This is a genomic window from Kribbella capetownensis, assembly GCF_004331485.1.
Classification (GTDB): domain Bacteria; phylum Actinomycetota; class Actinomycetes; order Propionibacteriales; family Kribbellaceae; genus Kribbella; species Kribbella capetownensis.
This window is the reverse complement of the sequence record NZ_SJKD01000017.1, coordinates 1-57,671: the sequence shown is the minus strand read 5'-3', so window position 1 is coordinate 57,671 and position 57,671 is coordinate 1. Positions and strand designations below refer to the sequence as shown.

Below are 57,671 nucleotides of genomic sequence, written 5' to 3'. Positions count from 1 at the left end.
CTTGATCGTGCTCGCTCCCGGTCCGGGGGGTCCGGGATCAGGTGGAGAGGCCGGTGGGTACCGCATCGCCGCAGCAGCGGGTGTGGGGTACCTGCTGTTGGGCTTCGCCGTCGTGGCCGTGCTCGCGGCCACCACCCGCGCGCTCGCGGAAATCGACGGAGGTCACAACGTAACCATTCGCCAGGCGTACCGATTGACGCGTTCACGATGGCGCGCGCTCGTCGCTGCGTTCCTGATCTTGTCGGCCTTGGTCGGCTCGGCCGGACTCACCATCCTGCTCATCCCGGTGGCGCTGGTGCCGATCGTGGCGTTCTCGTTGCATCTGCCGGCGGCAGTGTTCGAGGAGACGTCGGCGATGGCGTCACTCCGCCGCAGTTCCCAGCTGGTCCGCCATGAGGTCACCAAGGTCGCGGTAGTGCTTGGCGTATGCGTCTTGGTGGCGTCGGCGGTCGGCCCGGTTCTGGGCACGGTCCTGATTCTGGCAACCGACGCTCCGTTCCTGCTGGCCAATGTGGTTGCCGGCCTCGCGTTTGCGTTCCTCATGCCCTTCGTTGGGCTCGTCATGGCCTACACCTATTGGGACGCGAGAGTGCGGGTCCTCCGAGCGGGCGGCCGGATCCGCGCGCCCCAAACGCTCCCGGCGGAGCTGCCCGCACCCGGCGCGTCCCCGCCCACGTAGGGCCGGGCAAGGCTTGCGAGGCAGACCGCCGCCGGTGACGTATCGGAGCGCACGGAGGATGGTCGTCGCGTAGCCGACCCAGGCGACTGCAGATCGGAAGATCGACGCGCACTGCGCAAGTTCTGCATAGGCCGCTGGATCTCAGGCGGGTCGCCGGCTACTACTGCCGCGTCATGGCGATCTTGAAGCGCTCCTCCGGTGTGATCAAGTGGTCGAGGTTTTCGGCGGCTTCTGCGATGTCGATCTGCACCCATTTGATCGATCCGGTGAAGCGGCTGGTTTGCGGTGTGTAGTCGTCGCTGACCGGCGATGCGGTGTCTCTGCCGACGTCGCAGGTCTCCTCAACTGAGAAGAGCATCGGCACGGACACCTCGACGCGCCCTTCGCCGGTCTTCGTACCGCCGACATAAAGCGTCACCGTGGCGCCCTTGCCGAGTCCACCGCCGTCGTAGGCGAATTCGGCTCGAACCTGGTGCGACCCGGGTGGGATGTCCGCGTCGCCCTCGATGGCGAAGGACTGCAGGCCGAGCATGTTGTACCAATACTTCGGTCTGCCCTTGTTCAGGTACAGGCTCCAGCCGGCGAACGCGCCGCCTTGGGCGACGATCACGCCTTCAGCGCCGCCGTCGGGGACCTGCAGCTCCGCGGTGATCGAGTGCGACTTGTTCTTGGTGTTGATCACGACGTTCTCGGTCAGCCGTCCCATGCCCGAGAAAAGCAGCTGCGAGTTGCCGCCGATCAGGACCGGCCGCCCGGCGAGGTCGGAGTTGAACCGCTCGACGCGCCGGTCGTCCAGCGGCAGCACGTTGTACTTACGTGCTTCCTCCATGAACAGCGTCTTCAGTTCTTCGAGTTTTTCGGGCATCTCGGCGGCCAGGTCGTGGGCCTGAGTCCAGTCGGCGTTCGTGTCGTAGAGCTCCCAGATGTCGTCTGCGAATGGCAGCTCCTCCGCCTTGAACACCCATGGAATGGAGTGTCGTGTGACCGCCGTCCAGCCTTTGTCGTAGATGCCGCGATTGCACAACATCTCGAAGTACTGCGTCTGTCGACGCTCGACCGCGTTCGGGTCGTCGAAGGTGTAACGCATGCTGACGCCCTCGATCGGCTTCTGCTCGACACCGTGCACCACCTGCGGTTCCGGGAGGCCGGCCGCCTCGAGCACCGTCGGCGCGACGTCGATCACGTGGTGGAACTGGCTGCGCACCTCGCCCTTGGCGTTGATCCCGTTCGGCCAGTGGACGATCGCGCCGTTCCGCGTGCCGCCCCAGTGCGAGGCGATCTGCTTGGTCCACTGGTAGGGCGCGTCCATTGCGTGCGCCCATCCGACCGCGTAGTGGTTGTACGCGGCGGTAGTCCCGAAGTCATCGATCCTGGAGACCATGAACTCGGTGGTTTCGAGCGCGGCGGCCCCATTCAGGACGGCGATCTCGTTGAAGCAACCGTGCGGTGTCCCTTCCGCACTGGCGCCGTTGTCGCCGGTGATCAGGAAGACGAGAGTGTTGTCGAGGATCCCGAGCTCACCGAGAGCGTCGATCACCCTGCCGATGTGGTGATCGGTGTGCTCCATGAATCCCGCATAGACCTCCATCTGCCGCGCGAGCACGGGCTTCAGGTCGTCGGCGATGTCGTCCCAGGCGGGGATCTCGTCCGGTCGCGCGGTCAGGTCGGCCTCTGGCGGGATCACGCCGAGTTCCTTCTGTCGCGCGAGTGTCTCCTCGCGCAGCATGTCCCAGCCCTGATCGAACTTGCCCTTGTGCTTCGCCGACCACTCCTCCGGCACGTGGTGCGGAGCATGGGTCGCGCCGGGCGCGTAGTAGATGAAGAATGGCTTGTCGCCCATCAGCGCCTTCTGCTGCCGGATCCAGCCAATCGTCCGGTCGGTGATGTCCTCGGTGAGGTGGTAACCCTCCTCAGGTGTCTTGCTCGGCTCAACCGCTGTCGTCCCCTCGTACAGCGCGGGGTAGTACTGGTTCGTCTCCCCGCCGAGGAAACCGTAGAAGTACTCGAAGCCTCCGCCACCGGTAGGCCACGAATCGAACGGCCCCAGCGGGCTCGTCTCCCATACCGGCACCTCGTGGCACTTCCCGAACTGCGCCGTCGCATAGCCGTTCAGCTTCAGTGTCTCAGCCAACGGCGCGCACGTATTCGGCAAGATCGAGCTGTACCCCGGCGCCGAGGTCGCCAGCTCGGTGACCCCGCCCATCCCAACCGTGTGATGGTTCCGGCCCGACAGCAGCGCCGCCCTCGTCGGCGAGCAGAGCGCCGTCGTGTGGAAGCGGTTGAACTTCAGCCCTTCACTCGCCAGACCTTCCATCCTCGGTGTCTGGCACGGACCCCCAAACGCGCTCGACGAACCGAACCCCGCGTCATCGAGCAGAATGATCAAAAGTTCGGCGCGCCCGTCGGCGGGCGCAGCGGCTCGATCGGCGGGAACTGCGCCGCAGGATCCTTCGCGTCCACGAACACCGGTCCGTCGTACGGACGATCAGGATTCGGCAGCACACGACGCTCTACCGACGTCGAATCGGTCATGAGAGCTCTCCTGTCTCCATAGCTCGATCCGACGATCCCGCCAGCGGGTAGGCCCTGCATCATCCGGCAAGGATGAACGATCGTGCGCCTTATGCGATGGACCCTTGTCCCCTCGAGGTCAACGAGCGCCTTGCCGATTATCTCTTCCGTTGACCAGGCACCTCCCCGAACCTGCGATGAGCGACAGGCGGGAGGACGCACCTACTCCGCTCCGACCTAGGCGCCCAATCGGCCCCGTCATCCCGGGTCATGAGGCCGCCGAAGCGGTGGCGGCGTCGCCGCGGTCGGTGCGAACGCGGTGGGCGATCTCGCCGGTACGGTCGGTCCCCCCGCCATCGGCGGGCTTGTCGGAGCCGGGCTCGTCCCGGTGCCGCGGCCGCGACCCTCAGCCTCAGCAACTGCTGGAACCGACCCGCGAGGCATCTCCTCGCTGAGGCCTCATCACGCTGGAATCTCTAGCGCCAGCGTCATGCATGCGCTCGATGCTGCCTGCGATGCCCGCGACCGCACGACACGGAGCAGCGGCGTGGTGTGTGACCGAGTCGCTCGGCGCGCTCAGCCGCTCACCCCGATGCCGATGACGAAGCCGCCGATCAGGATCATCATCGTGGCACCAACCGTGCTGGAGTGAGCGGCGATCCACCCCTTCGCCGCGAGGAGGCGAGGTTCCATCCGCCGCGGAAACAGGATCGTCGCGACGATAGGAACGCTTACGGTGCAGGTGGCGATCGCGGTGTAGAAGACCACCAGGCCGAGGTTGTCGCCGAACATCAAGTCCACCCCGACGATCGCCAGCGCCGCGGCCGCCGCCAGGAGTATCGCCTTCGGACGAAGGTTCAGCGCCAGGCCGATGCCGAACACGGGCAGGATGCCGAACGTACCGATGTTGTCCAGCCAGCCCGGTCCACGTCCGCTCCCTGCGCGGGACCGACGCGCGAGGGCCACGACGCCCAGCAGCACGAGGGCAATCCCGATCACCACCTCCAGCTTGCCGACGAGGGCCTCATGTTCGCGCGGTCGCCCAGGAAGCGCCTGGCTGGCCACAGTCGCCAACGCGACGGTGGCGAAGGTGCCGAGCACCGTGCCGACCAGGAAGCCCAGGCCGGAGCGGCTGCGGCTCTCCGCCAGCAAGATGAAGATGGTGGCAGTGATGGGGACGCTGCTCAGCGCCGCCGCGAGGGCCAGCGGTATCAGCTGAAGCAGTGCCTGCCCCATCGCGTCTCCGATCTCGACCGCACGACGAGGCTTCCGGATTGGCGTACACGGCACGTCCCGTCACCGGAAGTATCGCGCACCCGGCGCGCAATGCCTCAGCGGGGGAAGGCTGCTGCGCCCGAGCAACGTCGAAGCTGCCGAAAAGGTCGGGGTGGGTGAAGTCGACGGCCACGACTACACCGCAGTTACAGTCTCGCCAGGGCGTGCGAGGTGGGCTGACGTTCGGGCTGGTGGATTCCACGGCTGTCGCATCTTCCGCGATGGTCAGGTATCGGTCTGGTACTCGTTGCCGGCCAACCGGATGGGCGCCGTCGTTGACGAAGGGCAGCTCAAGCAGGACGTGCGAGCTTGCCTTGAGATCGGGTCATCGTTGCTGGCCGTGGACGGGCGAGTCGCTCCGCCTTGCGAGATCAGCCCGATCGACATGATTGGGGTCTGTCGCCCAACTCGGAACTCGCCCGCAGGCCACAATGCCCGGCTTTGGACGGCCCGGTGACAATGTGCGAGTCGAGGCAGACGAGTCGGTTGGACCACCTCCTTGTCTGCAACCACGGTCGCCGACGTAGCCGACACCCTCGGCAGGCTCCTAGTTCGTTGCTGGCGACTCTGACCACCGCCAGAAGATCCCACTGCCGAGGCCTTAGGTTCCGACTAGCTACACGACGAGCGATGCGTCTCCTCACGTGACGCGGTTCATGACGCGAACTGAAGCCAACTGGTGTTTAGAGGTGCCTACGGAGACACTCCTGACGCCTAGAGGTGGCAGAGTTCATGGCATCGCGCAGCCGCAGGTGCTCCATCGAACAGCTCGACGGCTTGACCCGCGCACACGTGGCTAGAGGCATCGATGGCCGGCTACACCACGGATGCTCGCTTGCCGCGGCTTGCCTCCACTAGACCGTCCGCCTTTCTCGGCCTCCTCGGAGGCTGCGGCCTCACGCAGGTACCGATTCTGCCGGTAAAGGTGTCCTTGCCGGCGTAGACCACAGCGCGGAAGGTGCCACCCGGGCGAGCCTCGACGTATCCCCGAGCCCTCTTCTCTCGTACCACAGATCGAATCCTAGAACCGATTCATCCCCGAGAGCATCCCCAGCGAGCTCCCGGCACCCCCACCTCGAAACCTGTTTCCGCAGGTCAGGAAGGGGTGCCCCGGCAGGATTCGAACCTGCGGCACATGGTTCAGGAAAACATTCGACAGCACAGCTCTGCTCCACTTGAGCCTTGTTTTGTTGCTGAATCGCCATCTGCAGACGCCTCAGAACACTCTGTTTGACCGTATTTCGCCCCACGTTTGGCCCCACGAGATCGCCTACAATGCTTGCATGGTGACGACAGCATCGAAGCGGTCGCGCGGCGAGATCGAGCACCTCCCATCCGGGTCGTTGCGGGTGAAGGTGTATGCGGGGATCAACCCCGTGACGGGGAAGAAGTTCTACCTCACCGAGACTGTTAAGCCCGGCCCACGTCAGGAGCGCACAGCCGAGCAGGTCCGCACCAAGCTCCTGAACCAAGTCGATGAGCAGCGAACTCCGAAGACCCGCGCCAAGCTCTCGGTGTGTTCGATACCTACTTCGAGCTACTCGACGTCGAGGTGTCGACTCTCCGTGGCTACGAGTCGAACTACAGGAACCACATCGAACCGCACCTGGGGCAGCTGCCACTGACGAAGCTGCAAAGCTCTGAACCCCTGCACAGCCTCTACGCCCAACTGCGCAAGTGCCGGGCGCATTGTAAGAAGCGGCGGATCAAGGTTGATCACCGCACCAGCCATCCCCATCTCTGCGACGAGCACAAGTCCACCCCCTGCTCTCCCCCACGCCCAGCCGACTGCCGAGCATGTCGTCGAATGTGCCAGCCGCATGTGTGCGTGGGTCTGGCAAGCTCCTCGGCGGGGCGCACGGCTGCGGTGCGTGGCGGCGGGGTGGATCGGCTGGTCGCTGCGCTGCGGGTGCTCGCGGCCCAGCTGGAGTGCGCTGACCACGAGGGCGAAGTGGCTGAAGGCCTGGGGCGTGTTTCCCAGCTGGCGTCGCGTCACGGGTTCCCACTCTTCGCTGAGCAGTCCGACCTTGTTGCGTAGGGCAAGTAATCGCTCGAAGAGGATGGTTGCTTCCGTGGTCCGTCCGTCGTGGTTCAGCGCGTCTACGAGCCAGAAGGAACAAGCGAGGAAGGCGCCTTCGCCGGCGGGAAGGCCGTCGTGGCTCGTCCCGGTGCGGTACCTCAGCACGAGCCCGTCCTGGGAGTTCCCGCTGGATCGCTTCGACCGTCCTGACGACCCGGGGGTCGGTGCCTGGAAGGAATCCGACCCGGGGGATGAGCAGCAGGCTGGCGTCCAGGTCCGTGCTGCCATAGGACTGGACGAAGGTGCCGCGCCTGGCGTCGTATCCGTTGGTCAGTACGTCGGTGTGGATCGCACCGCGCAGGTATTCCCATCGGCGGACAGGACCGGGGAGCACGCTGTCATGGGTGGCGCGGGCCATGCGATCGGCGGCGACCCAGGCCATCACTTTGGAGTGCGTGAAGTGGCGCCGTGGTCCGCGCATCTCCCACAACCCGTTGTCGGTGTCTTTTTGGTGGTGGCCGCTGCGACGATGCCGCCGGTGGGCCTGTAGGTGAGCGCCTTGAGCACGATCAGCGAACGCTGTAGGTCGTCGCGCCAGCGGCCGGTGACTGTTGAGCGTTCCGAGCAGCGCTCCCAGAAGTCGAGCGTGTCGGCCAATGCGCGGTCGGCGTCGACGGGCTTCGGTCTGCTGAGGTGGCTCGGCGCCCAGGTGAGGACGAATGGCACGGTGTCCCCGGCTCGGACTGTGAACTCGGAGATGGTGCGATTGTCCCGGCCTTCCAGGGGTGCCGGCGTGCGCAACCACGCCGAATCGGGCCCGGCTACGGCCTCGATGGCGCCGCCCACGTTGCGGACCCACGGGATGATCTGCCCGTAGTCGAATCGCAGGCGCAGCTCGCCGACCATCGGTACGGCTCCGCTGACACCTTGCACAATCCGGACGATGTCGGGAGCCTGGCCGCGTGGAGGCATGAAGTCGATGATTCGTACGGTGCCCTCGGGTGTGTCCCACTCCGACTCCAGCACTAGGGTGTCGCCCCGGTAGCGCCTGCGTGCGCAGGGCCCGCCCGCCCCGGGAGCGAGCAGCCACCGGCCGGCTTCAGCCGTGTCCAGCAGCGCCGCGGTATGGAGGTCTCCCAGCAGGGCGTAGTCCTCGATGGTTGTCATTGCCCGGCTGCCTCGATGTCGATGACGACCTTCACGTCGTCGGGCTGCCGGGCGAACGCTTCTGGATAACGATGAAGCGGAACTGTACGGGTGATCAGTCGGCTCATCCAGTTGGGGTCGGCAGCTGCCAGGGCGCAGGTCGATTGTTCGCAGTGTCGCCGGTTGGCGTTGACGCTGCCGAAGATGACCTCGTTGCCGAGCACTGCCTGACGGTTGAGGTCCCCGACATCGAGCGGCAGTCGACGGCCGGGTCCGGAGACGCCGGTCAGACAGACGATTGCGGCCGGTGCGCCGTTGCTCATCGCATCGACGACGACCTCCGGCACCCCCGTGCACTCCATCAGCACGTCGGCTCGCAGACCGGAGTCGGGCAACGAGTCGGAGTGGTAGGTGGCACCGAGCGAGCGGACGAGATCCGGTTTGAGTCCAGCGGTGACGCGGTCGAAGACGTGCACGCTCAGGCCGCGCTGGACGCCAAGCAGCGCTGCGAGCAGGCCGACCGGTCCGGCGCCGGTGACAGCGACGACCCCGGGCTGCCAGAAGGCACGCTTGCCGATCCGTTCTACCTGTTCCCAGGCCTTCGCCACGATGGTCGTCGGTTCGAGCAGAACGCCGAGACGTCCGACGGAGGGGCTCAGCCGTACGACGGCGTCCGGCTCAGCCCGCCACCGTTCCCGGGCCAACCCGTGCAGTCCTCGGATCCCGTGCTCGGTGTAGCGGCCGTTGCGGCACATGTCCCATTCACCGGCGGCGCAGGCTGTGCACGGCTCAGGATCGGGACGGCGCACGATGCCGACCACCAGATCACCCACCGACATGCCGCTGCCCGACGGTGCCTCGAGGACGCGCCCCAGATTCTCGTGACCGAGCACCAGGAAATCCTCGCCCGTCGGCGTCTCGCCGTACTCGCCGTTGATGATCTCCGAGTCGGTGCCGCACAGGCCGACCACCAGTGACTGGACCAGCAGCGAGCCTTCGTCAGGGTGCGGCTCAGCCATCTGCCTCAGGCTCGACGAGCCCTGCTGACCAGGCCGAACCGTCAGTGCGAGCATCGTCTCCCGACGCTTCGGTGCAACGTGGGCACCCTCATGCGGAGTCACTCCGCGCGCCGCCTGCAAGCGGTCGAGTTCAGCCAACGATTCGTTTCTGAGGTCGCGCAGCGGCACTCCTTGTCCGAGCTTGCCGGTCGTGTACTCGTCCAGCCTCGGGCACGGCCGATGAGAGCGAGATGAGAGCGACTCGTCGGTTCAGCTACGCGAACAACCCCGCTGGATAAGGGGTTGTACTGTCAAAAACGTGCGCAGACGCGTTGTGATTCTTTTCCTGGCCGCTCTGGCCCTGGCAGGTTTCGGAGCTGCTGCTCATTCGCTCCGGGCATCAGGTGCCCGGGCAGCGCACCGGTCTCCGTCAGCGTCCGGAGCGTCGGCTCAGTCGGCCAATCCGCCGCCCTTCACGAGTGCAACCAACCTCGTGATGACGAATGGTGTGCGGAACCAGCTGATCGCAGCAGCGGCCAAAATCAATGGCAATGTCCAGGTGTCGGAGTTCAAGGGGCTCGAGCCGCAAGGAAGCCACTATGCGTATGACCCCGCGACAGAGACGTACTGGGCGGCAGCTTCGCTTCTTCCCCGCGACGATTCCTCCGCCGCTGCGGTCTCGGTTCAAGACAACGGCTCCTACAACGTCTTTCGTCGAACGCTCGGAGGATCGTGGACGGCGTACGACGTAGGGCTGGCCGGTGTCGGCGGCACAGGTTGCCCGATCACCTTGCCGCCGGCGGTGTTGCAGCTGTGGGGCTGGCCGAGCAAGAGCTGCGGGCCTGGCCCGCCATCCTGAGCACGACCGCTCCCGCCGCATCCTGGCGACGCCGCTGACTACCGCCAGCAGGTACGGCGACCTCCCGCTGGCAGGATGCGGAGATCGGCGCTGGCCCGTGACGACACAACAGTCCCGCACGTACCTGATGATGAAGAGGCGACCGCATGCTTGACAAGGGCAACAGATTCCGGCCGGCCGGGGTCGGCGTGATCCTGGGTGTGGTCGGCGTCGTCTTCGGTGACATCGGGACCAGTCCGCTGTACGCGGTGCAGACCGTCTTCTCGATCGGCGGCGGAGCAGTAGCCCCGACAGCGGGTGATGTCTTCGGCATCGTGTCGCTCATCTTCTGGTCGATCACGTTGATCGTGTCGGTCAAGTACGTCGTCTTCGTGATGCGCGCCGACAACGACGGTGAAGGCGGCGTGATGGCGCTGGCCGCGTTCCTCGGAGGCCAGCTCGGCGGTATTGGGCGTCGCGGCGTGGCCTTGATTCTGGGGCTCGGCATCCTGGGCGCGGCCTTGTTCTTCGGCGACAGCATCATCACCCCGGCGATCTCGGTGCTGTCGGCGGTCGAAGGACTCGAGGTCGCCTCGCTCGGTCTGTCGCACCTGGTGCTGCCAGTCACTGCCGTCGTGCTGACGTTGCTGTTTGCGATGCAGCGCCGGGGAACCGAGCGGATCGGCAACCTCTTCGGCCCGGTCATGACCGTGTGGTTCGTGTCGATCGGTGCGGCCGGCGTGGCGGGAATCGTGCCGTATCCGGGTGTTCTGTGGGCACTGTCTCCGACGTACGCGGTCGCCTTCGTCGTCGATCGCCCGTCTACCGCGTTCGTCGCGATGGGCGCCGTTGTACTGGCGATAACCGGCGCCGAGGCCCTGTACGCCGACATGGGGCACTTCGGCCGGAACCCTATCCGCCGAGCATGGTTCGTCATCGTCTTCCCGGCGCTAACGCTGAACTACCTCGCCCAGGGCGCGCTGATCCTGCACGACCCGGGCACGCGGGAGAACCCGTTCTTCCTGCTGCTGCCGGCGTGGGCGCGGCTGCCCATGGTCCTCCTCGCCACCGCGGCGACGGTGATCGCTTCGCAGGCCGTCATCTCCGGCGCATTCTCCGTGTCCCGGCAGGCACTGGGACTCGGCCTTCTCCCACGACTACGCATCCGGCAGACCTCCGGCCGCGAGTACGGCCAGATCTATATTCCGGGTGTGAACTGGCTGCTGTTCGCGGCGGTACTGATCGTGGTGCTCACCTTCGGTTCCTCGGCGCGGCTTGCGACCGCCTACGGCGTCGCCGTCACCGGCACGTTCTTGATCACCACGACGATGTTCCTGGTGGTTGCGCGGACCCGATGGCACTGGGCGACCTGGCAGTGCGTGCTCGTCGGGCTGGTGCTCGGCGGCCTGGAGCTCAGCTACTTTGCCGCCAACCTCACTAAGGTGACACACGGCGGGTGGCTGACCCTGCTGATCGCGGCTGTGGTGTTCACCGTGATGGTCACCTGGCGGCGCGGACACCAGATCGTCAGCTCGCGCCGCGCGAAGCTGGAAGGCCCGCTGCCCGACTTCATCGGCGAAATGAGGGCTGCCCACCTGAAGCGGGTCCCAGGACTTGCCGTGTTCCCGCACGCGGACAAGGCAACGACGCCTTTGGCCCTTCGGCTGAACGTCGCGCACAATCACGTGCGGCATGAGCGGATCGTGATCATCTCGAGCCTGACCGCGCCAGTTCCTCATGTGCCATGGGACCGCCGCCTCAGCGTCGACCAGCTGCGCGACCCGAACGACGGCATCGTGTACGTCGCGGCGAGGTTCGGGTTCCACGATGACACCGACCTTCCTGAGGTCGTGCGGCGTGTCGCCGGCACTGGTCCCGAGACGGACTTCGATCCGGACGCCGCCTCGTACTTCGTGTCTCGCCTCGCGCTCCGCCGTACCCGTGCCCCCGGACTCGCCGGGTGGCGGAAACAACTGTTCCTCGTGCTGTGGCGCAACGGCGCGACTCAGCCGGAGTTCTTCCACCTGCCCGATGACCGCACCGTCATCCTCAGCACCGAAGTACGCCTATAGGTCCGGCTTTCGAGATCTCAAACGCCAGGTGAAGGCGAGGCATGGTTGCCGCCGGCCGGGTCGACATGGATCGCGGGCCGCCGGGCGAGCATTCGGAGGCTGGGGCGATCGCGCCTCCGGAGAGGGTTCTCGGGTGGATGCCGCGGGATCTCCCGCAGGTCGTCGAGCGTCCCGGCCAAACGCGTCCGCGATCTCGTCGGGCTGCGCCCGGAGTTCGGACTGTCCGTTGGGCATTGAAGAGCGTGGCGATGAGAACAGCCAGGGCGCGGTTCGTCATGCGGCTTCGCCTTGATCGGCAGACGGCATGGTGAATGACTGGTGCGCCACTGCGCGTCCAGAAGGTTGCCTTCGGCATCACGGTCCACGCCCTCGCCCATCACCGCGAGCGCGACGTGGGACAGCGGGGCGAGGTTTGGGCCTCCAGACGGAGCGCCGTACGGGAACGTCGAGCACGGTCTGACGCCGGTCGCGCTGGCGGTGAAGGAAGGCCTCGCGCTGGAAGTTGCATGGGTCTGGTGCTTTCACCGAGTTCTCATGAACTCGTCGGCAGCGTTGTTGCGACGACATACCCGGCGTCGACCCGACGGAGGAACCATGACGATCATCAAGCGGGGCCGAACGGCGATCCGCTGGCTGCCGGTCCTGCTGGCACTGCTCACGGTGGCTGGATGCGGTTCGATTCCGCCCTTCCAGGACCTTCCCGCGGGCGGGGTCGATGCCGAGTCAGGCCGGGTCGTCATCGACGACATCTGGGTCGATGGGCCACACGGAATCACTGCCGGGGGCAGCGCGCCGTTGCGGTTGGCGATCACGAACGAGTCCCCGACCGCGGACACCCTGGTCGGTGTCTCGACCCCGATCGCCGAGCGAGTCGTGCTCGAGCAGGGCGGTCACCCGGTAGCAGGTATTGCGCTGCCGGCATCAGGCTTCGTCGACCTCGAGTGGCGGACGGGTGTCGAGCTCGAGGGTCTGCGTACGTCGCTCATTCCCGGCACGTACGTCCCGGTGACCCTGCGGTTCGCGCACGCGACTCCGGTGACCGTTCGGACAGCCATCGGACCACTCGCCGCACCCGAGCCGCAGAACCCTGCCACCTCGGCCTGAGTCGGCCGTAGAGAGGAGCGAGATGAGTATCGCGGAAACGACAGCCACCAGCCCGGTTCGCAGTCTGGTCCCGGCCCGGCTGGATCGGTTGCCATGGTCGAAGTTCCACTGGCTGGTGGTCATCGGCCTCGGCGTCTCCTGGATCCTCGACGGGTTGGAGATCCAGATCGTGTCGCAGGCGGGCTACCAGAGCACGCTCGGTCTTTCCGCCGGCGCGGTGGGCGCCGTCGGCTCGGTCTATCTGGCCGGACAGGTGCTGGGCGCGCTGTTCTTCGGGCGGATCACCGACCGGCTCGGCCGCCGGAAGCTGTTCATGATCACCCTGGGCGTCTATCTGGTCGCGAGCGGGATCGGCGGGCTGTCGTTCAGTCTGTGGTTCCTGTTGGTCTTCCGCTTCATCGCCGGGATGGGGATCGGCGGTGAGTACACCGCGATCAACTCGGCGATCGACGAGCTGATCCCGTCGCGTTACCGCGGCCGGGTCGACATCGCGGTGAACGGGACGTACTGGGGCGGCGCGGCGCTCGGTGCCGTGGCCAACCTGTACCTGCTGTCCGGCCATCTGCCCAGCAACGTTGGCTGGCGGATCGGCTTCTTCATCGGGCCGGTGATCGGCCTGGTCATCATCTTCCTGCGCCGGACCCTCCCGGAGAGTCCGCGCTGGCTGATGACCCACGGACGGCAGGAGGAGGCGGAGCACACGGTGGCGGAGATCGAACGCCGGACAACGTCCCGGGGCGCCGAGCTCCCGCCCGTTCCGGAGCGGCTGGCGCTGGAGATCACGCCCGTCGACAGAGTTTCCTACCTGAAGATCGCGAAGGTGTTCTTCCGCGACTATCCCTCGCGATCCTTCCTCGGCTTCTCGATGATGGTGACGCAGGCCTTCCTGTACAACGCGATCTTCTTCACCTACGCCCTGGTCCTGCAGCACTTCTACGGCGTGCCAAAGGCACACACCAGCTACTACTTCTTCCCGTTTGCACTCGGCAACCTTCTCGGGCCGCTGCTGATCGGGCACCTGTTCGACACCATCGGCCGGCGCCGGATGATCCTGTTCACCTACGGAGTCTCGGGATTGTTGCTGCTGGCCTCGGCGTACCTGTTCCAGGCGGGACTGCTCAACGCCACCACGCAGACCGCCTTGTGGTGCGTGATCTTCTTCCTCGCCTCGGCCGGCGCCTCGTCGGCGTACCTGACCGTGAGCGAGATCTTCCCGCTGGAGCTGCGCGCGCAGGCGATCTCGTTCTTCTTCGCCATCTCGCAAGGAGCGGGCGGAGTGGTCGCGCCGTTCCTGTTCGGGCATCTCATCGGCAGCGGCGACAGCGCGGTCCCGGACCGGAATCCGCTGACCTGGGGTTACGTGATCGGAGCCGTGATCATGATCGCCGGCGGAGTCATCGCCTGGTACTTCGGCGTCGACGCCGAACGCCGGTCGCTCGAGGACATCGCCCACCCCTTGTCGGCAACCACGAACCATCGGGAGGTCACGTCATGAGTGGATTCATCGTCGTCGCGGTCGATCCGGCGACAGGCTCGAAGGCGGCACTGAGATGGGCCGCCGACGAGGCCAGGCTCCGCCAAGCGCGCCTGCACGCCGTGATGGCGTGGCGGGCCGCGCGGCCACCGGCCGCTCCTGCCGCCCGGCCACCGGTGACTCTGAGCCTCAGTCCCGCGGACGCCCAGACCGACGCCGATGCGAAGCTCGCCAAGCTTGTCGCCGACGCGCTCGGCCCCGGGAACGCGGCCTGCTGCCTCGCGGTGCACGGAGCGAAGCTGCCGGTCTTGTTGACCGCTGCTCACGATGCCGACCTGCTCGTGCTCGACCCGCCTCGCCCGACCGAACTCACCCGCGCCAAGGCCAGCCTGCTCGCGCCCCAACTGGTGTTCCGGGTGCCGTGCCCAGTCGTGGTCATCCCACCCCGAGCCGCGTAGGGCGGCTACCTCATCGGCGGTGCCGGCGTCTGATGATCAGCGCAACGATCACGAGGACCATCGCGATCAGTACGCCGGACCAGCCGAGGTAGCGTTCGGCTCGCGCGTAGGCCGCACCGGCGAGGAATCCGACGCCGGCTACGGTGACGGCCCATAGCGTCCCGCCGGCCACGTTGTATGCGACGAAGCGCCGGTAGGGCAACCCGCTCGCGCCGACCACCGACGGGACCAGCGCCCTCAGCAGCGCCACTGAACGACCGAGCAGGACGGCGGGACCGCCGTACCTCTGGACGAACGCCTGCGCACGGTCCAGACGCTTTCTCGTCGCGTCGGACCCCCGAGAGAACAGGCGCGGTCCCAACCTCGTGCCGACGGCATATCCGATGCTGTCGCCCACGACCGCGCCTAGCGCCGCGACCGCCATCACGGCGAGCAGTGGTACTCGGCCCTCATGTGCGAAGACTCCGCCGAGCAGTACGGCGATCTCGCCGGGTATCGCGACACCCAGCAGGGTCGAGGCCTCGAGCGCGGGCAACGCGAAGACCAGGAGGAGCAGGACCCAGGGCGGCACTCTCGCCAGTTCGCCGAGCAGGCTGCTCATTCGGCGCCGGGGTCGAGTCGATACCCGGCGCCACGGACGGTGTGGATGGTGTCCCGGCCGAACGGGCGATCCACCTTGTCGCGAAGGTAGCGGATGTAGACGTCGACCAGGTTCGACCCGCCGTCGTACGCGAAGTCCCAGACATGGTCGATCAGGTAGGTCCGACTGAGCGCCTCGCCGGGTCTGCGCATCAGTTCGTGGAGGAGCGCGAACTCCTTCGGGGACAGTGCGACCTCGACCTCGCCGCGCCGGACGATCCGAGATACCGGATCCAGGATCAGGTCGCCGACCTGCAGGACGACGGGACGTTCCAGCGGTCCTCGCCGGGTGAGCGACCGGACGCGGGCGAACAGCTCCGCCAGCGCGAACGGCTTCGTGAGGTAGTCGTCGGCGCCGGAGTCCAGGCCACGGACACGGTCCGGCACGGCGTCCCGCGCGGTCAGCATGAGTACGGGCGCCCACCGGCCTTCGGCACGCATCCGGCGGCACACCTCGAAGCCGTCCGGCGCGGGGATCATGGCGTCGAGCACCACGCCGTCGTAGTCGTTCTCGAGCGCGTTCCACAGTGCGTCCGCCCCGTTGGCCGCGGCATCGACGGCGTACCCTTCCCGCTGCAGGCTGCGGACCAGCAAGGCGGCCATGCCGGGATCATCCTCCACCACGAGCAGCCGCATACCTGCCAGCGTAGAACTCGGTTGCCTCATGGCTGCGGCTCACCCGCCTCGTCGAGCGGCCGCACGGAGATCTGCCCCCGGGCGGTGAGCCGCGCGAGGTCACCACGCAGTCGCTCGACCTCGTCCCGGAGTTCCTCGATGGCAACAGCGGCCCGGCGGTCCGACTCCAGGGCGTACAGCGCGACTTCGGCTGCGGTGTCGTCGAGGCGTTTCGAGGTCATCAGCACGATGGACAGCGCCACCACCACGAGACCGGACAGGACGACGGTCATGCCGGTGGCGGCGTCGCGTCGTACGGTGAGCACTATCCCCGCCCCGACCAGACCCGCGCCTACCGTGGCGGCGGTCCATGATCCCAGCAGCCCGCGCGCCAGGTCCGCGGCCCGTTCGCGCCGGGGCAGCCCGTCGTGCGACCGGACCCCGGGGTGCAGACTCCAGGTCGGTTTGCGGCCGCGCAGTCGGGCCGGGCGAGGCGAGTGGGTGATGTCCGGGGTCACGGTGCCAGGATCGGGCCGAGAGGATGAGAGGACGGTGAAAGGGGATGCGACTGCTGCCGCGCTCGTTGCGGGGTCGGGTGACCTTGGTGTTCACGGTCGGCGCGGCCGTCGTGCTCAGTCTGTGCCTGGCTATGTTGTACGTCGCCCTGGACAACCAACTGACGTCCGCTCTCGACGAGGACCTGTCGTCGCGCAGCTCCGACATGTCGGCCGCCCTGCACGCGGGAGACAGCGGGGCGGTCGCCCGTGACCCGATGGCCCAGCTGTACGCATCCGATGGCATTCTGCTGGCCGGCTCGCCATCCCTGGGCGAGGGCAGACTGCTCAGCGCGGCGGACGTCAGGGACCTTCAGCGCGAGGTCGCCGAGACGCGATCGCTTTCGATCGGCGGCAAGGCTGATCGGTCGAAGGTGCGGATCCTGCCGCGGCGGCTGGGATCGGGTGAGGTCCTGGTGGTCGGCGTCTCCGCGGAACCCTTGCAGGCCGCCCGCGAGCGCTTGGCGGCCGTCCTGCTCGTGGCCGCGCCACTGCTCATCGGCCTTCTCTGCCTCGGCGGATGGCTAGTCGTCCGGACCGCACTACGGCCGGTCGACATCCTGACCCGCGAGGCGGCCGCGATCTCGTCGGTCGAAACCGATCGCCGGCTGCCCGCCGTACCCGGCAATGACGAGATCGCCCGGCTCGCACGGACCCTCGACGGAATGCTCGGCCGGCTCCGGGTCGCCTTCGAGCGGGAGCGCGCGTTCGTCGACGACGCCAGCCACGAGTTGCGGACTCCGATCGCGGTGCTCCGGGGGGAGATCGAGCTCGCCTTGTCCGCACTCGGCGAACCGGCAGAGGTCGAGCGCTCGCTCGTCGCGGCGCTCGGCGAGACCGAACGACTGACCCGGCTCGCCGAGGACCTGCTGCTCCTCGCACGCGAGCGAGCCGGCTCTCTCGTCATCCGCCGTGAGCCGGTCGACCTGCTGGACCTGGCCGCTGGCGAGGCGCGGCGCCTTGGCCCGGTGCTCGGACCGCGGATCGAGGTTCTCGGCGAGACCGTGGTCGTCGACGGGGACCCCGATCGGCTCCGCCAGGTGCTGACCAACCTGCTACACAACAGCGCCGCTGCCGGAGCCAGGACTGTACAAGTGCGGGCGACCAGCGATGCGACAGCCACGGCACTGGAGATCTCCGACGACGGACCCGGGTTCCCACCCGCCGTCATCGACTCAGCCTTCGAACGGTTCGTCCGCGGCGACAACGCCCGGACGCCGGGCTCGTCCGGGGCGGGTCTGGGTCTGGCGATCGTGCGCGCGGTGGTTGCCGCGCATGGTGGCACTGTCCAGGCACGCAACGGCGAGCCGCTTGGCGGCGCTGTGATCACCGCGCGACTACCGCCCGGTTGACCCGCGCTCCGATCGGCGGTCAGCGCACGCCGGTGATGGTGAAGCGTTCGGCGGACTGGACGTGCCCACCGGTCGAGGTCAGGATCGTCAAGGCAGGATCGGTGGAGACGAAAGGTCGAATGCGTCAGTTTGAGTGAGACTGCGCCAACTCAACTGAGACAGGACGACTTCGAATGGCCGCTGTCCATGGGGACGCGGTAAGGGCCATCAGGACGTGTTGTACCTTACGCAAGATCCCCTATCGGCGTCGCCGCGACCGGCGCGGCCGTGGAACCGGGGTGGACAGGAGCCACCTGCGGCCCACAGAGGCGCAGTCCTCCGCACGGAGAGGCCAGAGGTCATTGCGGCAACGACCTTTGGCGGCGACTCCCGCGGGTAGCGACGATTCGTCCTGTCATGTCGCAGGACATCGGTGACAGTTCTGTGTCAGGACATCGGTGACACATCAGGGTGCTTGGTGGTGACACTCCTGGCTGTGTTGAGCGGTGCCGACCACCAATGAACCTGCTGGTCCTCTCGTGTCCGTCTCGCGATCCGTGCCAGGACCCGGCCCGATGGCCGGGTGCGGCGCTGGAGCCCGCAGGCGACGGCCGCGCCAGCTATCGTGCAGAGCGTGCCGGGACTACGGAAGATCCTCACCGACGGCGAATCGAAAGTGGACCGTGTGCTCGACGAGTACGCGCGTGACAACGGTTACCGGTTGCTCCTCAAGCCTCGCTTCCGCGACGTCATCGACGTCGACGACATGCACCTGAGCGGGCGCGAGCGGAACTTCACCTTCGCGGCACACCTCGACTTCGTAGCCGCCGACGCCGCAACCACCGGTGGCGCTCAGCGCCCAGCAGGGCAATGCGCTGCTATTGCCTCACCAAGGAATGTCGGGGTTGTAACCCTTTCGGGTTGACCGGTTCGGTGAATCGGATTCGGTTTCGGCGCATTGTGCGCTGTGTCGGCTGATTGCGTGATACCGCTCAGGCTACGGGCGGGTTCGGACGGGTGTAGGTCAGGGCGAGGTTGCCTCTTGGGAATGACTTCACATCGACCAACGTCAGCCTCGTGAACTCGGTGAACAACGGCCCACCGCCACCGTGTGCGACCGGATTGACCAAGAGGTGGTATTCGTCGACCAGGTCGGCCCGCACGAGCGACTGCGCGAACCGCACGCCGCCGTGGGCGAGGATCGGACCGCCGTCTTGCGCCTTCAGAGCCTGGACCTCTGTGACGAGATCGCCGGAGCAGACCGTGGTCGTCGCCCATGGGGTGTCGATCGGTCTCCGGGAGAAGACGACCTTCGGGATCCGGTTCATCGCCTCGGCTTCGGGGCCGTCCTGGAAGGGCCAGTGGCCGGCCATGTCCCGATACGCCTGGGATCCCATCGCGTGCACGCCAGCACTGCCGAGAACCTCGGCCATGTGAGCGACAAACTCCTCGTCCTCGTACTCGAGAAAGAAGTCCTCTGGCACACCAGCCGGCGGCGAGCCGTAACCGTCGAGGGACAGACCGTGGCGAAGAATGAGCGGGCGCATAGGAAGCTCTCCTTAAGTTTGTGTCGGGGTGCGGGGCGACTGTTGATCATCGACCCCCTACTGGCTACAGGGTGGCCGGCAGGGCGACCCGGAACGATCTGTGGGGCTGCTGGTTGTCGGTTACGAGGTCTGTCCACCGCAGCAGCCAGGGCGGTGACCTGTCGGTTCCTGGGGCGGTCCGACCGGTGTCGCGCCGGGTCGGGACCACTGGGCAGTTGGTCGGCCGATTCGGTCGCCCGCCCTGGCTCCAGCCGGTCAGGTTGCCGTGATCATCGGTGCGCCAGAAGGCGCCGTTGGGCCCTTGCGGCCAGCCCTCGGGTGAGTCCTCCCAGGCTTCTTGACGTCCATAGACGGTCCGGTCGATCAGTTGCAAGGACGAGGAGATCGCCTCGACGCCACGGTCGGTGGTTTCCCAGGTCAGAAATGCCCGGTCACCCCGGCGGAGGTAACAGGAGATATGTCCGCCGCCACCGGCCGATATGGCGGGATCACCGACCCTTTAGTTGGAATACCAGGGCTGGTTGTGGCCCATGAATTCACGAAACCGGGCGAGTTCGTCGTAGGGCCCTTCGCCGAAGAAGGCGAAGCTGATGCCACGGGCGTTGAGGTAGGAGGCGTCGTGGAAGCCCCAGGTGAACAGGGTGCAACCCTCGCATTGCTTCTCGATCGGCTCGCCCGGATAGAACATGTGCTTGTACACGACCAACTGGTCGCGGCCGTCAAACAGATCGATGAACGGCGTAGGCCCGCCGGCCCCCTCGAGGGAGACCGGTCCGACCTCGGTGATCGGCAACCGGCGACGCGCGGCCGCGATCGCGTCACCCTCACGGGTGTGCGCCTTCTCGCGCTCCAACAGTGCCTCGCGCTCTTGGAGCCAGGTTTCCCGGTCGACAATCGGCGGTGTAACCGGGTTGACGATTTTCGCTGTCATTGGGCGCCTCTCCTGCTGGGGATCTTGCTGCAGATCCCTGCCCGATCTGGCCACCCCTTGTGGGCGGTCGGTTCACACCTACGACGAAGAGCCCGCCGCCAATCAGACACCTTCGGCTAGATTTCCTCACGAATCCTTCGGTCCCCGATGGTCCTGTGCCAACAGACGCTGACACCGGGTGATCCAGTAGCCCGATTACCTACCCAACGTTGCTTGACGAGGTACTAGATCGGCTCGGACGCGACAGTCGTCGTGCCTGGTCTCCAGAGGCGATGCGCTGGGGCTCAATGCCCTCGTCGGAGCCCTGACGGCGACAGGCGACGCCGAACTCCGAGCCGTGTCCAGCTCAGCCGTCGCGACCTTCACCGTGTGTCCAGGAGACGGGAACAGGCAAGAGTTGCAATGACGGGCTCTCGCCGACCAGGACGTCCGAACTTGAACCCCGCGGTCCGCGCCACAAGACGCCCGGAAGCGTCACCAAAGTCCTGACACATCAACTGTTACCGATGTCCTGATGCAGAACCGTCACCCATGTCCAGAGACATCACAGCGACGATTCGCCCCCTTCCCCTCAGACTAGAACACCAGTTCGAGTAATCGCCGACGGCCCTAGCTGTCACCATGGCGGGCGATGCGGTGCTCGCCCACCGCGCAGGCGCAGCGCTGGCCAGCCAGCGAGTTCTTCAGGTTCAAGATCAAGCCTGACCAACTACGAGCCCGCGCCGGGTGGGACGGGTTCGCCATCGACCCCAGCCAGAATCGGAGACGGCTTGAATCCCTTGACGATGAGGTAGATACCGAACGACAACTCCCAGAAGAACTCTGGAATCGTCGCAATGCCCTGGACCGCGCCTCCACGCTCGATGACGTCGAACATGACGGCGATTCCCGAGGCGGCGACCAGCGGGCCTCCGACGAGCCCCAGCAGCGCCATGGGTCGTGGCACCAAACCGGACCGATACATCAGGTAGCCGAGGACAATTCCGTTCGCGATGCCGGCACAGAAGCCTGGCCCGATCAGGAACGCTCGATCGTAGATCGCGACGAAAGCCTGGCCGAGAGCGGCGTCGGTGCCAGCCGTGCCTTCCTGCCGCATCAACAGGAACGTCAGAAGGCTGACGATACCGATGGCGATGAATGTTGCCTCGACGAGGCGCGCTGCGACGTAGCCGAGTGCGAGGCTTTCGCTATAGCGCTTGAAGACCACGTACGGCACTACGGCGGTGCCGATATTGGCGATGATGACGATTAGCTCGAGGACGGCGCCCAGAGCCACGCTCGCGGTGGGGTCGGCGCCGGTTCCGGTGATGTAGTCGGGGTGATCCCGAACCGGGGCGTACAGGATGAAGTACGCCGGGATCGAGGCGACGAAGGTGACCACCATCAGCCAACCCGTCAGGGTAGCAATCTTCCTTGCGTACGCCGTGCTGATGCTCCGGCGATCTGTGCCAGTGTCCATCTGACCCCCGCCCCCTACCCCTCCGGCTCTGGCGATGCTGCGACGGCGGGTCCGGTGGGTGTGGCTTGCGTCGTCGTGTCGACCGGCCCCGGTGCGCCACCCGACAGTGGAGGGACGGTGAGAACGGGATCGCTGCCGCCTTGGTCGAGGCGGAACGGAGGATACGCATCGGTCATCAGGGCCGCATAGCCCGCGACCCGCAGAGCCCAGCGATTCATGCCCAGGATCAGGTCGTACAGCGGCCGGGGGTAGACGCCGGTGAACGCGAGGATCACCGCAGCGATGATCACCAGGATTCCGACCAGGCCACCACTGCCTGCGACGTTCCACTGCCAGTTGTCGGATCGGTTTGCGGCCCACGCTCCACCGCCGACGAAAACGCCGACGATGATGTAGTGCGGGATCGCGAGCAGCCACCACTTCACCAGCACGAGGCCTCGGGACAGGTGCTCGGGGTAGTCGACCGACAGGTGCGCGGGATAGTCCTCGACCTCGGCCAGTGTGAACGGCGGATACTGGTCAGTGCCGAGTGCTCCGTAGGCGTAGTACGTCACCCGCCAGGACCAGCGTAGTACGCCGACGTTGTAGTTGAAGATGGCGCGCGGGTAGCGCCCGGTGAAGAGGATCGCGAAGAACGCCACGACCGAACTGACCATGAAGCCGATCCACAGGAACAGCAGTACGAGGTAGTGCGGGATCACGAGGATCCATTTGACCAGCCAGAGCCACCTGGACGATTTCGCATCCCGCGCGGCGTTCACGTGCACCGGGTACGCCACAGATGTCGTCATCAGAACCATCTCCAGAGGGTTTGCTCAATGAATGAAGCCTGGGCCATCTTTCTCAACCCAGAGGTAGCGGTGTGCGTCCTTTCACCTCGGGAGAACTGATCGCTGTGATCGTTGACACGTTGAAGCCTGCGGCGATGAGCCTGAGCGCGATGCTGTGGCTCTGCCTCTTGACCACGGGATAGAGGGTGACGGCGCTGCCGATGCAAGCGACCACAAGCAGGAGCTCGAAAAATCCTCCGAGCAGCACACTGTTGTCGGCATTCGCACCGGCGATGTAGTTACCGTTACGCAGCACGGGTTGGTGCAGCAGCAGCGCCGGGATCGAGGTGACTTCGGTGGCCAAGTAGAACAGGCCCGCGACAATCGCAGTACGTCTCAAAGTGCTCACGTTCGGCACGCGGCTCAGCTCCCCCTGCAGGCAGCGCAAGACCCCGGCCCCCATATCCGTCAACGACGGACACGCCCGACACCCCCCACCCGCACACGCCCCGTGCTGCCCACCATCCTCGCGAGAACAATCCGTGTCAACGTTGATCTCCGTCGCCTAGTCCGGCGACCAGACCGTCTACCGCCTACTGGTCATAGACAGGGCGCCCGGACAGGCGCACGCTGGGGGCAGCGCGGTCAGATCTTGCGCTTAGTGACCCGTCGGGGGTTGCCACAGTTTCCTGCCGTGCCGGGGGCTGTCCGCATGGGCACAATAGGTAGTCAACATCACAGCAGTAAGGCAACAGAGCGATCCAGCGCGGCACCTTCGCCGGCTGCGTCCTGGCGTAGAACCGCTGTGGTGACCGGAAGCTTGTTCATCGCTTCCACAGCGGCGTTCATGACCGCGGCGACGGTGTTGTCAATGACGCTCGACTGGCCTGACATTCTGTGGGAGCCGGCGGACGTGGTGCTGCCTGAGTTCGCGGCCGGTGGGGCGAGCCTGGTGTGGACCTGGTTCGCGGTCGCCTGGACGTACGCCGTACTGGCGGTTCCGATCTTGTTGCTGCCGACGGCGTTGGCTCGTCGTGGGGACGCCGCGCTGCGAGTGGCGACCAATCTGGGAGCTGCCTCAGCACCCAACCTTGATCGAATGACGGCTCGCTACTTCACCGAAGGCAAGTCCACGAGATCCTCCGAACGCAGCTACGACGAGTCGGTCGCCGCACGACTGTGGGAGGTGCGCGCCGACCGGGTCGGGCTCACCGCTCCAGCGGCCACTGCCTAACAAGTCGAGTCGCCGTACTGCGACCCTCCCGCGCCGAGAGATCCCTACGCGAGGAACACCAGCCACGTCCTGGTCCTCCTCGCAGCGCGCACAAGCACCACAACCCAGCCGGCCATTGCCGAGCTCAGGAGTTGAACACCATGACCCACTCAGCACCATCGCAACCTGTCTTCCTTCGTACCTGGTTGCTCTGGACCGCAGGCTTCGTCGCCTTCCCCATCGCTGGAATTGCCGGCGACCTGATCGTCGGTCGCGTCGACGACGCCCTCGCTGCGTTGCTCGGCGGCTTGGCGACGGGGCTCGTTCTCGGCATCGGACAGTCGCTGGTCAGCCGCCGACGGCTGGACCCGCGCTGGTGGATTCCGGCCACCACCATCGGCATGGGGGTGGGGCTACTCCTTGGCGCCGTCACTGTCGGGTACGGCACCTCGTTGGGCGACCTGGCGCTGATGGGCGCTCTCACCGGTGTCGTTCTCGGGCCGACGCAGGCCGTGGCGCTGCCGGCTCGAACCCACCTGCGGTGGGCATGGGCCGCCGCGATGCCCATCCTGTGGGCGCTCGGCTGGACCGTCACCACCCTTGGCGGGATCAGCGTCGAAAACCAGTTCACGATCTTCGGTGCCTACGGAGCGGTGACTTTCTCCGCCCTGTCCGGTCTGCTGCTCCATTACCTGCTGCCGTACCGCGCCGAGGCCGGCCCGACGTCAACGCAGACCCGAATCGAGACCAAGGCATGACCGCCCCGCGGCACGTCATCTTCGGCACCGGCGCAATCGGCCTCGCATTGTTCAACGCGCTCCGCCGCCGCGGCGAGACCGCCCGCCTCGTCAACCGTTCCGGACACGCACGCGTTCCCGACGAGGTCGAGGTCATCGGCGGCGACGCCCGCGACCCAGACTTCACCACTACCGTCGCCAAGGGCGCCCGCGTCGTCTATCAGACACTCAACCCGCCTTACACCGAGTGGACGGCGCAATTTCCTGCGCTGCAGGCCGGTGTACTCACCGCTGCCGAAGCGTCCGGTGCACGGCTGGTCAGCGTGGAGAACGTCTACATGTACGGGCGTCCTGCGGGCCACACGTTCACCGAGAACCACACCTACGACGCCCACACCAAGAAGGGCCAACTCCGCGGACGCATGGCACGCGAACTCCTTGCCGCCCACATCGCCGGCCGCGTGGAGGTCGCGATCGGCCGGGCGTCGGACTACTTCGGACCCCGCGGCGGCGCGCAATCCAATCTCGGCGACCGCGTCTTCCCCGCCGCCCTGGCCGGCAAAACCGCCAGCGTGCTCGGAGATCCGGACCAGCCACACACCTACACCTACATCCCCGACATCGGCGAAGGACTCGCCGTACTCGGCGAACACCCCGATGCCCCCGGACAGGTCTGGCACCTCCCCAACGACCCGGACACTCGCAGCACGCGACAACTGGTCGACCTCATCTACCAGCACGCGGGACAGCCCCACACGAAGCTCCGCGCCATGCCATCGCTGGTCCTCCGCGCTCTTGGTCTGTTCAATCCAGCGGTCCGGGAACTCACCGAAATGCAATACCTGTTCGAGGAACCATTCGTCGTCGACAGCACCAAGATCGCCAACAAGCTCGGTGTCCACGCCACACCGATCGACCAAGCCCTGATCGACACCCTCACGACCTACCGAGGCTGACGAGGACCGTCATGGCGCATCCGATGATTGCCGACAGCTCTATCCGCCAACTCGTCCAGATCAGGAGTCGACTCAGCCCTGGGCGAGGCCAAGCACTCCGAGGGCCACGATCAGCCCGCCAAACACAGCGCCCAGGGTGAGTACAGCTTTGTACTGCGCGGCTACCATCGCCGGGTCTTCATCTTTGTAGAAGCTCAGCTTCCGCACTCCATCAACCATAGGATCGACATAGCGGTCGCGTCGAAGCAGCAGAGACGTCGCGGTCACAACGAGGCCACTCGCCATGAGGACGACCGCCCAAGCGACAGTTGACATCATCACCAGCCCGTCAGGTGAAATGGGGTCTTGAACAAGTATCCCTGGTTGATCGAGAGATTATGACCTTTTCCGGTTGCAATCCCAATCTCGCTCGCGAACGCATGGGGAGCAAGCCCACCGGTCTCGGCCCAGGTGTACCCACTAGCCAGTCCGACCCCTAGCGGAGTCGGGACATATCCGTTCGCGTTCAACGCCGGCCCTTGCAAGAAGCTGTCGCACTCCGCCGGGGTCGGCGCTTGGCCTTGGTTGAGGTAACCGCCACGCACAGACAGTGATCCTCCGGAGAGCCCACCTCCGACGGTCGGCCCGGCGTAGATCTGTCCGTGGCGGCTGATGTGACGTTGATTCCTACCCCTAGGCCTACTTCTCCCCAGATCGGAGCGACGCCGCCAAAGTCAACAGCGATGTAGTCGGGCGCCCTGAGTGATCCGACCGCGTTGCAAACAGGTCGTGGTCGTCACGGCCCCGGACGGCAACGTCACGGTGCTGACCCGGTTGAGCACGTCGAAGGTCTGCTTGGTCTGCCGCCCCGCGCCGTCGGTGCTGGTCAACTGGTTGCCGTTGGCATCATAGGTGTACGACCAAGTGAACGCGGCCGGATCCGCACCGGTCTCGTAGCCGCGCGGCGTCGTCATCGACGCCGTACGGTTCATCGAATCATAGGTGTACGTCGTCTTCGCGCCGGTCGCATCCGTGGACTCAGCGAGGTTCCCGCGCGAGTCGTACTTGGTCGTTGCCGTCACGCCGGCCGCATCGGACGTCTCGACGGTCCGGCCGGCCGCGTCATACTTGGAACCGGCTTTCGACAACACCGACCCGGCGGAGTTCTCGACCGTGGTGCTCGACAGCTTCCCAACCTCGTCATAGACGTTGGTCGTCACGCTGTCGTCAGGCGCTGTCGTGGTCAAAACGTTGCCTGCGGCATCGTAAGTGAAGTGGGTCGTGTAGTCCTCCGGAGTGCCGCCCTCCCCACGCGGATCGCGACTCGACACCACCCGGCCCACGGCGTCGTACTCGAACCGCTCGACGAAGCCCATCGGACTCGTCTTCGACACCAAGTCGCCTGCGGTGTCGTAGTCCATCGTGGTGACGTGCCCGCCCGGGGTTTTCTGCGTAGCCAAAGGAGCATCGCAGGTCCGGCCGCGCCCGCTTGGACCGAGGAGAGGCTGGGTTCGGCGTGGCTCGCCGGCTTGTGCGATGTCGTCTGCAGGGCTGACGCCGTGGGATCAAACGTGGTGCGAAATAGCGTCATAGAGGGTCGACTGGCGAGGCCAGAAGCCATTCGAACCCGAACTTCTGACGGCTGGAGAGGCTGTTAGCTACGGCATCATTGCCCCTTTAATCCGCAGGGCACTTGCCCGGCTGAGCTGCAGGGCTTCGCGTTCGGCATGCTGCTGATGAACGCCGCCGCCGGATCGAGGCAATCTGCGCGTAGGGCGCCGACAGGCTGGAGTGCCTCGTGCACGTGGTCGACTAAGGCGAGGTCTGCGCGAAAAGATCCAGGACTGGATCGGCTGCTCATGCGCCGCGCTGAAGGCGGAGTTCGCTGCGCGCGTCGCTGAAGCCGCAGGAGACAGCCAATGAATTGCACTGGGTAATACCATTCACGCGGAAACATGACTGTCTGTCGAACGGCCCCGGGAGACGGCTCGAACGTTCGACCCTGAGACCCTGTTGTGGATGTCCCCGGTCGTGCCCTGAGATCGCGTCCCGGGCCTGTCGACGCGGCTGTCGTGATGCCAGTCTCAGACGATGATCTCCCAACGCTCGACTCTGTCGACGAAGGCATGGACAAGCGCAACGACGGGCCGCCTGACGCGCCGTACGGTGCTGGTCGCGGCGGGGACCGCGGGACTCCAGTTGGCTACCGCGGGGCTGGTCGCGGCGGGTGGCCACAGTCCCGGTGCCGATCCGTCGGCGAAGACCGTGCTGAGGGCCACGCCGACTGGCGCCGTCAATCGCCAAGGGCGGCTGCAGCTGACATTGCCGGCCCCGACCGGCCCGCGGCGGATCGGAACGACGTCGCTGCACCTGATCGACAGGTCACGTCGCGATCCCTGGACCTCGCCCCGGGCTCAGCGCGAGTTGATGATCAGCCTGTGGTACCCGACCCGGAACACCCGCGGTCTTCGGCGCGCTCCCTGGCTCCCGCCGGCAGCGACGGAACTGTACCGGCAACAGGCCGGCCAAGACCTTCAAACGCCGTTGGACACCGTCGACTTCCCGGTCACCCATGGCTACCAGGACGCTCCCGTCCAGCCGCGACTGAACGGCCATCCGGTGGTGCTGTTCTCGCCGGGCTACGCCGCGATCCGCGAACTCGGCACAGCTCTGGTCGAGGATCTGGCCAGCCGAGGCTACGTGGTCGTGTCCATCGACCACACCCACGAGGCCCAGGTCGTGGAGTTCCCCAGCGGCCGGCTGGAGCTGAACCGGCAGCCGACCGAGCCAACCGATCACGACTACGCCGCCGCGTTGCGAGTCCGCCAAGACGACGCACGGTTCGTACTGAACCAACTCGCCATCTTGAACGCGGGGGGAAACCCAGACGCCGAGCACCGCCGGCTCCCCCACGGCCTGCCAGGCTCTCTCGATCTGTCGAACACCGGGATGTTCGGCCATTCGCTCGGCGGCGACACCGCCGCAGAGACGATGGCGCTCGACCACCGCATTCTGGCCGGCGTCGACCTGGACGGCAGCATCAGCGGCGCGGTCGCCATCACCGGCCTTGACCGTCCCTTCCTGTTGTTGGGCAACGCCCACCACGGACGCGACAAGGACCCGTCTTGGGCAAAGTTCTGGTCGCATCTGCGCGGCTGGCGCCGCCACCTACTTCTGAGCGGCTCCGAGCACCAGACCTTCACCGACCTGGCCCCCTTGGCACAACAGCTCGAACAGGCACTCCCGATCCCACCCCAGGTGGTCGCCGGCTTGACCTCCCGGATCGGCACGATCGACGCCGACCGAGCCGTCACTGTTGAACGCGCCTACCTGAGCGCCTTCTTCGACCTTCACCTGCGCCACCACGACCACCACCTGTTGTCCAGGCCATCCCCCCGCTACCCCGAGATCGAGTTCATGCCCTGAACACGCGACACGGTCAAAGACCGCTGCGTGCAGGCATTCGTCTACGGATGCGCGTGCTACCCATGCGCCGGCGCGCACGCGTTCAGCCTCCCAACTCCCTGTCAGCAAATCCGTTCGCAACGGTCGACCACCGACGTCCATCCCGTCTACTGCGAGGTTGCTGATCCGACCTCCGCTGGCATCCTGACATGGCTGGAAGCTAGATGGCGGCCGGAAGCAGATCGATGGCTGAGGCGACCGCTCACATCGACCACGAGATCCCCTTCGGACCGTCGATCCGGTTCGTCGAGACCAGCGAGGACTGCCGACCGATGGCCTAGCGATGCAGCTGCTTGGCGCGGCTGTGGAGTCCGCTCCCCGCCTTGCTTGGGATGACCTGTTCGCGAACGACCTGGCGACTCGGGCCTGTATGACAATGGCCTGTCGGCAGCTGCGGGCAGCCGCGACCCGGCTGTGTCATTGCTTCTACAGCGAGGCCCACCAGCTGTTGCGTGGTACCTATGAGAGCGCCGGACTGGTGAGGAAGTTTGCGCGAGATCCGGCCCGCGGCCGCGGTTAGTGGTCGGGGAGCGGTCCTTATCAGGGCTTCCTATCATGCGACCGTGCTTGGCAGTCTTGGATAGCCGCGACGAACCCTGGCGGCCAGCGCCTGCATATAGATCGGGCGCCCATAACCAGGGGACTGCGAGAGCACGAGGTTGTTTTGGTCCTTCGAGAAGTCTGACTCTGGCTCTCGTCGAGCACCTCGACAGGCACTTGTGCCCTTGATCCGTTTCCGCAGCGGGCACGTCCGGGATCAGTCCGGACCCCGTTCGGGAGGAATCATGAACCGCAGGTACTCAGCTCTCGCAATGTGCTTCTTTGCGATGGGCGCCGTCGTTCTCACCGCAGCCGATGCGCCGGCCATGCTGAAGGATCCGGTCCGCGGATCCGCGGCTCCCCCGCAACCGCGTATGACTGGCCGGACGAAGGATCCGGCTACCCGGAGCCTGGGTCCGGATACACAACAACTCCGGACTGCCACTGGGCATACCACCCGGTCTGCCATGACGAAGCCCCCGTCATGGCGCCCCCATCGAGGCGACGCTCGGCCAGAGCCCGCCAGTTGAGCCCCCGATAGTGGTTTAGCGCGGTCGCCGAGTTCGTCGTGGACGAGGGCGCGGCCATCGCGTGATCCTTCGAGTCAACCTTCCACAGAATCCTCGAGGACCATCACGATGACCGCACCACACATTGTCGACCCTGCCGGCCTGCTTGGCGAAGCCCTGGCTGAGGCATCCCCGGACCTGATGCGTTCGTTGCTGCAGACGATCATCAACGCGCTGCTGTCGGCCGATGCCGACGCCGTCGTGGGTGCGGAGTGGGGACGCCCGTCTCCGAGCCGAACCAGTCAGCGCAACGGCTATCGGCACCGCGATCTCGACACCCGCGTCGGAACGGTCGATGTCGCGGTCCCGAAGCTGAGGAAGGGCACCTACTTCCCGGAGTGGTTGCTGGAGCGCCGCAAGCGCGCCGAGTCAGCGCTGATCACCGTCGTGGCCGACTGCTACCTCGCTGGCGTGTCGACGCGGCGGATGGACAAGCTGGTCAAGACCCTCGGCATCGACTCGCTGTCGAAGTCCCAGGTCTCCCGGATGGCGGCCGACCTGGACGCGATCGTGGAGGACTTCCGGCACCGGCCGCTCGACGCGGCTGGTCCGGTCACGTTCGTGGCCGCGGACGCGTTGACGATGAAGGTCCGCGAAGGTGGCCGCGTGGTCAACGCCGTGGTCCTGCTCGCGACCGGAGTCAACGGCGACGGCCACCGCGAGGTCCTCGGCCTGCGCGTTGCCACCAGCGAAACCGGGTCAGCCTGGAACGAGTTCTTCGCCGATCTGGTTGCTCGCGGCCTGGCCGGAGTCCGGCTGATCACCAGCGACGCCCACGCCGGCCTGCGCGAGGCAATTGCCGCCAATCTTCCCGGCGCCAGCTGGCAGCGCTGCCGCACCCACTACGCAGCGAACCTGATGTCGATCTGCCCCAAGAGCATGTGGCCAGCCGTGAAAGCGATGCTGCACTCGGTCTACGACCAGCCCGACGCCGACGCCGTGGCAGCGCAGTTCGACCGGCTCCTCGACTACGTCGGCGAGAAGCTCCCCGCAGTCGCCGACCACCTCGCCGCCGCCCGCGAAGACGTCCTCGCCTTCACCGCGTTCCCCAAAGACGTGTGGACCCAGATCTGGTCCAACAACCCCGCCGAACGCCTCAACAAGGAGATCCGGCGCCGCACCGACGCGGTCGGCATCTTCCCCAACCGCGACGCCATCGTCCGCCTCGTCGGCGCCGTCCTGGCCGAACAAACCGACGAATGGGCCGAAGGACGCCGCTACCTCGGACTCGACGTCCTCGCCCGCTCCCGCCTAACCACAATCAACAACACCCAACCCGAGATCGAAACCGACGACCTACCAGCACTCACCGCCTAAACCCCAACCCAAGATCACGCAGCACTACACCACTTCCAGGGACTTGACCGCCGCCTGGTCCGCGGACGCGGCCGACCCAGGTTCCTTGCTCGAAGATCCACGCGTCGAGCCAGCCCGCTTGCTGCGAGGCCTTCTCGACGGCGACCGGTGGATCAACGCGGCGGGCGTGGCCGGTTGGCCGTGGCCCGTACACGTCGTACTGCAACTCCAGATCCGCGGCCAGCTTCTGGGCGGCCTCCTCGGTCAGCCCGGATCCGCGGTTGCCGTTGGCCGCGTTGTCCCAGACCGTCCAGTCCTGGTCCCCGGCACCGCTGCGCACGTTGAACCGTCCCACCATGCCTCCAAAATGGCATTATTCGAACCTATGTTCTAGTCAGCAGGCGACCGTACATAGGGTCATCTGTGATGTCTCAGGACATCGGTGACAGCTCTGTGTCAGGACATGGGTGACACTCGATCTCTCAAGACATCGGTGACACTCATGGCCAACCAAGGCATCTGCTCGGCCCGACCCGGACGCGCTCGCTCAGCGGCATGTCAGTGCGTTAGAGATCGGGGCGTTCGGGGTCCGTAATATCGACGCTGCCGCTCTCCTGCACTGTGAACTGCACGCTGCCGCGCCATCTGGGCAACTTGCGCTGAAGCCCTCGGAGAAGGCCGACGGACTCCTCGTCTGAGATGCCGGACGTGATCCGCCAGTCAAGGCCGGAACCGACGACATCGCTCGCAAACGCGATCTCGACTGATAGCAGGACTCGTCTCCAGTCCTCTGCTGTCATCGTCTGGCCTGCTTCGATCCGCTTCCAAAGCGCCCAGGCCTCGCTCGACAGGCTGTCGGCGCTTGTGAAGCCCATGGCGACGGCGAGTTCATCCGTGGGCTGCGCGGGGCCGCCCCAGTCCAGCAAGGCGGCCCGTAGAAAGCGTCGTTCCATGTCATCGAGCAGGACTGGCAAACGGGCAGCATCACTCACGGCGCCGATACTGCCAGGGATCGCCGCACGGTCGAGCTCGTCGGCACGACTGCGCGGATCGCGGCAGATGAGTGCGTTTCCCGAGTCAGCGTTTAGTAGCGCCACAGCAGCGGCAGGGTAGGCCCGGGCGTAGATCGGGGTGATCCCTATGTTGATTGCGGCTACACAAGCGCATGCTGTGGCCGTGAACAAGGTTCCGCTGCCGATCCCGACCCCTGCGTTCGGGGAGCGGGTCGTGGGCGCGGCGGCGATCGCATTGGTAGCGTCGTTGGTCATCCAGAATGCGGTGCTGGTCTGGGCCGGAGCGCCCGGCTACGGCGACCCGATCGAGAAGGTGCTCGCCTTCCACGCGGAGAACCGGGCCGCGGTCGCGATCGCGGTCGGCTCAGAGGCGCTGAACCTGCCGCTGCTGCTCGTGTTCGTGACCGGTCTCCACGGGCTGGTCGGGCGTCGCGGGGGTGCGGGCGCCGACTGGTCGCGCCTCGCGGTGGCCGCGGGCGCGACTCTCGCGGCGGTCCTCGCGCTCTACGCCGTTCTGTGGAACGGAGTCGTATTGTCCGCCGGCGGTCTCGCCGAGCCGAGCCCGCTGTTCGAGCTGGTCTGGCAGCTGCATGCAGGAGCATTCGCTCTGGCAATGTCGGCGCTCGGCACCACCTTCATCGGCGCGGCGCTGGCGGCGCATGCGAGTCGGCTGGCGGCGCCGTGGCAGCGTGTGCTCGGCGTGGCCGGGGGAGGCCTGCTGATCGCCGCCGGGGTGGCCAACCTCGCGATCGCTGACGGGTCGCCGATCGTGTTCGTGGGGCTGCTCGGCTACGCCGCCTGGCTCGTGTGGCTGCTGGTGACCGGGGTACGGCTGGTTCTGACGCCCAGGAAGGTCGGCGCTGCCTAGGAACCGTTCCCGCCACGCGGCAGCCCCGATACAAAGATTGCGTCCATCTGGGCGAGCCGAAGTGACACGACCGCTCATCGGCAGATCCGGAAGGACATGCCTTGCACGCCGGGCCGAAGGAGTGTCACCACCAAGCGCCCCGGAAAGCGTCACCGATGTCCTGATACAGATTCGTCACCGATGTCCTGAGACATGACAGTACACAGGGTTATCACTCCATTGCGGTCAGACGCTGCTCCTCGGTGTCGAACCGCTTTCTGACGGCGGCGGCGTTGCGAGCCGCCTGGTGGAAGGCGCGTTCGAGGCGCCGGGTTTGCTTGCGCGCTTCGCGCAGCGTCTGACGGGTCTGTTCAAGTTGGTCGTTGAGCCGGACAAGGTCGGCTTCCAGGTCGGCGATTCGATGCTGGTGCGCGTCGAGCACATGACCGGCCTGCTCGTGCTCGGCCGCGGCCAGTGTGTAGTCCGCCTGCGCCTCGTCGCGGCGTTTCCGCTGGCCGGCTCGGCGCTGCTTCAGCGTGTGGTCCACCGGCGAGTGGCCAGCCTTTGCAGGAAGGCGCCGCGTGGTCGTCGAAGTCGGGCTTTTGCGCGGCGGGGCGACGCGGCGTACGACGCGCGGCCCGATCGGGGCGAACCCCACCGGGTCGCCGTTCTCGTCGACCACGCCGAACCCGACGCGCCGAAGGGCGCTCGTCAGCTGTCCGGAGCGGAGCAGTTGCGCGGCCGCGGGGTCGACCAGAGCGGCGTCGAGGGTTTCGGTGAGTCGTTCCGTGGTTGCGGGCGTGACGCGGCGGCCGCCGGCGGCCCGGTCGCACGCGACCCGGACCAGGCTGCGGACCAGGTCGTGGCGTTGCCGGGTGAGTTCGCGCCGTCGGGTGCTGTCAGACGACAGATAGGTCTCGCGCAACTGTTCGCCGAGTTGGGTCAAGGCATGGATGCCGTCGGGATCGGCGCGGACGAGTTGATTGGCAAGCCAGGCGACACCGTCGGCTTGCGCAAGGCCGCTACGGCAGACGCGGTCTGCTGGTGCATCGCGGGCCCGCCTTGGCCAGCTGGTTCCGGGCGGCGATGAACTGCTCGGGTATCAACCCGTACAGCTCGACCATCGCGGCGTCGGTCTCCATTTGTCCACCATGCGTTGAGCGCGCCGTGATCGGCAACGCGCGTCGCGTGGACCAGCCGGCTATGCCTTCGGGTCCAGCGGCCGCAGATTGGCGGCGGCGAACCACCCTCGACAGATTCGGGTCGGCGCAGGTCAGGCACGTACACGACCGCGCCTGCCACTCCCCCGACGAGGTACGGCGCCACTCGAGGATCAACCCAGGCCACGGACCCCGCTCACGAGCCGTCCGCATCACCCAGCAATGCCGGCGCCGGCCATCCGGCGGCGGCTCCCGCGGATACCGGCGATTCGTCCCCATTCCTTCAGACCAGAACACCAGTTCGAGTAATCGCCGACGGCCCTAGCTCTCACCCGTGGCGCGCGATGCGGTGCTCGCCTCGCCCTTGGCGCTGATGGGCGCATGGCATGCGCACGTTGCCGTCCACGGACCGCGAACGGTGAGATGGCAGCTACCGCCAGCCACGGTCCTGGGTTAGCGTTCAACCGCTCCCGGCAAGGTGTCCAAGGGAGCACTCCGCCCCCTTGGAAGGACTGCCTGTGCGCAAGAGGACCTTTGCCCTGACTTCCGCTGTCGCCCTGCTCCTCGGCTCCACCATCAATGCCGTGCCCGCCAACGCGACCGACAACAAATTCTGGGCCTGCGTCTGGGAGTCCTGCACGGGGTCACAGACAACCGGCACCATCACCTGGCTCAACCGAACCGCAACGCTGTCGGGCTCCGTCTTCAAAGAAGAGGGCGTCGACTATTCGGTGACGGCGATCTTCGACGCCTTCGCCGGTACCACGAAGGTCGACACCCAGACCCGGACCTTGCGAACCGCTGACGACAACATGTCGATCGGTTTCACGATCGGCGACCCGGACCTGGTCGGAGGAATCGACCGCATCCGCGTACAGATATGCGAGAACGACCTGACGCCGCCGTTCTGCGGAGTGCAGCAGAACTTCTGGAGGTAGAACGGCCACCGCACACTCCGACTTAGCTCCGCGTTCGCCGCGGCAGGTGGGTCGCAGGCGTCGCCGTTGCGCGTCTGCGGCCAGCCGGCCGCGCCTGGTCACCCTTGGCGTCGCCACGCGCGAACCGGCCACGGCGAAGGCATGATTGACGCCATCGAGAAGCCATCTGGGGTGACAGGCCAGGAGCCGGACCGGGAAGAGACCGACCACGTCGCGGCCGGGGAAGCGGCCAAGTTCGCGCACCTGGCGCTGGCCCTGTACGAGTCGGAAAATCTTGAGGGACCGCTCAGGGAGTGGTCGAGTTCGCGCTGCAAGCCCTGCACTGTTCCCACGTCGGCGTCGCCCTGACCACCCGAGACGATGAGGTCCAGCTGAACCGGGCCCCGGTCAGATCGGGCGACAACTTGCCCACGGCCACAGTGTCGCCCGTGCACTGTCACAAGGGAAAGCAGAGGCGCGCCGCGGAGGCGGTCAGCCGTCGTCGGTAGCGCGTACGGAGCACCGGTCCACCTCGCCGTGCGGAGACGGCTGCGCAGATTGCGAGCCGATCCAGCAGCGCATCGTCATCCAGCACCGCCTGCGGGCCGGTGGCGGGTGGCGCCGTCGTGACCGCTTTGAGCAGCGCAAGCAGGCCAGCGACGACCACTTGATCGCCGCTGATCGCCTGCGCAGCCATCCGCGTGTAGCCGCAGCGTCTCGCCTGTGTCATGCCCCCTCCTCGTACTCTCATCGCGCCGGCGGCCGGGCACGTTACGAAGGCGGAGGGCGCAACTGCTCTGCGCGGGCGGCAAGGCGCCGGATTTGATGGGTACAACGGCCGAGTTGGTGGGCACGCCGTCGGTGACGTTGAGGGAACCGGTTATGGAGCTGTCACAGGTGCGCCAACCCGGAACCGCTCCTGACAAACGAGCGAGTCACTAGCCTCGACATCCTCGGCGCGCACATCCCCCTCCGCTGGCAGGCCATTCACCGGCTGAACGGAGTGGCGTCCAGTAGACGTGGTGTACGGCGGTTCCTCAGCGGGGAACTGAGACCGCCCCGAGACACACCCAATATCTATGGTGGCGGGATTAGACATTCGGCGTCGGGTTGTGTAGTGTCCTTCGTGTTGACAGAGGAGAACAGCGAAGCTGACGTGGACAGCTACCGATCTGTCCCAAGTTGTGGAAGTGGTACGACGGCGGACTCCGCCGGGCCGATCAGTGAACGGGCGCGGGTTTCACGCCAGGATCCGGGTCGCCAGGGGCCAGTGGTTGAGAAGGGCTCCAGGCAGACCGGATGCAGTAGCGGTTCGCAGTTGAAGTTGAAGTCAGCAACTTCGTAGTGGCAGTAGGCAGTTCGCAGTTCCGTACTTGTAGTTGCAGTTGCAGCACGTACGTGTTGTTCGAGAGAGAAGGGTGAGGATTCACACCGTCGGATCGCCCGCCAGTGCCAGTACTTCGCCGGGCGGGTGCCGTAGTTCCATCAGAGAGAAGGTGGTCTTCGGTTACGCATTCAGCGATCCCAGCAGCGTCCGCCTCCAAGCGGTCTGCTGCGGACATGCAAGGCCGGCCCAACAGCCGGTAGATGGTGACAATCCCAAAACCCCTATGGGCCCCGGTGCTACGGCACCGGGGCCCATCGGCATGGAGGCCCGATGAGCCCAGACCTGCATACGGAGACACCGATGAGTTCAACCCCGCCAACCGGCACAGCGAACTTCGACGACGAGGACTACCCCGCCTTCACCATGGGACGGGCCGCCGAGATGCTCGGCACCACCCCCGGCTTCTTACGCAGCCTGGACGAGGCCAAGCTGATCACCCCGCAACGCTCGGAGGGCGGCCACCGCCGCTACTCCCGGTACCAACTGCGCCTGGCCGCCCGCGCCCGCGAACTCGTCGACCAGGGCACCGCGCTCGAGGCCGCCTGCCGGATCATCATCTTGGAAGACCAACTCGCCGAAGCCCTCCGCATCAACGAACAACTCCGCAAACAAGACTGACACCCGAAGAGAACCCCGACAGCAGCCAGTCGTGATCCGGTTTGACAGAGTTCAGTAAAGGTAACCGTCCCACTTCACCTCATAGCGCGATCCACCCGGCAGAGCACGCGGTCCGGGAATCTGATCGATCGGGCGCGCGAGAGCGATGTCGACGGGTCCGACAAGGTCGGCCGAGATGCGAACCGAACCTCGGTGGGTTCAGTGCGTCGCCTGCCCGGAGTCATCACCGCTCCTGTTTCGTGATCGGCGGAAGGGCGGCCACACGATGACTTTCACCTGTCGGATCTTGAGCCGGGGGTCGCGGTGCGGGCAGAACCGGTGATGCTCCGGAACGTTGGCCCCGTCGCATTTCCCGCACCGCCAGACCCTGGCCATTGCACCAGAACGCGCCCATAACTCAGCTCATGTCGCCGTACGGCGAGCGATTCGGTGCCGGCAGGCTGACGCCCTCGGGCTGCGCCTTGGACGGGATCGCGCCCTCGACCCGGCCCAGGGTGACTCATCACGTCCACTGCCGCGTTGCCCCGGGTGAGGGGCACGCAACTACTACACCCTCAGCGTCGGTCCATTCCTGGCCGCTGCTCGGCTCGTGGTCGGCTCGGACAATGTCTGCCTCCACCGAAGGGTGTTGCTCCCCAGTCCCGGCGCCCAGCCGGAACCGGAAATCCACGCGCCTTGACCCCGCCCAATTGTTAAGATCGATGGTAACAAACCATCAGATTACGAGAAAAGGAGCAGTTGATGATGCTGACACGGAGACTCGGGGCGGTCGCCGCGGCCGTGGTTACGTGCGTGGCGTTCTTCGTCGTCGCGCCACCGCAGGCTTCGGCTGTCACATACGACTATTCGATGAAGACCGATGACGGCGATCCCGGCGGCATCGTCAAGTTCGCGGTTGACGGGGACTATGTCGAGATCTGTGACATCGAGGCAGACGGCTGGGCGGTCCAAGTGATCGTCACGCAGGATGCGTACGGCAGCCGTCCGGCACTCTCCTACCAGATGCATGTCGGCGGCAACGGAAATTGCGCCGTCACCAGCGCGGCCACGGCAGGCCACAACCTCTACGAAGACATCTCGGCCGAGTTCTGCGTCTCCCTCGGCAAGAACGGCCGATACGGCTACTACGTCGATTGCGAACCCTGGTACAACGGGCACTTCTGAGCCAGACCACAGGCCTCGGCCTGCGCCACACCAGGTAGTCCCCGAGCTGCACTAGTTGTCCTCCTCGCCGCCGTCACAGCCGGCGGCGAGGAGGACAACGACCGCCGCAGCCGGGGTCAGTACGATGGATCCGGCTGATGACGCCACCGACAGGTCTGGAGATCTACGCCGTGTCCACCGCCGTCAATGACGTGCGCCGCAACAACGGCCCGCACCTGCTCGCCCTCCTCCCGGCGTCTTGACCACAGACGACCGCCGGGCCTATGACCTGCATCAGGACGAGTGGGTCTCGGCGAAGGAGGCGGCCGAGATTCTCGGTGTGGGTGAGAGCACCGTTCACCGGATGGCGCACCGGGGCCTGATCCAGCGTGGGTCTGGGTATCGGAGGTATCACCGTCCAGCGCTCGAGGCCTTGCGTGATCGCGGCGAAGCGATCTCGATCGGTGAGGCAGCCAGGATCCTCGGTCGACCGTCGGCCGCAGTCCGCGATCTGATCGCGGCAGATGAACTGCCCCCATCGTCCAACGCGACGTTTCCGCTGTTCCGGCGTGACGTTGAGAGCTACGCCGAGTCGCATCCCCCGCCCGACGAACGGGCCGGGCAGCTGAACGCCAAGTCCGCGGCGAGGGTCCTGGATTGCAGCGTCTCCACCGTTTTACGGTTAGCCAGGTCCGACCGAGTCCCGTGCGACCGTGACACACGTGGCCGGTACTAGTGCCTCGTCAAGCAACGTTGGGTAGGTAATCGGGTCGGCGGATCTTGGAGTCGATGGCGAAGTATCGTTTGGGTCGGGCGCGTTTGTTGCGCCAGCGGACATAGCTGGCGATCGCGTCCTCCTGTGCGTTGTGGCTGGGGTAGTCGCTGCCGTCGAGGGTGAAGTACCGCAGCGCGGTGAACTCGCACTCGATCCAGTTCAGCCAGGACGCGTTGCTCGGGGTGAACACCAACTCGATCCCGTTGAGATCGCACCAGTGACGACCTCGCTCTTCTTGTGCGGACTGAAGTTGTCGCACACGACGTAGAGCTTGCCCGCTGGGAACCGGGCTCGGAGCTGCTTGAGGAAGCCGAGGAACTCGGTCCAGCGCTTGCGGCCGCGGAACCGGTAGAACATCTGCCCGGTGGCCAGATCCAGCGCGGCGAACATGTGCCGGATGCCGCCGGTGCGGTTGAACGTGGCCCGCAACCGCGCCGGGCGTCCGGTGGGAAACCAGCCTCTGGCCGGGCGGGGCTGCAAGTTCAGCGGGCCGAACTCGTCGACGCAGATCACCCTCCCGTCGCCCGGCGGGTGATCGTACAGATCCAGGACCCGAGCCATCTTCGCGGCGAAATCCGGGTCCTTGCTGGCTTTCCACGTCTTGGTCGCCTGCCACCTGATGCCAGCCTGGTGCAGGATCTGGCGGACGGACTCGGTACTGATCGCGATGTGCTTGTACTCCGCGAGGTACTCGACCAGCTTCGACAGGCTCCACGTGGTGAACGGGCGGCCAAGCTGCTGCGGTGGGGTCTTGGCGACCCGGCAGACCGTTTCACGCACCGGGGGACCGAACCTCGCCGGCCGGCCCCCGCTCCATTTTGGGTCCAACGCCGCGAACCCCTGTTCGTTGAACGCGTGGATCACCTCCCGCGCGTACTGCGGCTTCATCGCGAACATGCCCGCCGCGTCCGCGGCACTGCGACCCTGCGCCGACGCCAGCACAAATCCCCGCCCTGCGTAACCGCACCCGATCCTTCGTGGTCCGCGCGATCCGGACCAGACGCTGCGCTTCCTCGGGTTCCAACGACCACACGAACACCTCAGGCTGCCGAGCCATCACCACCTCCGACAGCCAGCCTTCAGACCACCACCAGACCGGTTAACCCGACACGGTTACGACCCCAACGTTTCTGGGAGAGGCACTAGCCGCCTCCAGGCTCGAACAGCTGTGGCAGGCGCTGGCACGCCTTCCGCATCACCCCTAAACCATTCGCACGGTGGAACCGGTTGCAGCCACAGTGAACGTGTCGTTCAGACGCACTGGGTCCAACCCATCAATCGAGTTCCCGGCGTAGACCCGGGACTCGATCGATGAGGGGATCCACAACCACCGCCTCTACGCCGGCCGGACGCGCGGCCGACGTCGTTTTCGAGGACACGAGCTGGCGTACGACCTCCCAGTCGGCCCGGGTCCAAAGGTCACTCCACCTCTCCAAGCTATCCGCCACCACGGACAAGGAAGGAGCGACCTCGAGCTGCGTCCACTGCAGGCAACACGAGTCGCCACGACTTCGGCCCCACGTTTGGCCCCACGGTCGCCGGTCCTTCATGGGCTACTCTGCGCCCAATCAGCCCCTGACCTGCACGTTTGGTGGGTGCCCCCGGCAGGATTCGAACCTGCGGCACATGGTTTAGGAAGCCGTTGGACCGCCCGAACTCCGCTTAGCTGAGCCATCCTTGGGCAACTCTGCTGCGCTCAGAGACTACTCTGGTTGCCTCTACCAGCCCCGAGTTCATCCCCAGATGCATCCCCAGCGGCGGGTCTTGCAGCGAACCTGCCGGGGCTCGACTGAAGATCCGCCGAAGTCCAGCCAGAGGACATCTCGCACTCCCAGCGAAGCGATCGCTCCGGGCGCGAAATCAAGCCCACCAGCGCCTCGGCCGTGGCACCAGGCAACCTTCTGATCCGTGGGAGGCTGCCCACGCACACGTCACGCCTCGCCGGACCGGAGCCCTGCCGCGGGAGTTGTAGCTACTTGCTCGACGTGCCCGGTCGTTGAGGGCCGACGTGGCGCGCGTGGTGCAGCGGATCCGCTCAACCGGGCTGCCACCAACAGCTGGTCGTAGCCCGCGAGCAAGACCCTAGGCCACAACGGTATTGGGTCAGTCGATCAATCCAATCAACCGCTTGAGGCGGCAAGCATCCTGCGGACAGCGGCCGGTCCCGGTCGTGGCGAACATGCGGCCCCGGCCTGACACGCACCCTCGCGACGGGTCGACGAGCAAGACATCGAACCACGGTGCTGCGGATTAAAAGGCTGCCCGTCTGCGTCGACTCTGGCATCTCTAGGCGTCAGACCTGACTCCACGGACCCCGGTGGAAGGCAGCGGCCGCGCTATTTGACTCCACTTCGCGTCACGAACCGTGTCACGGCCGGCAGCAAGCAATCCAGTGAAGGTGCGAGTTTCGCTGCCTCGTCGTTAGCGAAGTCGACGCGTCCTGGAGCGGGCACCCGCGCGGCGCCCATATCCCCACTCGTGGGCGAGCGAGTACAGGTGGTCGATCAGCACCTTGGCCGCCGCAAGCCAAAGCAAGTGAATCAGAGTAGCTCCTCGCGCGGACACAGCCGCCCGCGTAGTCCGCCAATCGATCGCCTCAGCACCATTGTCCGGCGGTTGTCTGTCCCGACCCGTACGCTGGACTGGTTTCGTCCGGGGAGTCGAGCCGCGGGCTCGGACGGGTGAAGAGAGGAGATTCCTATGGCCTACGAGCTCATCATTCCGGCGAGGTTTCTCGCCGCCTTCGCCGCTGGAGAGATCTCTCTCATGTCCACCGCGGCCGGCGCAACCACCACCTTGGTTATGGGCGGTCAAATCGTGGGCGTCGCAACGCTGGCTGAGGTTGGGGGGACTGCCACCGCGAGCGTTGTTGTCGGCGCTGGAGGTGCCGGCGCTGCCGGAGCCGGTGCAGTGGCCGCGTCCACGCTCGTCTGGCCTGTAGTCATCGCCGTCACCGGTGTGGCGCTCATCGGCACGGTGGTCTGGTGGCTGCGCCGGGCAAAGAAGGCCCGCGTCGTTCAAGCCGACACCGCCTTCATCCGGTTCGAGAGCACATCGCAGGAAGCCACCGAAGCGCTCCGGCGAGCCCAGGCCATAGTCGACGCTGAGTACAGCCAAGCGATTGACGCGCCGCGTGTGGAGATGAGGGGCACGGCGCTGGAGACGAGGGACGTCTGAATCCCAGCGAGGCCCATGCCGCCTGCGAAGCAGCGGCGGCAACGAACGGAACAATGCGATGGCGCCTGAGCTGCTCGCTACCCGGTAGGCCCGACACACCAATCGTCGCGTCCGACCTGGTGGCCTGAGCCAAACGACCGCGAGTTAGCTCCGACCAACGTCAAAGTCCCGCTGAGCCAGCGGGAAGCGTACTGGTAAGGAGAGGCTGGAAGGCGACGAAGCGTTCAGAGTCGATCGTTCCGAGCGCTGGTCTGGCCGATAGGAGCAACCGTTCAAAACGGACGCTCCGTTGGTCGTCATGATCGATTCCCAACGCCCGATACTCCGGTCGATCGCGGTCGGGTCCTCGATCATCTGCTGCGCGGGCGTGCTGGCGACGCCGGGGCTACTTGCCGCGCACGACTTCGGCCGCCCCACCGATCAGGTCGGCCACCAGCCCGAGAACTAGGTCGCACTCCGCAACGACGTCGCCGGGTGAGCGGTGGTGCCGTTTCACAGACGTGCTTCGCGGATCGACGTAGTCCAGGCGATGCACGATGTCGTTACGCGCGACGAAGAACCCGCTGAGGCTGGCTATCCGCTTCGTGTCGACCGTCTTGTTCGGAATGCCCAAGAGGTCCTTGACACGGTCCTTCAGATCGTCGGTCCCCTGGTAGCTCGCCTTGGTCTTTGCCTCGGCGTAGAGGTCGATGAACTTCGCTCGCGGATTGGGATCCTTGAGCGCCGCCCGGAACTCATCGGCGCGCCTGGCGCTCTCCTCGTCCAGATAAAGGTCGAACTTCTTGGCCGCCGTGGACCCAGGGCGGTCGACGAGAACCCGGAGGCATTCGCCGACCAGCGTGTGACAGGACGCGTCTAGCCCGCTCGAAGTGAATACGAGGGCCGCCCGCAGCAGATCGAGTTCATCGCGGCCGAGGCGGCCTTGCGCGTTCGCGCGACTTGTGACTGTCTTCTCATGCACGACGTTGAACGAGTCGAGGAGTCCACTGACGCTCTCGTGCGTGGCCTCCAGGTACTTGCGAGCCCTCCGGACCTCGGGGCACCTGCCAGTGGGCGCTGCGGGAAGCGCCCCGAGTGCAAACTGCTGCACAGCCATGTAACCACCCGTCGCTTGTTAGACCTCCGGCGATGGTAGACGCTCGCCCTGACAAACGTGGGGCCGATTCACCCGCGTCAGGCGACCCGCTTGATCTGGCTTCCGCGGCGCCGGTGATACGCCGCCCTCACGGCGACGGCGGGCCTCGAGAATCCGCGGCGGGCGCGACCTCCGAGGTTCCGCAGATCCCGCAGATGGCGCCCGACGCTCGCGGGTCAGGGCTCAGCCCCGTTGTCCGGCGGTTGCCGACCCCGACCCCCGCGGCACCGAGGAACACGGAGCCACGACATGCGGCACACTCGTTCTATGGCGCTGTTTGAACTGACCAGTGACGGCGAGCTAGCGGTGGTTCCGTCGACCAACTTCGCTGCTGAGATGGTGCTGGAGCGAGCTGACTTACAACGTGCGTTGCGCGACCGGATTGAACTCCTGGATCCAGATCTGCTCGTGGTTGCCGAGGAGTTCGGCGACTTCGCGGACGTGCGTCGGCGGATTGATTTGCTATGCGTCGACCACGGTGGACAGTTGGTCGTCGTGGAGCTGAAGCGCACGGAAGACGGCGGCCATATGGAGCTCCAAGCTCTCCGGTACGCCGCGATGGTCTCCACGATGACGTTCGACCAGTTGGCCAACACATACGAGCGCCATCTGCGCCAAACTGCTCCCGATCAGGCCAAGGAGGCGCGGCAGCGCCTCGCCGAGTTCTTGGAGGACGTAGGCGGCGAGGATGCGATCCTCGAGCGACGTGTCCGAATCATGCTCGTCTCCGGTGGTTTCGATCCGCAGATCACGACGACGGTGCTGTGGCTGAATGACATCTATGGGCTCGACATCACATGCATCCGACTAACTCCATATCGGGTCGATGACCGCCTTCTGCTGGACGTTCAGCAAGTGATCCCACTGCCAGAGGCTGAGGAGCTCATGGTTCGGCTGCGCGAGCGAGAGTCGGCGGTTCGCGCTGCCGCCAGCAGCAGTGGCGCCGACTGGACGCAATACATCATCAAGACGCCGACGGGTGACTCTCAACCGCTTCGCAAGCGACGCGCCGTACTCGCCCTGGTTCAGGCGCTTCGCATGGCTGGCGTGCCGTCGGAGGAAATCGAGGCGGTCATCCCGGGCCGCAGGTTCCTGGCAGTCGACGGCAGCCTTGCAGGATCAGACCTCGTCGACGCGTTCGTCAAGACACACGCTCGTGCACGAGGAAATGAGCGTCGCTGGTTCCTCGACGAACCAATTCCTGACGACACTCGGACATGGGTGCTGAGCAAGATGTGGGGAACAAACACACTGCCCACGCTGGATGCGTTGGTATCGCTCGCACCCACTACTGGCTATGGATATGAAGCAGCGTCCGAGTAAGAGTCATTCCTCCCTCGCAAGCGATCGTCGAGAATCTCTGCGTACGGGCCAAGTGAGACATCGCAGCAGCCTGGGCCGCCCAGGCGGCGTGGAGGTGAAACGCGTGACGCGCAAGGACGTAATGACCGACCGTATCCGGGCGCTTGTCGCCGGGTTCGATCGCTACCTCGCTGTCTACGACGGCACGGTTCCATTCAGCGGTGTTCAGTTGTCCGCTCATCGCGCTGCCTTGCAGGCCCGGCACGCCGCCGGGTCAGCGGCCGACGCAGCCCGCGACCCCGAGTTCGCTCGAGTGTTGCGGGGAACCCTCCTCGCTTGGGGACTCGGTGTTCGCGCCTCCCGGCTCGCTGAGGAATCCGAGTTCGCTGCCGCGCTCACGGCGGCGGCGCCGCTGCTCGCGGTCCTCGATGGGCTCAGAATCGACCAACAGACTCTGCCGACGGACCTCGACGAGCAGCTATGGCGGCTCATCGACGGGCTCGGGGTGGTCGCCAATGACGCGAAAATCGTCGCCGGCACCAAGACGCTCCATCATCTGTTGCCGGACCTGGTTCCTCCAATAGACCGCGAGTGGATCGGAAGGTTCTTCTCACTTCACGCTCCAGAATGGCAAGGCCACCAGCAGCGGGCCACCTTCCTGCGCCTGTTCCGCGCCTACCGTGACGTTGCAACACAGGTCGACCTAGACGCCGAACTAACCGGTCAGCCGTGGCGGACCGGTCTGGCGAAGCTGCTGGACAACGGCGTGATTGGCTACTGCAAGGCCGAACTCGCCTCCGGCACCAGCCGCCCGCTCGGCCAGGTCCAGCAGCCGGGGCGGCCCATGCCAGCGACACCGACTCCAGTACTCCGCTTCACGGTGGCGGGGCTACCACCCGCTAAGAACACCGCGACGTCGTTGCTGTCCGCCAGCCACGAGCACGCCCCACGGGTTCGTGCCCTGCTGGCCGCAGCCGAGGTTGCGTTGACCGCTGAGCCCCAGTTCACCCCGATCGAGGCCGGCCGCCGGGTCGCGCTGGAGGTGCGCATGCGGCTGGCGGCCGGGATCGAGGGATGGGACGCCACGAACTATTTGGGCGGAATCGGTGATGTGCTGGAGGACAAATCGTGCCGCGGAGTGTCCGTGGACCACCTCGGGGCACTGGCCGGAGTCTGGTTGTTCCACAACGACCGGCAGATCAAGCAGCTGAAGTGGGTCGAGGACACTCCGACCGGCCCCGAAAGTAGCTACGTCGTCACGGTGCGGTTACTGCCGGCCTGACGAACCGAGGAACACGCGCCTCCGGACCGCCTTTCCGAAGCGAACCGACGACCTTCTCATTACGAGGAGGAATGACACCGCCACATCTGGCCTCTACCAGCAACTTTGCCATCGTTCGCTTCGCACCACAGCAACACATCTCGCAGGAGTTAACGCCACTTCGCACCACGATCCGCACCACGCGCGGCGTTCAGCCGCGGATCTCGCCGTCGTACGAGCCGCACTGCAGAAGAACTATCCACACTGGACGATCGAGGCCGACGACTACTGAAGCTCGCCGGGCCAAAGACCCTGAATTGCGCATTGCGCATCGCGTCAGCCTCTCGCCGGCGCTGCTATCTGCGAGGATGCCGCCATGTCTTCCACGGCTGACAGCCTCCTCGCACAGATCGAAGCTGGCGTGCTGGACAGTTCGGTGCCGCTGTCGTCGCTGCTCCAGAACGTCATCGTGCTCGGTGGCAAAGCTGGATCGGAGAAGATGCGCGAGTGGGCTCGGCACGAGCTCAACGGCTACCTCGATGGCATCGACGTCCCCCGGTACCGTCAGCTGGCGGTACCCGTGTTCGCGCGGATCACCAACCGCTCCGGCTACAACGGGCTGACGCAGCGCATCCCTGCGTCCATGTTGCCGAAGGCGATCAATGATGCGGTGGACATCGAGCGGCTGAACCTAGGTACGGGAATCGGTGAGATCGAGGCCTTGATTGCCGAAGCGGAGAAGGGTGGAGAGCCGACGCGAATGAGTCCACCGTTCGGTGACGTGCTGGCCGAGTATCTCAACGAGAACGGCGTCGACGCGGTCAGCCGGGTAGCGATGGTCTACTGGGACGTGCCGCTGTCGACCCTGCAAGGTGTGTTGGTGAAAGTGCGCACCGCCCTCGCCGAACTGGTCGCCGAGCTGGCCGTACTCACTCCAGAAGGCCAGGAGACGCCGACCAAGGCTGCGGCTGACCAGGCGATGCAACTCGTCTTCACAGGTGATCCCACGGTGTACGTCACGCATCAGCAGACTGACAGCGGCACCAACATCGCCGCGCCGGGGGCGGAGTCGGCAACGGTCGCGTCAGGAAGCACGGCGGTCGGTAGTCAGACGGCGAACGGCAAGGACTCGACAGTCGTCGGAGCCCAGGTCGTGCACGGTAACGACGCAACGGTGACTGGGCGCGACAGCGCACCATCCGCCGTGCCGGCGGAAACGGAGGGTTTCTGGGGCAGGCTGCGGAAGCGCGGGCTGCTGGTCGCTCTCTTCACAGTTGTGGGCGGGATCGCCGGTGTACTGGCGTGGATCGGCTGGAAGCCCTGGTAGTGAGTAAGTGGCAAAGCACTCATAGCACCTGACGTGAGATCTGTTATCGGTCCCCTACGGACACCGAAGTCAAGCCACCGCTTTACAAGTGCGAGGGTCTGCCTGGGCGGGGCCGTCTATAGGCGGAAACCGTTGCATCGAGGCTGTCTCCGCTGCCAGATCTGCCATGGGATGACTGGGCTTCATTGACAGATCCATTGACAGACCGCTGGTCCTACTCGGCAACTTCGATCCATCTCGCCATGCGTCGGCGTACGTCAGCTTGGCTGTGCCTCGTTTCGGTCCGCGCCGGCGATACGCCAACCTGTGGGGCCGGTCACCTGCCAGGTAGGAAGGCGGTCACGCGGGCAGCGCGCACAAGGTGCACATGGGAGTAGAGCACACGTTGGGCGAGCTTCGTATAGGTCAAGCCGGCGGACCGCCTCTCAAACGGAGGCGCACTGCGAAACCTTCAGCAGACCGCTCGTCAAGGCGACCGCTCCTTCGCGACGGGGCACCGCAGCCTCGGCCCCTTGTGACGGGTTCTCGGCGCTACCGCACTGGCTGCATGTCTTCACCGCGCAGGAGCTGCCGTTCAAGCGGCGTCCTGCCTCGGCAGCGCTCAACCCGATGGCTGCCGCGGCACCCATCGCGGCGGTCGCCTCAAGCCGGCGAAGACTAAGCAGATCGCGAAGCCCGCCACCGCCAAGAACGCGGCCAGATTGACGAACGCTTAACAGTGGCGCCAGGCTGACCAGACCGACCTGTGCCGTCTGAATGGTTATAACTCACGGATCTCTCCTCGCTCGTCACTGGCCGCAGCGGCAATGCATAAACGAGCGTCTGACTGAAATACCTGCTGATCAGCCAGAAATGGGGCGGGCTAGCGTCAGCCCTTTCCAGAGGTTGCTCCCTGCCCCATTCTGGATGTGAGATGTGAACGTGCCGTGGTGTGGTGTCGGCATCGGGAGCGCTGGGGGTAAGGAACTGGTGGCTTTGGACGCTGTTGGCGGCGGCCCGCCGGTGGTGGAGGTAGTGACGAGGACGACGCGGATATGTGCGCGCCAGTCCTGGGGAGCTGGTTGACAAGGCTGCGGACCAGCTCAAACACCTTGACGAGCTCCCGATCGCTCCGAAGCCGGCGGATTCAGCTCAGATCAAAACTACATCCTCGATTGCGATGAGCCCGATAAGGGGGGTCATGAGACTGATTGGGCAGCTTGTAAGCGAATCTGATGGTGGGCCGCTTGGGGGGTTCAACGTTTGTGGCTACGCGTACGGTGGCGACGACGAGATCCTGTCGCTCGGCTACGGGACCGCAGACGAGGACGGCTCATTCTCGCTGGAAGCAGGTTGGTCGGAGACGTCGCCGACTGGGGACTTCCTGCGGCTGCGATTTGAGGTGCTCGACGGACGCCTCGACCTGATCCATGCCCTGGAACAGGAGATCACAATTGATTCGCCAGATTCGCCGGTCACCGTCACAGTTGTTGTTCCGTTCGCTCTTCCGCGTGAGGCGGCCGAGCCTCCGGAGATCAGGACCGACGTCGCCAGGCTTCGGGTCGTGCCTGAACAGGTGACGGTGGCGCTGGGCGCTCGGCTCGTGCTGCTCGCCGAGGCGCAGGACGGCGGCGGCGTTCCGGTGGATGGTGTGCGAATGGGGTGGAGGGCCCAAGATGCCGACGGACAGGAAGTCCCCGTGTCCACCGGTGGGGAGTTCGTTGGCCGGTTGCCCGGCGTGTACAGGATCACTGCGAGCGGCGGCGGGAGAGAAGGGGCGGCGGAGGTGACTGTCCGCGGCCCTGGCGCCACGCCATCGGCCACGGCGCTGGCGGCTGAGGATGGTGAGGTCGGCCCGAGGTGGAACGATGGTAATGCGGCGTCTGCGGTCGCGCCGGTTAACCGGGTTGGCCGCCCATCCGGCCCGTCTGCGAGCGCGCTGCAAGGCCGCCCCTGGTTGGGCCTGCGGCGCGCTGAGCTGATGGAGGCGGTTACCGTCGGCAGTGCCAATTTCACGTTCTCGGCGCCGATTCTCAGGCTTGAGGGCCGGGGGATGGATCGGCGGCTGGATCTGACCTACAACTCCCGCTTGTGGAACCGCATCGAAGATCAGATCGACTTCGATGTCGATCAGGGCTGGCCTGCGCCGGGCTGGTCGCTTGGCTTCGGACACATCGTGCGGCTTGGGCGGCAGGGCAGCATGCTGGTCGACGCGGACGGCACCCGCCATCCATACGAAGTGGTGCGCATGGAAGGCAATCAGGACCGCCGGCTCGAGTTCACCGGGCGCACGACCGATGGCAGCTTCATCGACTATCAGCACATCGATGATTTTTCGGGCGGATTCCAATGGGCGCAGGCGCGGTATCCGGACGGGATGACAATCGAGTACACCGCCCGCGGCCACGACCATGTGCGCCCGGTGATAGGCACGGTTACCCCGAGCTGGGGTGTACTGTTCCCGACGCGCGTCACTGACGCGAGCGGCAATGTCATCACGATCGGCTACCGGAACAACGTCGGCCCGGAGATCGATACGATCGTGGACACGCTCGGCCGGACGATCAATTTCCATTACGAGGCCGCTGGCTTGGGCCAGCTGACCGCCATCACCGGTCCTGGACTGGACGGCACACGTCGCACGCTGGTTCGGCTGAACTGGGTTCGCATGCGGCTCGAGCCGGCCTTCGCCGGACTCGAGATAGTACGCCGCGACCGCCGCGACCCGCTGGTCCTGCGGGCCATCTACTATCCGGGTGACGCGACCGGCTACTGGTTCGGGGATCCATGGACCTATTCCGCCTACGGGATGGCGACCCGGGTGACGCGCCATCGTGGGATGGGGTTTGACAACGCTTCGCTCACGCAGGCGGGGTCGATCATCCCGGGAACCATGACACAGCAGCGTAGCTACAACTACCCACTCGCCGCCGATCCGGCGCTGACCGATGTGCCGACGTATACGACGATGACCGAGACCTGGGACGGCATGGATTCTCCGGCGGCGGTGACTCGGTTCGCCGGCCAGCCTGACGCCAGTCCGCGCCGCGTGGAGGCTACCTACCCGAACGGAACCCGAACCGTCACCCTCGCGTATAACAGGCCGGGACAATTTGATGATGGGTTGCCCTACCAGCAGGAAGTCTACGACGGCGGCCAGCTCGTGCAACTCACCACGAACATCTGGCAGCAGGGCGACTACCGATCACCCCGGCTCAGCCGGGTCGAAGCAACACGCGGCCGCAACCTGATGACCGCAACAGAGTATGACTACGGGCCCTACAACCGCGTGACGGAGATCCGCGAGCTCGATTTTGGCGGAACCGCCGTGCTGCGCCGCACCCGGACTGAATATGCACAGAACCCCGGCTATCTAGCGCGCCACATTTTCGCACTTCCGACAGTCGTCGAGGTCTTCCACGGCACTGACCCGCTGCCGACGGCCCGCACAGAATACGTCTACGACTCCCAGCCGCTGCGGGATACGCCCGGCGTCGCCGGTCACGCCCAGACCCACAACCCATACGCACCGCGGGTCTGGGTGCCATCCCACGATGAGCTCATTTGCATCGAGGACCAGCACGGTATTGAGCGGTGCCGGACGATCCACCATGCCGGCTACTGGCAGACCGAATACGACACTCGGACAGAGTTTCGCGGCAATCTTACTGAGATCCGCCGGTACGCCAATCCCTTCCAGCCTCGCGACCCGGTGATCGAGCGGCGGACCTACGACATCACCGGCAACCTCGTCTCGGCCGAGAGTGGCCGCTGTGAGCGCTCAGCGTACGAATACACAATAGCGACGCAGTATGCGTACCCGGAGCGCCAGGTGCACGGCCCGGCCTCGCCGGCGTCAGCCCAGATTCTGACCAGCACCACCTACGACTTCGGGACAGGGCTTGCCACATCGACCACCGACTCCAACGGGCGCACGACGCAAGCTTCATATGAGCCCAGCAGCCTCCGCCCCCAGCTGATCATCTGGCCGACCGCCGCGATGACCGCTTTCGGCTACGACGATGAGCAAGTGGCTGTCACCCAGACCACCCGGGCCGCTGACGGCTCCCTCGCCGGTCAGCAGACCACCGTGCGCAACGGCCTCGGACTCGTCAAGCGAGAGGCAACCCTTACCGACATCCAGAGGTTTGAGAACCCGGAGCTGGGCGAACTCACGGTCGACGTCGTCGATATTACCGACAGGCAATACGACGCGCTCGGTCGGCTCTGGAGACAGAGCAGGCCATATCGAAACGGCCACGTTCCCGTGTTCACCGAGATGTTGCGCGACAGTTTGGGCCGAGTCACCCACACTCGCGCAGGCGACGGCAGCGAGACATCGGCCTTCTACGACGAGCGTCCGCGACCCGACGACGCGCCTCCCACCTCGGCAGGCGCGTACACGACCCGCTTGGTGGACGCCTGGGGCAGGCAGCGCTGGACATCGCACGATGCCCTTGGTCAACTGCAAGCCGTGGTCGAGCCCCATCCGGACAGCGACGGCTCAGTGCTCACGCCGGGGACCGCGGCCACGTACTACATCTACAACGCGCTCGGCCAAGTGGTGGGAATCGTTCAGCGCTCGCCAGCATCGCTGAATCAGATTCATTCGTTCGTCTATGACGGGCTCGGGCGTCTGACCCATCAGTTCGTGCCCGGACGCAGCCGCACGCTCACAGATGCTGGCGAGTACCGCGGGCCCGGGGCACGGTGGACTGATGTCTTTGCCTACACAGACGGCACACGTCTGGCGTGGTCGGTGGATGCGCGTGGCGTTCGGGTGGTCTTCGACTACGGCGACGATGGCCTGGGCCGGCTGCAAGGCGTGACTTATCAGCTCACCAGCGTCGGTCATCCAGCGAATCCAGATCCCGCCAACCCGCCGGAGCCCGCCTCGGCGGTCCGGTATGAGTATGTCCCCACCGGTGACCTGGCCCGACTGCTCCGCGTCACCACCGACGACGCGGTCGAAGAATTTGGGTACGACGACCACGGTCGGCTGGCTTCCAAGACGGTGACTCTTCCCGATCAGCCGCGCCGGCCCTTCGCCATCGACTACGGCTATGACGGTCTCGACCGCCTGCTCGGCATCACCTACCCCGCTCAGTACGGCACCAACGGCTCCCCGCGCAAACAGGTCGAACTCGAATACGACCTTGCGGGCCGGGTCCGGCACCTCACCTTAGATGGGCGGGATCAAGCCTCAGAGATCACCTACGCACCATGCGGGCTCCCTGCCAGCATGACCGTCGGCGCAGGCCGGCAGCCCATAACAGAGATCTACGAGTGCAACCCCGCCAACGGACTCCCGGCCAATCAGCGGATTCTCCGCGACGGCGAAACGCTGCTCGACCTGTCCAACGGTTACCAGCATCCGGGCCAGCCGGGTACCACCGGGCAACTCTTCCGCTTGACTGACAACCTCGACACACGCAGGACCACAACCTACGAATACGACACGCTTGGCCGGCTGCGGCAGGTGAGCGGCGGCCCCCCCGACTCGCCGCTGTGGAACCAGCTCTACACCTACGACCGCTACGGCAACCGCACCAACGTGGCCGCGTCCGGCACCGATCCCGACGGCGCACCCATGCCACCAGACGGCAAGGGCACCCTCAGCTTCAGCACACCGTTGCCAGATGGCCGCTCCCGGACCGACAACCGGATCACCAGCGCTGGCTACGCGTACGACGAGGCCGGCAACCTCACCCGCATGCAACGCTCCAACGGCGCCTGGCTGCGTTGCCACTATGATGCGCCCGGCCGCCTGGTGCGCGTCACCGACGACGCAGGCACCGCTCTGGAGACCTACACCTACGCTGCCGACAGGCGACGCATCCGCACCCGTAACGACCAAGCTGGCACTCAGATCCTCTACATCTGGCGCGCGGAGACAGTCCTCACTGAATACGAGCAAACCAGCCGACAGCCGCGTTGGTCCCGCGCCCTCGTCTACCTCGGCCAAAGGCTGCTCTGCACGCACACGCGAGTCGACGCCATCCGGGGCTCACCCGCCGGCCGCCCGGCAAACGGCGCGGGGGAACTCGTCCGGTACCACCACCCTGGCCGTCTGGGCACCCGCCTCATCACGACACCCGAGACCGGAGAAATCGCAGAACTTGTCACACTTCCTTACGGCACGCGCCTGCACGGCGACCGTATCCCCGCCAGAACGCCGATATTCACCAGCTACGACCGCAGCCCGATCACTGACCTTGATTATGCCGTCAATCGACATTACGACCCAAGGCTGGGGCGCTTTCTTCAACCCGATCCGCTGGGTATGACCGCAATACAACTGGGCCAACCGCAGGGCAACAATGCGTACACGTACACGGAGTCGGATCCGATAAACCGGCTTGACCCGGCGGGACTTAGGTGGATAGAGGGTGTGTGGATAGATGACGGCGTTCTGATCGGGGACGAAATCCTCGTCGAAGGACGGCCATTATCTCCTGGGAGAGCGGGTGACTCTCCCGACGAATCCGCGCGCGAAGCCATGCGCGGGGAGGGTCGAGACCGCGGCGAAGCTGGCCGGGGTGCCAGCATCGATGGGCCTGTCGAGATCCTTGAAGCGGGCCTGGGTAACGCTGGGCGCATCATCGCTGTGATTGCGCGGCTCTTGTCGGCCTACTTCCACCCGTTCACTCCACTCGACCCTTCAGAGTTACCGAGGCCATCTGCGCCGCAGAGTTACCAGTTTGATGCCGAGCGTGCGGCGGAAGAGGCAGCGCGGAGACGTGGCGCCGGCGGCCCGCCGCCCGGTGGCACAGGCGTCACCCTGATCATCTCTTTCCATCCAGGCATATACCGACTCGGCGCTCGTCTCGATTCCCTGGTGAGGCCCGGTTCGGCTGACTCGACCCTCTATTGAAAACCATCGGAATTCGCGGAGGCGACAACAGGATGTCCCGGTCGTCTTGGAATGCTTCGTCACGTGACGGCGATCCCGATCCACAGAAGCTTCGAGCTCGTAACCGCAGGCTGCCCACCCACCTCCCGATCACGCTTGCCTGTGCGGGCGGGCCTGGCTGCCTAAGAACCCGCGGGCTCAGTTCGACTTCACCCCCGGGCGGTCCGTTCGCCGCGGCACCTTCACCGCCGAGAACGCCTTGATCAACCAGATCCGCGACCATCGTCGGGGAGCACCGGGGGCAGGTTCGACGTCACCCACTGAAATCACCAATCCAGTGCCGTTCACCTCGGTCGCCACCGCCGGCGAGATCCTCGCCAAGGTTCGACTCGTCCAGACCAACATGAGGAATCTGCTCGAACAACGCCATGTAGAGGCAACAGAATCATGGAAAGCGACAGGTCCGGCAACCCGATTGCAGCATCGTCGCCGCGCTCCGCAAATATCGAGCTAATAGCAAACCGCAGATTTACAAGTGCGAGGGCCGTCATATGCGAGCGTGTCTCAGTCGGGATCTTCTTGCGCCTGCCCTGTCTGCAGTGCCTGATCTGCCCGAAATGCCTGGGGTTCATTGACAGAGCCACTGACAGCCGAGTCGCTGCTCCCGCCCGGGGTCGGGTCCAGCGCAACGACCTGGACCGCCGCGCGGATCTTCGATCCTTCACACAGCTGAGAGAGACTCGGCGGCTGGCCTCCACCACCCACGCCATGCAGCTCAACCATCCTGGGATCCTCCTCGTCTATCTGCCGTCAGAGGCACTACCCGTGCCTGCCCGGTAACTGTCTCATCGGTTTCGGAGGCTAGATACGATTGAAGCTCGCGATGTCGAAACTGCGTCGCGAACCCTGACATGCGAAGCAGGCCCGCAGCATACCCCCAGTCGAGAAAGTCCATTAGCGCGCGCGGAAGATCGTTCGTCCGCCTCTTGTTTATTAGAGCAAGCAGATAATGGGGGTACCAGCCAACTGCGCCGGACGCGACGAATCCCAGGGTTGGCCCGGCTATTAGAGCGTCAACAATCGCCATGGCATAATGATTTGCAGCAATGTCCACGATAACAACATAGAATCCAATCGGGATGGCGAATAAGATCATGGTCCTTACCGCCTGACGATACGGCTCGCTCGGAGTTCCGGCGGACCCATGAATGGCTTTCATGCTTGCCGCCAGACCAGCAATCAATCCTAAAACTGGCCCAATTATGACCCCGCCTACGATCGAGACGACCACGGCGGCCAATGCTTCAACTAGCATTATCTTAAGGCTTGGCATATCCTTTTTGTTTGCAGCCAACAAGACAGGTACGAGAAGTATGGCGCAAATAAATGGGCCTGCCAGCAACCCTTCTTTAACATTGCGCCACAATCGCACCCGGGTCTGCCGGGTGCGTAGTTGACTCAAGTCAACACGAATAAGGAAACGCCCAGGAGCAAAGAAGGCAAGAGTCGCGCCGTATGCGATTACCAAGCTCTGTAGTATCACTGCGGCAATGATATCCAGGCGGGCAGCTTGAACACTGAGCAGAATATCCGTGAGCGCCCATGGAAGAGCGAGCATCAGTACGGCCAATACCGCCGCACGGATGCGTATTTTCCAGCCTGGCGGATTGCCGATAGATCTCCACAGGTCCTCAATCTGGAAATCGGTACTAGAGCGCCCCTGGCGGCCCATGATAGCCAAATGCGACGCGATGGTCCGGAACCATCGGACCACATCCTCCGCAGCGTACCGATCGCCATTCGGGCGGGACCGGTGCTCAACGACCGCAGGCAACAGTTGCCGGAGAATGTGATGATCGAGATCGCGCCTCCGGAGGTCGCAAAGAGTTTTTGGGCGGCTCGCCGGATCCCGGTAGACCGTGACGGCCAGATACAGCCGGAGCGGCGATGACAGAGATCGTGACAATCGGCCAATGGGATGAGAGCGTATATTGGAAGTTACTGCGCGCCATCGCGCCCGGTCGGCGTCGTGCGGAAATCGGTACTCAATCCAGTCAACGATCTCGTTGGCGCTCAGAGGCTGCAACGTTATAGCAGTCGCATCTTCGAGCGGCTTGGCGTCGGAAAGACCGGTGTCGACTAGTTGTGAATATCGAGCCGTTCGGCATGTCACCACTACCGGAGGCAGACTAGGCCCGACCGCGATGTTCAGGGCAGCAAGGACCTGGCCCGATCGGCCGGTTTGATCATCTTCAGGATCCATCTCATCGAGCCCGTCAAGGATTGGGATTACCCAGCCTTTGCGAACTAAGGCAGCCGCGGTCGCAGAGTCGGCGTTATAGATCTTAACGAAGTGCGCGATGATCCATTTGTCAAGCTCCTTGCGGACTTCACCATTTACTGTCTCTTTGGTTCTGAAGGTGGGTAGGCTGAGCCGAACCGGAACTTTTACTGCTGAATCGTCGTGACCGCTGTCAAGAGTTGCTGCTGCCAGGTCGAGTAGCAGGCGGAGGACGAGGACCGTCTTTCCAGCGCCCGCCTCTCCTAGTACGACCAGTCTGCCACGGTTCAAAAGCCCGTAGTATTCTGCAACCGTCGAAAGGGAGCCCGTATCAGGTCCACCGTCGGAACGCCATCGGATCGCTTGAGAAGGCGGCTTCGTATAGGCCAGGTCTGCTGGCCGAGGCTCACCCGTATCTCCTAACAACTGTGCCAGAGCGCCGGCCTCAGTCGTGGCGATCGCGGTTACCAAGTTGCGAGCCTGCTGCCGAAGGTATGCAGGATCGTCTACTCGCGGCCTGGCTCTAAGTCCGTAGACCGTGAGCGCGAGTCCCATAACTCCCACGGGTAGAGCAAGCACGTTCGCTACGCCTGCTCCATCCGATCGGCTGGTGTGCGAGAGCAGCCACCAGGTGAGAGCCAGCAAGCCGATTGTGCCACCGAGTCCACTCGCCAGTGCTGATCGGTGCGTCCATCTCCGGGCTCTCACGCCACATCTCCAGCTTGGTCGACTTGGCGGGCGAGCAGACACCGCCTTGCAGTATGTGCAATAGATCGCGTTGCGTCGGCAAGACGTTACGCCATTCCCGGGACCGCTCGGGCGGCGCAGAACTTCACCGGAACGAGAGAGCCCTGCGCCCGCGGTGCAGTTGCTCGTCGTACGGCCGGCGCCGTAGGTGCGAGAGTTGCGCGCAGGTCGCGGCGGACGAGACTGGAGGGGACGGAAATTGGTTCTGCGGCGCCGACATCGGGCGGGTTGCTCCAAACCCGACAACCGCGGCGTGCCTCGGTTCGGACTCTCACCGACGCTCCGGCGGCCCGATCCAGATCGGACGTCCACAACGTGAGCGTCCGGGCGGCGCCTGCGGCGATGCCGCCCACGACGAGCTTGGCACTCAACGTGCCAGCCGGTCCGGGAGCAATGCCTTCGGTGAGTCCGATGATGTTGTCAGCCGCCTGGTCGACTCCGCGGACGATCTCCAACGCCAGTGAATCCACGTCGGGGACTGCCCCGGGATTAGTTGACTCGCGGGGTGTGGTGGTTCAGGCCGCGAGTGCGACCGGTTGAATCATCTCAAACTCGATGGGTGTGAGCTTGCCG

The 57,671-nt window shown here is 65.5% G+C and carries 46 protein-coding genes and 3 pseudogenes (1 of these 49 running past the window's edge); 24 read left to right on the top strand and 25 right to left on the bottom strand.

Going from position 1 to position 57,671, the window contains the following annotated elements:
• Positions 1–679 carry the 3' portion of a Vps62-related protein gene (locus E0H75_RS41605; RefSeq protein ID WP_131519251.1) on the top strand. The gene continues 1,286 nt to the left of window position 1, outside the view, so 679 of the gene's 1,965 nt are visible here — the last part of the coding sequence; its start codon lies beyond the left edge, outside the window; its stop codon occupies positions 677–679.
• Between the two features lie 160 nt (positions 680–839).
• Here the strand turns inward: E0H75_RS41605 and E0H75_RS41600 are convergent, their stop codons facing one another.
• From E0H75_RS41600 to E0H75_RS43425, 4 genes and pseudogenes are all read right to left on the bottom strand, one after another.
• The gene (locus E0H75_RS41600; protein ID WP_272948988.1) at positions 840–3,065 is read right to left on the bottom strand and encodes an arylsulfatase; all 2,226 of its coding nucleotides are present in this window, start codon (positions 3,063–3,065) and stop codon (positions 840–842) included.
• Positions 3,062–3,211, bottom strand: coding sequence for a hypothetical protein (locus tag E0H75_RS44805; protein ID WP_272948987.1), 150 nt, complete (start codon positions 3,209–3,211; stop codon positions 3,062–3,064). The genes E0H75_RS41600 and E0H75_RS44805 overlap by 4 nt, the downstream gene beginning before the upstream one ends.
• A gap of 555 nt (positions 3,212–3,766) precedes the next feature.
• Entirely contained in the window at positions 3,767–4,426 is a 660-nt protein-coding gene (locus tag E0H75_RS41595) for a GAP family protein (protein WP_131519250.1), read from the bottom strand.
• 1,151 nt (positions 4,427–5,577) lie between these two features.
• Positions 5,578–5,647, bottom strand: a pseudogene (locus E0H75_RS43425).
• 334 nt (positions 5,648–5,981) lie between these two features.
• Here E0H75_RS43425 and E0H75_RS44500 point away from each other — a divergent pair.
• Positions 5,982–6,503 (top strand): N-terminal phage integrase SAM-like domain-containing protein, encoded by a 522-nt coding sequence (locus E0H75_RS44500; RefSeq protein WP_238163585.1) that lies wholly within the window; start codon positions 5,982–5,984, stop codon positions 6,501–6,503.
• Here E0H75_RS44500 and E0H75_RS44880 read toward each other — a convergent pair.
• The 3 genes and pseudogenes from E0H75_RS44880 to E0H75_RS41580 all read right to left on the bottom strand — a co-directional run.
• A pseudogene (locus tag E0H75_RS44880) lies at positions 6,459–6,966 on the bottom strand (glycoside hydrolase family 15 protein); the annotation flags it as partial. The gene E0H75_RS44500 and the pseudogene E0H75_RS44880 sit on opposite strands and share 45 nt — an antisense overlap.
• A complete protein-coding gene (locus E0H75_RS44490) occupies positions 6,927–7,652 on the bottom strand; it encodes a glycoside hydrolase family 15 protein (RefSeq protein ID WP_238163584.1) in 726 nt (241 codons plus the stop codon). The pseudogene E0H75_RS44880 and the gene E0H75_RS44490, both read right to left, overlap by 40 nt.
• Positions 7,649–8,650: a glucose 1-dehydrogenase gene (locus E0H75_RS41580; RefSeq protein WP_238163583.1), complete on the bottom strand. Its 1,002-nt coding sequence runs from the start codon at positions 8,648–8,650 to the stop codon at positions 7,649–7,651. Before E0H75_RS41580 ends, E0H75_RS44490 begins: the two co-directional genes overlap by 4 nt.
• Before the next feature lie 475 nt (positions 8,651–9,125).
• On the opposite strand from E0H75_RS41580, the gene E0H75_RS41575 reads away from it, so the two are divergent.
• From E0H75_RS41575 to E0H75_RS41555, 5 genes are all read left to right on the top strand, one after another.
• Positions 9,126–9,488 (top strand): hypothetical protein, encoded by a 363-nt coding sequence (locus E0H75_RS41575; protein ID WP_131519248.1) that lies wholly within the window; start codon positions 9,126–9,128, stop codon positions 9,486–9,488.
• Between the two features lie 146 nt (positions 9,489–9,634).
• Complete coding sequence (locus E0H75_RS41570; protein ID WP_131519247.1) at positions 9,635–11,539, top strand: potassium transporter Kup; 1,905 nt, start codon at positions 9,635–9,637, stop codon at positions 11,537–11,539.
• A 594-nt stretch (positions 11,540–12,133) separates the two neighbouring features.
• Positions 12,134–12,643, top strand: a complete 510-nt coding sequence (locus E0H75_RS41565) for a copper chaperone PCu(A)C (RefSeq protein WP_165554452.1) — start codon at positions 12,134–12,136, stop codon at positions 12,641–12,643.
• Positions 12,644–12,665: 22 nt separating this feature from the next.
• Positions 12,666–14,138, top strand: a complete 1,473-nt coding sequence (locus E0H75_RS41560) for an MFS transporter (protein WP_131519245.1) — start codon at positions 12,666–12,668, stop codon at positions 14,136–14,138.
• Positions 14,135–14,575 carry a universal stress protein gene (locus tag E0H75_RS41555; RefSeq protein ID WP_131519244.1) on the top strand — a complete coding sequence of 147 codons (441 nt, stop codon included), beginning with the start codon at positions 14,135–14,137 and terminating at the stop codon, positions 14,573–14,575. The genes E0H75_RS41560 and E0H75_RS41555 overlap by 4 nt, the downstream gene beginning before the upstream one ends.
• Positions 14,576–14,585: 10 nt before the next feature.
• On the opposite strand, the gene E0H75_RS41550 is transcribed toward E0H75_RS41555, so the two are convergent.
• From E0H75_RS41550 to E0H75_RS41540, 3 genes are read right to left on the bottom strand one after another with little or no spacing between them, the layout of a single operon-like run.
• A complete protein-coding gene (locus E0H75_RS41550) occupies positions 14,586–15,176 on the bottom strand; it encodes a DedA family protein (protein ID WP_131519243.1) in 591 nt (196 codons plus the stop codon).
• Entirely contained in the window at positions 15,173–15,850 is a 678-nt protein-coding gene (locus E0H75_RS41545) for a response regulator transcription factor (RefSeq protein ID WP_131519242.1), read from the bottom strand. The genes E0H75_RS41550 and E0H75_RS41545 overlap by 4 nt, the downstream gene beginning before the upstream one ends.
• A gap of 26 nt (positions 15,851–15,876) precedes the next feature.
• Positions 15,877–16,347 (bottom strand): hypothetical protein, encoded by a 471-nt coding sequence (locus E0H75_RS41540; RefSeq protein ID WP_131519241.1) that lies wholly within the window; start codon positions 16,345–16,347, stop codon positions 15,877–15,879.
• 44 nt (positions 16,348–16,391) lie between these two features.
• Here E0H75_RS41540 and E0H75_RS41535 point away from each other — a divergent pair, with 44 nt between their 5' ends.
• Together E0H75_RS41535 and E0H75_RS41530 are read left to right on the top strand one after the other, a co-directional pair.
• Entirely contained in the window at positions 16,392–17,735 is a 1,344-nt protein-coding gene (locus E0H75_RS41535; protein ID WP_131519240.1) for a sensor histidine kinase, read from the top strand.
• A gap of 613 nt (positions 17,736–18,348) precedes the next feature.
• Positions 18,349–18,639 carry a hypothetical protein gene (locus tag E0H75_RS41530; protein ID WP_131519239.1) on the top strand — a complete coding sequence of 97 codons (291 nt, stop codon included), beginning with the start codon at positions 18,349–18,351 and terminating at the stop codon, positions 18,637–18,639.
• A gap of 67 nt (positions 18,640–18,706) precedes the next feature.
• Here E0H75_RS41530 and E0H75_RS41525 read toward each other — a convergent pair whose 3' ends face one another.
• From E0H75_RS41525 to E0H75_RS41505, 5 genes and pseudogenes are all read right to left on the bottom strand, one after another.
• Entirely contained in the window at positions 18,707–19,261 is a 555-nt protein-coding gene (locus tag E0H75_RS41525) for a dihydrofolate reductase family protein (RefSeq protein ID WP_131519238.1), read from the bottom strand.
• Between the two features lie 64 nt (positions 19,262–19,325).
• Positions 19,326–20,192, bottom strand: a pseudogene (locus tag E0H75_RS44485) (DUF899 family protein).
• 709 nt (positions 20,193–20,901) lie between these two features.
• Positions 20,902–21,651, bottom strand: coding sequence for a DUF4386 domain-containing protein (locus E0H75_RS41515; RefSeq protein WP_131519237.1), 750 nt, complete (start codon positions 21,649–21,651; stop codon positions 20,902–20,904).
• A 14-nt stretch (positions 21,652–21,665) separates the two neighbouring features.
• Positions 21,666–22,442, bottom strand: coding sequence for a DUF4389 domain-containing protein (locus E0H75_RS41510; RefSeq protein ID WP_131519236.1), 777 nt, complete (start codon positions 22,440–22,442; stop codon positions 21,666–21,668).
• Between the two features lie 52 nt (positions 22,443–22,494).
• A complete protein-coding gene (locus tag E0H75_RS41505) occupies positions 22,495–22,839 on the bottom strand; it encodes a DUF4386 family protein (protein WP_165554450.1) in 345 nt (114 codons plus the stop codon).
• A gap of 390 nt (positions 22,840–23,229) precedes the next feature.
• Between E0H75_RS41505 and E0H75_RS41500 the strand changes: the two genes are divergently transcribed.
• The 3 genes from E0H75_RS41500 (at position 23,230) to E0H75_RS41495 (ending at position 25,327) form a co-directional block, all read left to right on the top strand.
• On the top strand, positions 23,230–23,655 hold the full coding sequence (locus E0H75_RS41500) for a hypothetical protein (RefSeq protein WP_131519234.1): 426 nt from the start codon (positions 23,230–23,232) through the stop codon (positions 23,653–23,655).
• A gap of 140 nt (positions 23,656–23,795) precedes the next feature.
• A complete protein-coding gene (locus tag E0H75_RS43420) occupies positions 23,796–24,392 on the top strand; it encodes a hypothetical protein (protein ID WP_165554448.1) in 597 nt (198 codons plus the stop codon).
• Complete coding sequence (locus E0H75_RS41495; RefSeq protein WP_165554446.1) at positions 24,389–25,327, top strand: NAD-dependent epimerase/dehydratase family protein; 939 nt, start codon at positions 24,389–24,391, stop codon at positions 25,325–25,327. Before E0H75_RS43420 ends, E0H75_RS41495 begins: the two co-directional genes overlap by 4 nt.
• A gap of 72 nt (positions 25,328–25,399) precedes the next feature.
• Here the strand turns inward: E0H75_RS41495 and E0H75_RS44800 are convergent, their stop codons facing one another.
• On the bottom strand, positions 25,400–25,534 hold the full coding sequence (locus tag E0H75_RS44800; RefSeq protein ID WP_272948986.1) for a hypothetical protein: 135 nt from the start codon (positions 25,532–25,534) through the stop codon (positions 25,400–25,402).
• A gap of 506 nt (positions 25,535–26,040) precedes the next feature.
• Positions 26,041–26,766 carry an RHS repeat protein gene (locus E0H75_RS41490; protein WP_131519232.1) on the bottom strand — a complete coding sequence of 242 codons (726 nt, stop codon included), beginning with the start codon at positions 26,764–26,766 and terminating at the stop codon, positions 26,041–26,043.
• A 631-nt stretch (positions 26,767–27,397) separates the two neighbouring features.
• Here E0H75_RS41490 and E0H75_RS41485 point away from each other — a divergent pair.
• On the top strand, positions 27,398–28,732 hold the full coding sequence (locus tag E0H75_RS41485) for an alpha/beta hydrolase family protein (protein ID WP_131519231.1): 1,335 nt from the start codon (positions 27,398–27,400) through the stop codon (positions 28,730–28,732).
• Between the two features lie 1,217 nt (positions 28,733–29,949).
• Positions 29,950–31,197, top strand: coding sequence for an IS256 family transposase (locus E0H75_RS41480; protein ID WP_131519230.1), 1,248 nt, complete (start codon positions 29,950–29,952; stop codon positions 31,195–31,197).
• Here E0H75_RS41480 and E0H75_RS41475 read toward each other — a convergent pair.
• Positions 31,187–31,534: a hypothetical protein gene (locus tag E0H75_RS41475; RefSeq protein ID WP_131519229.1), complete on the bottom strand. Its 348-nt coding sequence runs from the start codon at positions 31,532–31,534 to the stop codon at positions 31,187–31,189. The two genes, E0H75_RS41480 and E0H75_RS41475, sit on opposite strands and share 11 nt — an antisense overlap.
• A gap of 208 nt (positions 31,535–31,742) precedes the next feature.
• The gene (locus E0H75_RS41470) at positions 31,743–32,168 is read right to left on the bottom strand and encodes a hypothetical protein (protein WP_202873443.1); all 426 of its coding nucleotides are present in this window, start codon (positions 32,166–32,168) and stop codon (positions 31,743–31,745) included.
• Positions 32,169–32,352: 184 nt separating this feature from the next.
• Here E0H75_RS41470 and E0H75_RS41465 point away from each other — a divergent pair, with 184 nt between their 5' ends.
• Positions 32,353–33,057: a DUF4386 family protein gene (locus E0H75_RS41465; RefSeq protein ID WP_202873442.1), complete on the top strand. Its 705-nt coding sequence runs from the start codon at positions 32,353–32,355 to the stop codon at positions 33,055–33,057.
• 211 nt (positions 33,058–33,268) lie between these two features.
• Here the strand turns inward: E0H75_RS41465 and E0H75_RS41460 are convergent, their stop codons facing one another.
• Complete coding sequence (locus tag E0H75_RS41460; RefSeq protein WP_131519227.1) at positions 33,269–33,982, bottom strand: hypothetical protein; 714 nt, start codon at positions 33,980–33,982, stop codon at positions 33,269–33,271.
• Positions 33,983–34,714: 732 nt separating this feature from the next.
• Here E0H75_RS41460 and E0H75_RS41455 point away from each other — a divergent pair.
• Entirely contained in the window at positions 34,715–35,134 is a 420-nt protein-coding gene (locus E0H75_RS41455; protein ID WP_131519226.1) for a hypothetical protein, read from the top strand.
• 436 nt (positions 35,135–35,570) lie between these two features.
• On the opposite strand, the gene E0H75_RS41445 is transcribed toward E0H75_RS41455, so the two are convergent.
• Positions 35,571–35,843, bottom strand: a complete 273-nt coding sequence (locus E0H75_RS41445) for a hypothetical protein (RefSeq protein ID WP_131519224.1) — start codon at positions 35,841–35,843, stop codon at positions 35,571–35,573.
• 957 nt (positions 35,844–36,800) lie between these two features.
• Here E0H75_RS41445 and E0H75_RS41440 point away from each other — a divergent pair.
• The 3 genes from E0H75_RS41440 (at position 36,801) to E0H75_RS45190 (ending at position 38,997) form a co-directional block, all read left to right on the top strand.
• Positions 36,801–37,118 carry a MerR family transcriptional regulator gene (locus E0H75_RS41440; protein WP_131519223.1) on the top strand — a complete coding sequence of 106 codons (318 nt, stop codon included), beginning with the start codon at positions 36,801–36,803 and terminating at the stop codon, positions 37,116–37,118.
• Between the two features lie 741 nt (positions 37,119–37,859).
• The gene (locus E0H75_RS41435; protein WP_131519222.1) at positions 37,860–38,282 is read left to right on the top strand and encodes a hypothetical protein; all 423 of its coding nucleotides are present in this window, start codon (positions 37,860–37,862) and stop codon (positions 38,280–38,282) included.
• A 238-nt stretch (positions 38,283–38,520) separates the two neighbouring features.
• Entirely contained in the window at positions 38,521–38,997 is a 477-nt protein-coding gene (locus E0H75_RS45190; RefSeq protein WP_131519221.1) for a helix-turn-helix domain-containing protein, read from the top strand.
• A gap of 7 nt (positions 38,998–39,004) precedes the next feature.
• Here the strand turns inward: E0H75_RS45190 and E0H75_RS44480 are convergent, their stop codons facing one another.
• Both E0H75_RS44480 and E0H75_RS41425 read right to left on the bottom strand, forming a co-directional pair.
• Positions 39,005–39,226 (bottom strand): hypothetical protein, encoded by a 222-nt coding sequence (locus E0H75_RS44480; protein ID WP_238163582.1) that lies wholly within the window; start codon positions 39,224–39,226, stop codon positions 39,005–39,007.
• Entirely contained in the window at positions 39,196–39,978 is a 783-nt protein-coding gene (locus E0H75_RS41425; RefSeq protein ID WP_238163581.1) for an IS630 family transposase, read from the bottom strand. The genes E0H75_RS44480 and E0H75_RS41425 overlap by 31 nt, the downstream gene beginning before the upstream one ends.
• A 1,758-nt stretch (positions 39,979–41,736) precedes the next feature.
• Between E0H75_RS41425 and E0H75_RS41420 the strand changes: the two genes are divergently transcribed.
• The gene (locus tag E0H75_RS41420; protein ID WP_131519220.1) at positions 41,737–42,213 is read left to right on the top strand and encodes a hypothetical protein; all 477 of its coding nucleotides are present in this window, start codon (positions 41,737–41,739) and stop codon (positions 42,211–42,213) included.
• 385 nt (positions 42,214–42,598) lie between these two features.
• Here E0H75_RS41420 and E0H75_RS41415 read toward each other — a convergent pair whose 3' ends face one another.
• Entirely contained in the window at positions 42,599–43,309 is a 711-nt protein-coding gene (locus E0H75_RS41415) for a hypothetical protein (RefSeq protein WP_131519219.1), read from the bottom strand.
• Between the two features lie 306 nt (positions 43,310–43,615).
• Between E0H75_RS41415 and E0H75_RS41410 the strand changes: the two genes are divergently transcribed.
• From E0H75_RS41410 to E0H75_RS41395, 4 genes are all read left to right on the top strand, one after another.
• Complete coding sequence (locus E0H75_RS41410; protein WP_131519218.1) at positions 43,616–44,671, top strand: PDDEXK family nuclease; 1,056 nt, start codon at positions 43,616–43,618, stop codon at positions 44,669–44,671.
• A gap of 121 nt (positions 44,672–44,792) precedes the next feature.
• On the top strand, positions 44,793–45,932 hold the full coding sequence (locus tag E0H75_RS41405) for a hypothetical protein (protein WP_131519217.1): 1,140 nt from the start codon (positions 44,793–44,795) through the stop codon (positions 45,930–45,932).
• Between the two features lie 355 nt (positions 45,933–46,287).
• Positions 46,288–47,238 (top strand): AbiTii domain-containing protein, encoded by a 951-nt coding sequence (locus tag E0H75_RS41400; RefSeq protein WP_131519216.1) that lies wholly within the window; start codon positions 46,288–46,290, stop codon positions 47,236–47,238.
• Between the two features lie 1,180 nt (positions 47,239–48,418).
• A complete protein-coding gene (locus E0H75_RS41395; RefSeq protein ID WP_165554444.1) occupies positions 48,419–54,091 on the top strand; it encodes an RHS repeat domain-containing protein in 5,673 nt (1,890 codons plus the stop codon).
• 754 nt (positions 54,092–54,845) lie between these two features.
• Here E0H75_RS41395 and E0H75_RS41390 read toward each other — a convergent pair.
• Positions 54,846–56,822, bottom strand: coding sequence for an NACHT domain-containing protein (locus tag E0H75_RS41390; protein WP_165554442.1), 1,977 nt, complete (start codon positions 56,820–56,822; stop codon positions 54,846–54,848).
• Positions 56,823–57,671: the final 849 nt, after the last annotated feature.

Coding starts and splice junctions, on each gene's coding strand:
- E0H75_RS44805 (WP_272948987.1), bottom strand. CDS start 3,211: ATGACCGATTCGACGTCGGTAGAGCGTCGTGTGCTGCCGAATCCTGAT.
- E0H75_RS41595 (WP_131519250.1), bottom strand. CDS start 4,426: ATGGGGCAGGCACTGCTTCAGCTGATACCGCTGGCCCTCGCGGCGGCG.
- E0H75_RS44490 (WP_238163584.1), bottom strand. CDS start 7,652: ATGACAACCATCGAGGACTACGCCCTGCTGGGAGACCTCCATACCGCG.
- E0H75_RS41580 (WP_238163583.1), bottom strand. CDS start 8,650: ATGGCTGAGCCGCACCCTGACGAAGGCTCGCTGCTGGTCCAGTCACTG.
- E0H75_RS41575 (WP_131519248.1), top strand. CDS start 9,126: ATGACGAATGGTGTGCGGAACCAGCTGATCGCAGCAGCGGCCAAAATC.
- E0H75_RS41570 (WP_131519247.1), top strand. CDS start 9,635: ATGCTTGACAAGGGCAACAGATTCCGGCCGGCCGGGGTCGGCGTGATC.
- E0H75_RS41565 (WP_165554452.1), top strand. CDS start 12,134: ATGACGATCATCAAGCGGGGCCGAACGGCGATCCGCTGGCTGCCGGTC.
- E0H75_RS41560 (WP_131519245.1), top strand. CDS start 12,666: ATGAGTATCGCGGAAACGACAGCCACCAGCCCGGTTCGCAGTCTGGTC.
- E0H75_RS41555 (WP_131519244.1), top strand. CDS start 14,135: ATGAGTGGATTCATCGTCGTCGCGGTCGATCCGGCGACAGGCTCGAAG.
- E0H75_RS41550 (WP_131519243.1), bottom strand. CDS start 15,176: ATGAGCAGCCTGCTCGGCGAACTGGCGAGAGTGCCGCCCTGGGTCCTG.
- E0H75_RS41545 (WP_131519242.1), bottom strand. CDS start 15,850: ATGCGGCTGCTCGTGGTGGAGGATGATCCCGGCATGGCCGCCTTGCTG.
- E0H75_RS41535 (WP_131519240.1), top strand. CDS start 16,392: ATGCGACTGCTGCCGCGCTCGTTGCGGGGTCGGGTGACCTTGGTGTTC.
- E0H75_RS41525 (WP_131519238.1), bottom strand. CDS start 19,261: ATGCGCCCGCTCATTCTTCGCCACGGTCTGTCCCTCGACGGTTACGGC.
- E0H75_RS41515 (WP_131519237.1), bottom strand. CDS start 21,651: ATGGACACTGGCACAGATCGCCGGAGCATCAGCACGGCGTACGCAAGG.
- E0H75_RS41510 (WP_131519236.1), bottom strand. CDS start 22,442: ATGACGACATCTGTGGCGTACCCGGTGCACGTGAACGCCGCGCGGGAT.
- E0H75_RS43420 (WP_165554448.1), top strand. CDS start 23,796: ATGACCCACTCAGCACCATCGCAACCTGTCTTCCTTCGTACCTGGTTG.
- E0H75_RS41495 (WP_165554446.1), top strand. CDS start 24,389: ATGACCGCCCCGCGGCACGTCATCTTCGGCACCGGCGCAATCGGCCTC.
- E0H75_RS41485 (WP_131519231.1), top strand. CDS start 27,398: ATGATCTCCCAACGCTCGACTCTGTCGACGAAGGCATGGACAAGCGCA.
- E0H75_RS41480 (WP_131519230.1), top strand. CDS start 29,950: ATGACCGCACCACACATTGTCGACCCTGCCGGCCTGCTTGGCGAAGCC.
- E0H75_RS41475 (WP_131519229.1), bottom strand. CDS start 31,534: ATGGTGGGACGGTTCAACGTGCGCAGCGGTGCCGGGGACCAGGACTGG.
- E0H75_RS41445 (WP_131519224.1), bottom strand. CDS start 35,843: ATGACACAGGCGAGACGCTGCGGCTACACGCGGATGGCTGCGCAGGCG.
- E0H75_RS41440 (WP_131519223.1), top strand. CDS start 36,801: ATGAGTTCAACCCCGCCAACCGGCACAGCGAACTTCGACGACGAGGAC.
- E0H75_RS41435 (WP_131519222.1), top strand. CDS start 37,860: ATGATGCTGACACGGAGACTCGGGGCGGTCGCCGCGGCCGTGGTTACG.
- E0H75_RS41420 (WP_131519220.1), top strand. CDS start 41,737: ATGGCCTACGAGCTCATCATTCCGGCGAGGTTTCTCGCCGCCTTCGCC.
- E0H75_RS41415 (WP_131519219.1), bottom strand. CDS start 43,309: ATGGCTGTGCAGCAGTTTGCACTCGGGGCGCTTCCCGCAGCGCCCACT.
- E0H75_RS41410 (WP_131519218.1), top strand. CDS start 43,616: ATGGCGCTGTTTGAACTGACCAGTGACGGCGAGCTAGCGGTGGTTCCG.
- E0H75_RS41405 (WP_131519217.1), top strand. CDS start 44,793: ATGACCGACCGTATCCGGGCGCTTGTCGCCGGGTTCGATCGCTACCTC.
- E0H75_RS41400 (WP_131519216.1), top strand. CDS start 46,288: ATGTCTTCCACGGCTGACAGCCTCCTCGCACAGATCGAAGCTGGCGTG.
- E0H75_RS41395 (WP_165554444.1), top strand. CDS start 48,419: ATGAGACTGATTGGGCAGCTTGTAAGCGAATCTGATGGTGGGCCGCTT.